Genomic DNA, 56,935 nt, shown 5'->3' with positions numbered 1-56,935 from the left:
TTAATATTCCAAACAATCGCTAGAATAGCTTTATGCACATATGCATTGTTCTATAAACAGGTTTCGCTTATAGAATTGCCATTAGTGTTCATTTTCGGTTTAATTAACGATCTTATTTCTATAGCTTATTTCCTGCCGGTAATGTTAGTTTTAATATTGCTGGGCAACTTAGCATTATCAAGATTTAGACTAGTCTACACACCGCTTTGTTATTTATTTTATTGTGGTTTTATTGCTTCATTAATCTTTATTACAGCAGCTGAACTTACTTTTTGGGATGAGTTCGGCACTCGCTTTAATTTTATCGCCGTTGATTATCTAGTATATACTCATGAAATTATTGGCACAGTTAAAGAATCTATGCCCTATATAGAGATCATTAGCGGAATTCTAATAGTTAGTGCTATTATTACCTATATTTTACGGAAAGCTATTATTGATGCAGCATATAATATCAATAGAAAATGTTGTTTGGTTATGGCAGTTATCCTAGCATCAATTAGTTTTATAGCCTTTAAATTCTATAGTCCTGAAAAGCTAAATTTCCACTCTAATAAATATGCAGAAGAGCTTGCTAAAAATGGTCCCTATGAGATTTTTTCAGCTTATCTTAACAACAGCCTAAACTATAATAGCTTTTATCCTACTATTGATAATAAGCAAGCTTTAAGCATAATACGTGATAGCTTACAAAATAATAGTGACAAATTCATAAATGATGACTCTATCGAGCGTATTATTAGCTCTAAAAATCCGAATAAGCAAAAATATAACGTAGTCTTTATTACAGTAGAAAGCTTAAGTGCCAAGTTCATGAAAAGCTTTGGTAATAGCGATAACATTACTCCGTATTTAGATGCATTAGTAGATAAAGGTATGTTTTTTACAAATATATACGCTACTGGTACAAGAACAGTGCGAGGGCTTGAGGCTATAACTTTAACTATTCCTCCAACTCCAGGCTCGTCAATAGTGCGTAGACCTGACAACCAAAACTTATTCAATATCGGCACTGTGTTTAGGAATCAAGGATATAACACTAACTTTATCTTTGGCGGTTATAGTTATTTTGATAATTTACGTAATTATTTTGGCGGTAATCACTATAATATAATAGACCGAGGTAATCTAACAGCTCACGAGATAAGCTTTGCAAATGTATGGGGAGTAGCAGACGAGGATATCTTAAACAAGGCAATAGAGCAAGCTGATACAGATTATAAAGATGGTAAGCCGTTTTTCTCGTTAATTATGACTACTTCAAACCACCGACCTTATACTTTTCCTGATAATAGGATCGATCTACCATCAGGTGGTGGACGTAATGCAGCAGTTAAATATACCGATTATGCAATAAATAAGTTCCTAGAAACTGCTAAGACTAAAGAATGGTTTAACGATACTATCTTTGTGATTACTGCCGATCATTGTGCTTCAAGTGCCGGTAAAACGGAGTTACCTGTAGAGAAGTATCATATACCGCTAATTATCTATGCACCACAAATATTAAAGCCAAAAAAAATAGATAATCTAGCAAGTCAAATAGATATAGCCCCAACGATTTTCGGTTTACTCGGCTTTGAGTATAAAAGCAAATTATGGGGACAAGATATAATAAATAATCCGGCAAATAGAGCTTTTATTAGCACTTATCAGTTACTAGGATTTTTAAGAGACGAAAAGCTAGTAATCCTAAGTCCTAAACTACACCCGAAAACCTATATATTATTAGGAGAAGAAAAAGAAGAAATCCCCAATTCTATTAGCCTTACCGAAGAAGCTATTAGCTTCTATCAAACCGCATACGATTTTTACGTACAAGGTAAATTAGTTGAATAAAAGATACTGGTATTAAGTTATAATTATTTTTAAGAAAATTTAAGTCCGATTATAGATACTATTAAGGTAGTAACAAAAAATAAGCGTAATATAGATACCGGTTCATTGAAAACAAGTATACCTAATATAACTGTACCTGTTGCACCTATACCTGTCCATACGGCATATGCAGTACCCGTTGGGATCTTACCCAAGGTTTTAGCCAGATAGATAAAGCTTAAAGCTCCAAAAAATAAAGGCAAGTGAAGGTTTTAGTTTTGTCAAACCATCTGAATATCTTAATGAAATAACAAATGCTATTTCAAATAATCCTGCTAGAATAAGAAGTAACCAATACATAAAATAATCCTATAAAAAAATTAATATATACAATAATACTACCTACAAAAGGTTTTACTAATTAAATCATAATAAAAAATAAATAACAATATTGAAAATTTTAATATTTTTTATTTTCTTCTATGGGATTTAGAACTCAAGATTACATTGAGAAGATTTTTATTCTACCTATCAGCATCACTTAGACTTAGTACAATAACATTTTCCATTGACATTATCATTAATATTATTTTAATAATCACGCCCAAAATATATTAATTGGTGGAAATAACTGTGACTACAGCTTACTACAGAAACAAATATTGCCCAGATACTAGCTATTAAATATATCCACATTCCTAAAACTCCTATAAGAAAGTTTTTTGAATCTTTAATACCCCCACAAATCATAGATTTTGAAAAATGGACAGATTTGCATTTAGCAGTAGGATATAAAAATATAGAGTTAGTAAAGAATGTATGTAACAAGCAAAATATTACGTTTAGAATAAGTAAAGTATAAGATTCAAAAAATCTTATACTTTACTTATTTTTAGGTTAGTTTCTTAGAAGTTTAGTTTAAGTCTTAAAGTACCACTTTGTGCATGGTATTTTTTAGCAAAATTAAGACCATAATGTACTCCGTATTACCTTTCTTAACTACTATACCTGCTCCTAGATCATATAACATTTTAGTAGCTTTAGGTGTTTGTACTGGTAATGGCTCGTTAATACCATTAAGCTCTGCAACGATTGCTGGTGTTTTACCACTAAAGTCGTAATTAATAAACGCATGGGCTTGTGGTCTAATTATGAAGTCATCCTTATAGAATGTCGTCTTAATTTCAGCACCAAGTATTCCCTCAACTTTATTATATTGACGCTTCTTAATAGTTAAGTTTTGGAAAGTAGTACCCTGTTCTTGATATCCGGAATCTTTAATTCTAGTGAATCTTAGACCTGCCATTGGTGCAAGAGAGCTATCTTTCCATAAGTAGTTATAACCTCCTACTACTTGAGCACTATAAGAAGTTGAGTTGTATTTACCATACGCATTCTCAGTACCATCTACAGTATAGCTTAATGCGATAAGATAGTGACTTAGAGTATGAGTTAGATTATACTAAATGAAAAACTTATGGCAAAGGCATATTCATACGATTTAAGAATACGAGTAATAAAAAGTTTAACAGATGGTAAAACAATAAAAGAGACTTCTGAGATATACTCTATTAGTAGGAAGACTATAATAGAATGGAAAAAATTAAAGAAACAAACCGGCGATATCAAAGCAAAAAGTGGTTATCATACAGGACATCGTAGAATAATAAGAGACATAGAGGGATTTAAAAAATTTATAGAACTAAACAACCCTCAGCTATAAGCTGAGGGGTTATAAAGTGGAATCGATTAGAAATCGATCATCATTCACAGGTTCACCTTCCTGTTCATCAATATAGTGCTGTATCATTTCATCAGTTATATTACCTGAACTGACTGCCATATAGCCCCTAGCCCACAAATGATTGCCCCAAAATTGTTTTCGTAAATGAGTAAATTCTTGCAATAAAATTCTTGAGCTAATGCCTTTTAAATACTGTACTAACTTGCTAAGAGATATTTGCGGCTTATATGAGATAAACATATGTACGTGATCACATGATATTTTCCCTGAAATTATATGTACTTCATGTTCCATACAAATCTGCCTCAGTAAATCTCTAGTCCTTTCCGATACTTTGCCTATCAATATTCTCTTCCTATATTTTGGTATCCATATAAGATACACTTTTAAATCATACTGACTATGACTATTCTTTCTATAACTTCTCATATTTCTTGATATAAATTCATTGCTAAAGCAATTTCATTATATCTTCCCTTCGCCTAAAGGCGAGGGATTTTTGATCCCCGAAGGGGGACATTAAATTTTGATAAAACCACCATGGAACTAGCTAACAACTGGAGTCAAAAAGTATCTGCAAGTACGATATCAAGATTGCTTAATAAATTAGGTTATAGTTATAAAAAAAACTTTTCTTCATCCCAAAAGAGATGTTGGTCTAAGGAATGAGTTTATATTGAAACTAAAAACTATAGACAAACAAGATTTAGTATTTATCGATGAATCTGGGATAGAAGATAATAGCTGTAGAGAACACGGGTGGAGCATTATCGGTCAAAGATGTTATGGTGAAAGGGTCTATCAACATAAATCACGGATTAGTATGATTGCTGGGGTGTCTGCCAAAGATATTATTGCCCCAATAATATTTGATGGGACATGTAATAAGGACATTTTTGAAACTTATGTACAAGAGATATTGATCAAAGAGTTAAAGCCTGGTCAGATAGTAGTAATGGATAATATTAATTTTCATAAAAGTACAAAAGTGAAAACGTTAATTGAATCTGTTGGTTGCAGTATTTTATTTTTACCAACTTACTCTCCTGATTTAAATCCTATTGAGCATTACTGGTTTAAAATCAAGAACGAAATAAGAAAAACTGTTTATAATTTTGAGCACTTTTTTGATGCGGTTTACTATGCTCTTGAAAAAGTCATTACCTTATCGCATTAAGCTATACCTATCGATGGAGTGCTTCCGCCAGTACCAGGACCGCTAGGCACTACGCTATTACTTGGGTTGCTTGGAGTATATACACCACCGATCACAGAGCCGCCTGTAACTGGACCGTTAGGGGTATTACCGCCGCTACCTATTGATGGTGTATTGCCACCATTAACAATTACTGGGTTATTACCAGTTACAACAACATTATTACCTGGGATATTTGGATCAACTGGAGTAAGTACACCACCTGTTACGCTATCTGTGCCTGGAGTTGCAGGAGTAAATCCGCCAATGACTGGGTTTATAATATCTATATCAGGTATAATTATATTTGGATTACTGTGAATTATTCTATGTATTGCAATTGAAGGTATTGAAATTGCAGGTATTATATCTGCTGTTGCTGTATAAAGTATGAACGAATCATCATTTATAACCCATCTGACAAAGTTCTTTTCATTAGCTATAACATTAAAAGGTAATTTTGCCGCAGCACCTGGTATTATACTACCACCTGTTGAGCTGACTAAAGGATAAGCACTCCCAAGTCTTATACCAGTTGGGTTATTCTGAGCAGTTAGATTAACTTGAATTGAGTCTATTTTTGATAAATCAAGTGTAGCACCATTTGCTAAAACTATATTACCACTATTAGTATTTGTTGTTTTCCCTGCATTAGTCGTATCATAGAAGACATTGAATATAAGAGTACCAGTAGGAGCAGCAGCACCATTATATACAACTGTATTATTACCGAGATCAAACGTAACGTTATTTCCTGTTATACTACCTTGTACAGGAATATTTGCATTATCACCAACAAACACCATAGTTGTTTGATCAGCAACTATATTATTTGCTCCTACAGCTGCACTTATCAATGCGTTTTTCTGCGGTGCAAAAGTAATAGTGTTAACACCTGTTATAGGTTTTTGTAACCATACGTCATCTTCGAATGTTAGATTACCCTTATTGATCGGTGCTTGTACTAATGCAGCATTAGTAAACTTGGCAGAAGTAGTATTATCAGTACCCTGGAAATCACTAGAAGAAACCACTGTTTGATAATTAAATTGTGGTGTTGCTCTTGGGACTGTAACCCCACCGACTGTTGATGAAGGCACGCTTGTATTTCTGCTATTATAACCGCTGAAAATTACCGATTTACCTGAATCTATAGTAACATTTTCAGAATAAGTATCCCCTTTAACTGTACCCTTAACACTACTAAATTGTACAGTTTGAAGACTATTGGTGCTATCCCCCAAATCATCAGTAAAGCCATTATATTATTTGTATTAGTTGTAACACCAGAGTAGAAATCTTGACTATTAATAGTTATTTTACCACCTGTTAATAAGCGAATCGATTTTAAGCTGTTAACAGGATCACCAAATGGGGCAGTACCGGTTGTTAAGTCACCAGATATTGCAATTGTATGTAAATCATCAGCATTAGTAGTAGCACCGCCGACTACACTCGTATTAGCAAAAGTAGCTGTGGCAGCTAGAGGAGTTGTAAAATCAATATTTGATACATATATTGGTTGAGTAAAGGTTACATCATTGCCATTTATTTGAATCAACCCTAATGGACTATCTACTTTTCCCTCTTGTCTATTATATATTTGAGGATCATTATCATTAAACTCTGATGTTCCACCACTCCCAGTAATAGCAAAAACATTAAAAGCCCCTGGGGGATTATAGTTAAATACATCGAATGATATATTACTTGAGTTAAATTGAACTATTGCACCTGGACCAAGATAGATAGCACCTCCAGTCATAATACTATCAGGTACACTATTTGGTATACCAAGCTTTAACATCCCACTTAATACTATAATATCTCCAATTGGCGTGTTACTACCGGCATCACCAAGAATATTACCACCATTATTGAAAGTTAAGTTAATTGCTGAACCACCTGTCTTATTGATATATATGTTTATAGTAGGGTTTTCTTGCGTAAATACTATTGTACCCGTGCCAGTTTTCCTTGTATTTCACCAATTGACATATTACCGCCGGAGTTAACTATAACAGTACTGTTATCTGCACCAGCTTTTAACATTGCAATGTTCGTAATAGTGTTTGTTGAAACTCCGTTACTATCTACTGTGCCTATAGTACCATCATCCATAAATTCTATAGTACCGTTTTGTGCACCGGTGCTAGTTATATTACCACTAATAAGAGCCGGTAAATTATTTGCTGTATCAGAAGCAAGTACTACATTCGCAGCATTACCTTGGAAATCTATATCACCATTAATTTGAACGCCAGCAAGAGTAGCTGGACCAGTAAAGAACACATTCGAATTCACTTCCGCTATAGCAAGTTTTGAAACAGACACCTCTATAGCCGGAGTACTAATAGCTGTTACTTCTATTGTTCCATCCCCAGTGAATTTTATCTTACTCATAGGAAGAGCTAATGTTCCGATTGAGTAACCATTACTAGTACCATCTATTACTAATGTAGACCCGGCATTTTTAGCATTTATTTCAACTATAGCAGTGTTAGGATCAGGAGGTGTTATATCACCTGTTAATTGTATAGTACTGGTAATACCACTTCCTGCACTGGTCATTAATTTTAAAACGGCTCTGTCCAAATAAGTGTGTAAATTTCCCAAAGGTTATATAAAAGAAAATATAACAAAAAGAGAAATTACAATGACAGAGAAACAAAATGCTGCAATGGATCAAGCGATAGATTTATTGATCAATAATGATACAGATGTATCAACTTTATTTGCGTAGGATGGTTTATTAAAAGAACTGACCAAGCGTCTTGTAGAGAGAGCTTTACAGTCTGAGATGAATAATCATTTAGGATATAGCAAGTATAATCAAAGTGCTGCCCAGAATTCACGTAATGGTTATAATACAAAGAATCTAATTACAAAGAATGGTGCTGTTGAGATTGAGGTACCAAGAGATAGAAATAGTAGCTTTGAACCATCATTGGTAGCAAAGCGTCAAAGAAGACTTGATGGTTTTGATGATAAAGTACTATCTTTGTATGCTAAAGGTATGAGTTTATCAGATATAAAATTACAGCTTCAGGAGTTATATGGAGCTGATGTAAGCAAGAGTTTAATTAGCGGGATCACAGATGATATAATAGAGGATGTTAAGCTATGGCAGAGCCGTCCATTAGATCCAGTATATGCTATAGTATTTTTTGATTGTTTAATAGTAAAAGTGCGTCAAGATAAACGTATTATCAATAAATCAGTATATGTTGCCTTAGGCGTTGATTTAGAAGGACGGAAAGATATTTTAGGATTGTGGATCAGCGAGAATGAAGGAGCTAAATTTTGGCTTGGTAATTTTACTGAGATGAAAAATAGAGGTATGCAAGACATACTGATAGCATGTAGCGATAACCTTAATGGTATGTCTGAAGCTATAGGTGCTGTTTTTCCAAAGACGGAGCATTAATTATGTATTGTACATCAAATTACAAATAGTTTAAGATATGTATCATACAAGGACCGGAAAGAGCTTGCTGGTGATTTAAAACCTATTTATTACAGCTAGCACAGAAAAAGAAGCACTTTCCGCTTTAGAGGCTTTTGAATCTAAATGGAATAAACAATATCATCAAATTGCTAAATCTTGGTACGTTCACTGGGATAATTTAATGATTTTCTTAGGATATCCAGAAGAAATAAGGAAAATAATTTATACAACTAATGCTGTGGAATCCGTTAATAGTCAACTTCGAAAAGTTACAAAAAATAAACGGGTTTTTCCAAATGATAATGCTGTTTTTAAAAGCTTATATTTAGCAATTTATTGCATGACCAAAAAATGGTCAATGCCTATGCCAAATTGGAATGCGGCTATGGCTCATTTTTTAATAAAATTTGAAGATAGAATCTAGTCCTTTGAAAAAGTTTGCACACTTAATTGGGAAGACTCACACACTTAATTGGGAAGACTCTTTATAGCTTTTAACTGATTAGTCTCCCCTACAGTTTCATTACCTGTTGCACCTTGTAACGTTAAATCGCCATTAGTTGCATCAAAGTCTAAAATACCGCCACCTGTTCCTGTAGTGCCATCTAAATTACCATTAAATGTTATAGTTTGTGCTTGTCCTGGTAGTATGTTTAATGTTAAACCCGGATCGTTGAAACTAATAGATCCACCTGCAGCAAGTAAACTTAATGCTGGTTGGTTAACTAGTATATTAAGAGCATTCGGTGTACCTAACTGACCTATGTTAATTATACTTATATCTCCAATAGATGCGTCAGTAGATGTTAAATTAGTATAAACATTTAATGTTTCATTCTGACCATTTGTAACTGCACTATTAAATGAATAGCCGGCTGGATTTGTTCCTGAAAACTGTAAAACACCACCATTAGTACCGAAATTAAGACTACCAGTGAGCGATCCTTTTAAATCAGCGGGTCCCCCCCCCGTTAGTAAAGCCAAGAGAGGTTACCGATATATCATCACCAAAAGTTACTGTTTTACCTGTTGCACCCTCTATAACTATTGTCGAAATATTATTTATAGCACCTGTAACAGTGGCATTAGCTGCAAACCCTACATTACATGCGGTAGTTGTACTACTTGTAACGCTTGTTAAGCTACCAGTATCAGCAACAGTAACTGTACTATTATAACCCGCAAAATCGATTGGTCCACCAACAGTAGTAGTATCAAGAGCTCCTCCTACAGCTGTAAACGTGACACTACTACCGACATTACCGGCAACATGTCCTGCACCTAAAGATAAAGTACCGCCAGTGTTACCAGTCATTTGTCCTGTAGTTACAGTTGTATTACCAGTTACATCACCTATAAGCTGACCAGCATTTACAGCTGCATTACCGCCAACACTACCATTAATTTGTCCATTACCTGTAATAGTTGCATTTTGGCTTATACCACCCGTTATTGTTCCATCATTAACAGAAGCACCTCCATCAATATTAGAACTAAATTGACCATCACCTGCAACTACATTACCAGTAACTCAGTTACTATCATTAACAACTGTTCCATCTTGAACAATAGTAAAAGTTCCGGCACTAGAAGCATTAGTCAAAGTAACTAGACCAGGTCCATTAAAATTAACTGCTCCTGCGTTCTGAATAGAACAAAACAACCCTCAGCTATAAGCTGAGGGGTTATAAAGTGGAATCGATTAGAAATCGATCATCATTCACAGGTTCACCTTCCTGTTCATCAATATAGTGCTGTATCATTTCATCAGTTATATTACCTGAACTGACTGCCATATAGCCCCTAGCCCACAAATGATTGCCCCAAAATTGTTTTCGTAAATGAGTAAATTCTTGCAATAAAATTCTTGAGCTAATGCCTTTTAAATACTGTACTAACTTGCTAAGAGATATTTGCGGCTTATATGAGATAAACATATGTACGTGATCACATGATATTTTCCCTGAAATTATATGTACTTCATGTTCCATACAAATCTGCCTCAGTAAATCTCTAGTCCTTTCCGATACTTTGCCTATCAATATTCTCTTCCTATATTTTGGTATCCATATAAGATACACTTTTAAATCATACTGACTATGACTATTCTTTCTATAACTTCTCATATTTCTTGATATAAATTCATTGCTAAAGCAATTTCATTATATCTTCCCTTCGCCTAAAGGCGAGGGATTTTTGATCCCCGAAGGGGGACATTAATTGTTCCAGCTCCTGCAAAATTAACAGTAGCAACGTTAATAATGTCACCAGTTGTTACACTATCCCCTAACATAGCTTCTCCAACTACACCATTACTGCTTATAACATTTCCTACTGTTCCATTTGCATTAACATTTAATACACCAGCAAATCCTGCTAAGTCAGTCTGACTACCAATAGTTGTAGCAGTAATAGTTCCTGCACCTGTATATGTAGCAGTACCTCCTATATTACCCGTAATTTGTCCGTCTACACCTACGCTTGCGTTACCACCAGTATTACCTGTAAGTTCACCGGAGTTTACAGTTGCATTACCATCAACATTCCCTGTAATCTCTCCATCACCTGTAATAGTTGCATCCCCGCTTATACTACCAGTTATTGAGCCGTCATTAACGGAAGCAGAGCCCTTAATAACAGCAAACACTGTTCCATCACCTTCAGCAACTGTACCGGTAAGAGCAGCAGGCGATGCAGCTGTATTAACTTGTGCATCTGCATTATTAACTGTAAAAGTGCTTGGACCAGATGGAGAAGTTATTTCAACTGTGCCAGCACCATTAAAATTAACTACTGTAACATTAGTAATGGCAGTACTTGTTCCTGCTCCTGCAAAATTAACAGTACCTGCCGGAGTCCCAGCTATACTACTTGTGACAATGCCAACTATTCCATTATTATTAATATTTACTATACCTGTCTGACCTTTAAAATCAGTTGTTCCAGTAACATTATTTACTGTGAGATTAGTTGCAGCAGCAAAATTAATACCAGTATTGACATTTCCGAGTATTAATTGACCTACTAAACCCGTAAGAAGAGGATTTACGGTGTTAATATCCGGTGTTATAGTAACATTGCCAGTTCCTGATGGTACAATTTGATTTAAAAGGTTGCCTCCCTGTCCCTGTATACCTAAACTACTTGCTCCAGTTATTGTTAAAGAACCACCAACACCTGGGTTTAAGCCAATTTTACCATTACCTAATGTACCAGGGTCTAAGCTTCCATTTAAAGTAACTGTTATATTTGTTCCATTACCCTCAATCCCTAATTCAGAGTCTTGGCTACCAAATTTCATATTATCTGTGTTAAGGCTAAAATTTGCAACTGGCTTGAGTAAATAACCTCCATTACCATTACTGTCACCAATAATTATAGAAGCAATATTTGACGAGGTAACACCCTGATCTGTAAAATTACTACCACCAGTAACAGTAAGAAGATTAAAGCCAGCAATATTAATTAGATTTGCTCCACCTGAAGCAATAACATTTCCTATAATCTGTAAATTATTAAATTTATTATTAGCCCCTATAGTCTCAGCATCTGTAGTTCCTTCAATAGTTAAAGGTTGAGTACCATTTAAGACCATGTTACTAGTACCATCAGTAAAACCATCTATACTACCACTAAAGGCTACAGTTTGTTTAGTAGGAGCAGCAAAAGTTAGACTAGAATTAGTTTGTGCAAAAGTAAGTATATTACCGCCTACTAAGAGATTAAGGTTTGGTTGATTAATTGCGTAAGTTAGTGCTCCAGGAAGCTGTGATCCTATTTGAGTACCTCCAATATCAGCAATACTAGGGTCAGTTACTGTAAGATTGGTAGCTACTGTTATTTCACCAATTGATTGGTTAATAACAGGGCTTGAAAAAACATAAGGACCTGCTGCTCCATCAAATATAAGCAGTCCATTTTGATTATTAAAAATTACTCCTGATGTAGCGGTTAATGTTCCGCCCACAGCAGCTATACCATCACTAGTAAAATTAAAATTGTTAACAGTCACATCTCCCGGAAGATTAACTAATATAGATTTAACATCAACATTACCACTTTCATCACTATTACCACTATTTTCAATATTTAACGTATCAACAGGATTACTTCCTGTAACATTTCCCCCTATGCTACCAGTAACTACGTTATTCCCAGCAAAATTTAAGTTCTGAGCTCCTCCCGCTACGGAATTAATTACATTACCCGTTATACTAACTCCAGGATCTATTATTGCTGTTGCACCCGTTCCATCTAAATCCATATTAGAGGTTATAGCTGCTTGGAACTCTGAAATACTAGAACTATTAAATTGTACTAATCCTCCTGCTCCGGTATCAATCGGTGTTTGCCATTTAAGCTGCGTGGTATTAGGAGGCAGCTTTGAAGGGTTTTGAACAATTTGAATAGTTTGGGCAAAAACATTACCGGTAATAGTTGTTACGTTAGTACCATCAGTGACGAAAGTACCTAATCTTAGAGTATTACTGCCACCAAAATTAGCACTAATTGTTGTTGGTGGAGTAGAAATATGAACACCTACTTCACCGATAGTATCACTTGAACTTACTATTGGGGTACTAGAGCTAAACTCACCGCTTGATTGATTTTCATTACTGATATATAATGTGGAAGTTTGACCTAAAAAATTTATTTTACTACCTGCCGGTTGAACGTTAATATTACCACCTGCATCAGTAATAAATTTATAAGTTGCACCATCGCTAATATTTGTGGTCCCTACAGTAGACCAAGTAGCATCACGTACTTGGAAATCTGTAATAACATTTAATGTTGCAGCTGCAGCATTAGTTACTGTAGTTTGCTTGGTGTCAGCAGTAAGATCAATTTCGTTATTATCCTGTTCCGTAGCTTTAGGAGCATTAATAGTTAATATTCCGTTATTACCAAAATCTACATTGTACAAAAAATAAGTATAAGTAGGTACATTAGAACCTAAACCTGGTGCAAAAGGACTTGAGTTATTAGATATATCTACAGCACCTTGAGCCTGTGCAAGAGTAGGTGCAGTGCCGTTCAAAGTAACATTTGAACCATTAGTTATAAACATCTGTAATGATGTATCTGCTTGATCTAAAGCTGGAGGAACAATGCTACCAATTGTGATATCATTTGGAAATATCATTGTTACATTTTTATCAGTTAGATATATCGAATTAATTAAAGGTACACTGGCATTAATACTAGTAAATGTTCCTGGAACTGTAAGTAAGGAGTTAGCATATGAATATGGTACACTCCCATCAAGATTTGTACCGCTAGCAAGATCAGCATTATTGCCTATCACATTTCGATTTATGAACGTTGATGTACCAAAAGCACTTTCTGCTGTAAGCATTGTTGCAGCCATAGAAGTACTGACTAGTGCCTTTTTTACGAAATCCTTTATGTTATTTTTTTGACTTGACATAACGTCTCCTAAAGTTTGCTTAATCTTTAAATTAAAATTTGAGATCTGTATTTTCTCAGCAAATATTATTCTGTATTGCGTGAAGATTGGTAACTACTTCGTGCAAAGGGTAATATAAAAATATTAATATTTTCGTTATGTTTAACCTTAAAAATGGTTAATAATAAAATTAATATTTTTACTCTGTATTTTAATTAATAATAAAAAAGGAATAGAAGAAATAATTAATAATTGTTAAAACAATAAAATTTTTCTGGTGCATAAATTTGTTCTATAAACAACACACTACTTTTAATTGAAAAATATTAATTATGTATAATAAGAATACGAGCAAAGCTAAGTTTTAAAGGAAAATAAGAATATTAAATGGTAACTTAAAATTGTTTTTATTTATTAAAGAAAATTAAATTTTGTAGATTTTTTGTAATAACTTCGTAAAACCTAAATAAAATTTAATTTTTCCGCTTAAATATAATTAATTTTAACCATAGTTAAAATTTTATTAAGATGAGTTAATATATACTCAATGGGTATCAAGTGGATAAGTTAATAATTGCTGCTTTCATTATTAAATAAGCTAATATTTACATATTTTTGAATAAACAAATTGATTTGTTGCAAATAATGGAGTATATAATATAGGAAATTAACTCTCGGGGCGTAGCGCAGCCTGGTAGCGCATCTGGTTTGGGACCAGAGGGTCGGGAGTTCGAATCTCTCCGCCCCGACCATTATGAATATAAATTAATGTCAAAAGATGATCTCATTCAGTTTACAGGTACAGTAATTGAGCTTGCACCTAACGCTACTTTTAGAGTGAAGTTGGAAAATGGTCATGTAATTATTGCTCACACCGCTGGTAGAATGCGTAAAAATCGTATTAGAATATTATTGGGTGATAAAGTTACAGTAGAAATGACCCCTTACGATTTAACTAAGGGACGTGTGATTCTTCGTCACCAATCTTAAGCATGCAATATCGATCAAAAAACCTACCTATAATACTAGCATCACAGTCACCTGCAAGGGTTGAGCTTCTTAAAAGAATTAAAATTACACCTGCACAAATTATTCCAGCAGATATAGACGAAACGCCTAATCTACGTGAATCACCAAATCACTTAGCTACAAGGCTTGCTTACGAAAAAGCTACAAAAGTTGCCTCTCAAATAGAAGATTCTGCTATTATCATAGCAGCAGATACTGTAACGGCACTTGGAAGAAGAATATTGCCCAAAGCAAGCAGTCCTGAAGAAGTAAGATATTGTATGAATATATTATCCGGACGTCGTCATCGTGTTTATACCGGTTTATGTATTATCAAAAAAGATAAAGATCAATTGGTAATTAGGCAGAAAATAGTCCAAACAGTCGTTAAGTTTAAAAGATTAAGTGAAGAAGAGCTAAATTTTTATTGCTCACTAGATGAAGGAATTGATAAAGCTGGAGGATGTAAAATCTCTGGTTATGCCGAAGCTTTCATTTCATTTATTGCTGGCTCTTATTCAAATGTTATGGGACTACCATTATTTGAAACAGTAAACTCCCTGAATTCTCTGGGATTTATAAGTTATAAATAAACATCATCTTACTTTTTGCACTGACCGTGCGGATCAACTCAATCTTGTCATCCCGTGGCGACATTGTTGTGTGATTCCGATGTCATTCCTGCGAAAGCAGGAATCTAGTATAAAGCGAAATAACCTAAGCTTTTAATTTTAAAAATTTGCTGTATTTATGCTTTTTTCCTGGATTCCCGCTTTTAGCTAAGAATGACATATATGGCGGTTTTCGATTCACACGAGCAACAATAATCATTTCCCATTAATCAATTTTTTAAAGTAGTTGATTTTATATGACCAGAAGTAATTTTCATTACTTTTTAAGGCTTTTATATCTAAAACGAAATCATTCTCATCATAGATAAAAATTTTAATTAGCTTGAGATATGATAAAGTACCAAGGATAATAGAGCGAAATAAGCCCAGGAAAGATTTTAGTAATTGTTTGTCAATTATAAGTATAATTTTATTGCATGGCGATTTGAATAAACTACGAATTAGAGTATAATAAGCATAAGATTTATAGGGCTTCTTAGCTAAAATAAACTCTATCATTAAATCCCTATCTATGCCATTTGGATAGATTTCTCGCAATAATTCTTCACTTTTAATAATAAAATCTAAATATGGCTCAATAAGGGCTATTCTTTTTTCTACAATATTGTTCATAGCGGTTTAATCTCCTTTAAATTAATTTAATTTTGATCACCAAAAAAGCAAAGCCTAATTGGTGACCGGGGAGTTCGAAAACCGTCGACAAGAACAGCTGAGTAGCTTTTAGGCTTAAAGTATTAACTTTAAGCCCTGAACATGGCTACAACCTCCCCGACCCTGATATGATCGAGGAAAATCATTTAAAGGCTGATTTAAACCTCTTGCCGTTAGGGTTTCGACACCCAAGAACAGCCTTTAGCTGCTCCAAAATGATTCTAGGCAAAACTTTAAATAAGTCAATCTGATTTTGTAAGTTTTTAACTGCAATTTAGATAAACAATTGTAGAAAACCAAAGCGGAGCGTATACTTAATACGTGAGCACCACAGTGCTTATAGAACGACGACGCCAATTTTTCAAGTTCATCAAGTCTACGCTATTTTTTGATATTCAAAATATATCTTCCTAACCGCATAAATCCAAGCAAGGCATACAAAAGTAAATACCACCATTAGAACAGGTGAGATAGAGGTAAAAGTTGCAGTTGGGACTATGGTAAATATAATAGATTGTACAAGCCCACTTGATGATTTACCAACTTTTGCACTTATCACGTCAACAGCAGCTTTACCTTTCGTTTTTAACTCTTGATCAAGAGGGATATATAGCATTTCTCTTGAAGTATCCCATATAGAATACTTTGTTCCCTTAGCTAAAATATTCTGAATCCCGCCAATAGATACAGCAAGGGCAAGAGGTGACATTAGAATTGCTCCATCAAATAATGAGAGAATTTTTTGATCAAATACAATAAGCACAAAGAATAAAACACCGGTAACCATTATTATCACAGGTGAGATTACGGCAGCAACAAACCAGTTGTGCATACGCATAACATTATTACCGATAATAGTCATAACCATAATGGCAACGCCGGTCCAAAGTATATATAGACTGTTGAATTCAGCATAAGTATTAACAGTTGGGTATAGCTCCTTAATTTTTGCTTTCCATACGGCTTCAACTAAATTAATAGCAAAACCAAATGCTGCCGAACAGATTAAAAGTAGCCATAAATATTTAGATTTTGCAATATATTTAAAGCTTTTAATAATCCCCATACGCTCGGAAGTTGACCGCCCACTTTTTGCCTTGGCGTAAAATAATGGATTGGTAAAAACATTTCTGCTAATAAAACGAATTAGTAGACAACAAATAACTGCAACGATTGTAACCAAAATAGTTGATATTTGTACTAAAGTGATTTTGCTGTCAGAAATATTTATAAAGTGCTTCACAATAGTTTCTTCAGATGATAAATTCATCATTAAGAAGCCAACCAATATTAAAGATGAATTACCGAATAACGAGAAAAGCGTATAGAATCTTTTAGCTTCTTCAGTAGTAGTAAGCTCATTAGCGAATTGCCAAAATAATAATACATAAAAAATATTAGGCCAAAGCTCGGCAAGACTATAATATACTATATAACCCCAATTACCTATTAATGATATATACCATTTAAAATGCGGGTAGCGTTCCATCCAATCAGCTAGATGGTCCGGATGTACATGAAAAACATGAATATTAGGATAGATAACAAAAGCAAATAAAACAAAGAAACCGATAAAAAATGCAGTTAAATAATAAAAAATCTTCTCAAAAGTGAGATGATTAATCATTTTAGCATAAATAATTAAAAATAAAGCAGCTGCAGGTGTAACACAATAAACTTTAGCAAAACCGGCTATCTCTGCACTGATTTCAGAAATTAAAATGCTATCTTTTAATATGCGTAAAATATTTTGATTGAATAAAATGCAAAACATCAAGGCACTCATCGGAATAAACTTTCCGAGTTCGTAATTATGAATAGGCCAAAAAGCGGCTCTAAATTTGGTTTTAAACGGTCGCGATGATGAGGTACTTAGCATTATAAAGCCCTAGGGGACAAAAAAAAAACTTAAGCACTTCGAGATTTTATAAAAAGATATTTTCTCTAAAAAATTTAGAGGCTATATACTGTTTTGTTACATTCTGAAGATGCGAAAGTTTATATAATATTTTTGGTTCAATGTCAAGAAAGATTAACATAATATAAGAAAGTTAGGATGCAGAATAACGATAAATATCAGGAATATTTTGACCTATATAATAGTTACGCAAAAAATCATAATTTAGGTAATAGATATTTAGAAACGGGGGAGATAATAAAGCAAACTGAATATTATAGGTTAGTGTATTATTGCTCAACCAATGTCATACCGCGGCTTGACCGCGGTATCTTTCATCACAGGCTGCATTCTGAGATCCCGCGATTGAGTCGCGGGATGACAAATAAACACATTAAGACATTCCTAATCATCCCTTCCATTTTCAATTCACCGGAAATATTTTTCTTAAGCCGCAATAAAAGCTTTATAGAGAATTTAAGAGAACAAGGTGAAGTTTATTTAATAGATTGGTTAGAGGTTAAAGAATCAAACTATTTATTAGATGATTACGTACATAAAATAGTTGAAGTTATAAATAATTTAAATGTGAATAATATTAATTTGATAGGGCATTGTATCGGCGGCAATCTTGCAATAGCTGCAAATATAATCGCATCTAAATCTATAAAAACTTTAACTTTACTAACCTGCCCTTGGGATTTTTCTCACTTCTTTTATGTAAAAATGTTGCATCAATATTTGAAGCTAGATGCTTACATAGAAAATTTGCCGTTAATTCCCAAAATTCATATTCAGATTTTATTTTTTCTGCTATTCCCTGATTATTTTCAGGTTAAGCTGGATAAATTTTTTTCCTTAACTTCCGAAAAAGAGCAAGAACTAGCTTTCAGAATTGAAAACTGGCTAATGTCCGGTCATGATATACCGAACGACACTTATAATCAGATTATGCAGAATATATTAGGTGAAAATATGTTTATGAATTTAAAATGGAAAGTAGGTGGCACAGTAATTGACCCAGGCGTAATTAACTGCCCTGTATATATCGTAGCTGCAAAAAATGATCAAATAGTGCCTGAATCTTCTATTTTATCTTTGCAAAAATTGTTTAAAAACTCTACTCTTATAGAAGTACCAGGCGGACATATTAGTTATTTGATAAATAATAAACTAGCGGATTTATTTTAACATTAAGGTCATCCCGTAGCTTGTCCACGGGATGACCTCGAAGACAATTCTTGAGCCATGCGGGCAATGCCGCCACGGAATGACAGGAATGTAACAAATATTATTTTTAAGGAGTATATATCATGATAAAACCGGTTTACATCACTCATGCGAAAAGAACGGCTTTCGGTTCGTTTATGGGTAGTCTTAGTACTACTCCTGCACCGATGATTGCAACGCATTTAATAAAAGATATTCTGCAAAATAGTAAAATTGATCCGGCTTTAATAAATGAGGTAATACTTGGACAGGTGATAACGGGGGGTAGCGGACAAAATCCGGCAAGACAAACTCTAATTCATGCAGGTATCCCTAAAGAAGTACCAGGATATACGATCAATAAAGTTTGCGGTTCAGGTCTTAAAACTGTAGCACTTGCAGCAGCCTCAATTATGACTGGTGATAACGATATCGTGATAGCAGGCGGGCAGGAAAATATGTCGCTTGGTATGCATGGCAGTTATATAAGAGCAGGAGCTAAATTCGGTGATATTAAAATGGTTGATCTAATGCAATATGATGGATTAACTGATGTATTCTCAGGAGTATTTATGGGTATTACTGCTGAAAATATTTCAAAGCAATTTAATATTACTAGAGAGCAACAAGATGAATTTGCCTTAAGCTCACATCAAAAAGCTGCAAAAGCCCAGAAAGCCGGAATATTTAAAGATGAGATTTTGCCTATTGAAGTAACTGTCAAGAAAACTACTAGCTTATTTGATCATGATGAGACAGTTAGACCTGACACTACCCTTGAGATTTTAGGTAAATTACGCCCTGCATTCGATAAAAATGGCACTGTTACTGCCGGTAATGCTTCATCAATTAATGATGGTGCTGCGTGCCTTATGGTAGTGTCTGAAGAGGCTCTAAAAAAGCATAATCTAACTCCTCTTGCTCGTATTGTTTCTTATGCTCAAGCCGGTGTTGATCCAAGTATTATGGGGACTGCTCCCGTTCCTGCCTCTCAAAAAGCTCTAAGCAAAGCCGGTTGGAGCATTAACGATCTAGATCTTATTGAAGTAAATGAGGCTTTTGCCGCTCAAAGTATTTATGTTAATCGTGAAATGAAATGGGATATGAATAAGGTTAATGTGAATGGCGGAGCAATAGCAATCGGACATCCGATCGGTGCTAGCGGCGGACGTGTTCTTGTTACTTTAATACATGGATTAAGAATAAATAAAGCTAAAAAAGGCTTGGTAACACTATGTATCGGTGGCGGTATGGGTATAGCTATGTGCGTTGAAACGATTTAAATATAACTTGTCATTTAATAAAAAATGCCATATTATAAAAAATGTTAATTATGTATAATAATCATAAAAGGGAAAATGTGGAAAGAGTATTAACTAGCATGGATCAACATGGCAGAGTGCTTATACCTGCGCCAATCAGAGTAAGGTTTAATATGCACCCTGGTGAAAAAATAACTATAAAAATTGAAAATAATGAAGTAAAAATTATAAACTCTGATAATGTAATTGATGAAATCCATAAGATTTTTATGAAAAACCAACATAATAAAAAAATTTCCATAGTAGATGATTTTATAGCTAATAAACGTCAAGAATATTTCATAGAAGAAGCAAGAAGTAAAAAATAATGTCAAAAATAATATTTGATGCATCGGCATTAATTGCTTTATTTGCTAAGGAAAAAGGTTATCTTTTTATTAAAAAGCACATGAAAGATGGAATTATTTCAAGCGTGAACATTGCTGAGGTGTACAAATATTGTATAGAAATGCAAGGCTTAAAGAAAGAAGATGCTGAGACTATTATTAAATTATCAGATATAAAAATTATAGATTTTTGTCATGATCAAGCTCTAATTAGTGCAAGTATTATTAATAAAACCAAAGCTTATTGGTTTATCACTTGGAGATAGAGCATGTATTGCACTTGCCATATTTAAAAATTATCCCATTCTTACTTGCGATAAAATTTGGGAAAAACTAGAATTAGATATTCAATTTATTATGGCACGATAATTAAATAGGTAATAATGACTATAGTGTGTCGTGATATATATCTGATATAATATCCCTACAACCTAATAATGCATCATTGCAGTGTGTCATTATATTTACAGACTCACGAAATACCGAAAAATCAGAAAATGCTTCCGGTTCGTAATTCTTCCAATAATTTTCAGCTTCTTCTATATTATTACAAGCACGCTTTAGCTTCTGACCGAAATGCTCAAAAATATTTCCTAAGTTTTTTGCCCAGCTCCACGCTATAAGATAGTTAGGATTAGAATCTGTAGAATCTTTAAGAGAATTTAGCTTAAAATACTCTAATAGATTAGAAAAGTTATCGATGAATTTATGAGAAGTTAGTGATTTATCCGGTACATATTCAGAATCAATTTTGTGAAATATTTTTAACCTTTTTAAGCATATAGGTATTTCCTTAGCAAGCTCTACATAACGAGAAGCAGGATATTTTGTGCTATGAAAATTAAAATTTTGACTATTACCTATCCTGTCTGTATCCTTGATTGAATATGCGGTAGTATCATCAATTAAACAAGAAAATATATAAAACTTACGGCAGCTAATTGCATGGTTGGTGACCAGTTTGTAGGATTCCAAGAAGACCAGACACTAGAGGCTATATATTTAATGACTTCCTTATTATTATCCATTACACTTGCTCCTTTCAATTTAAATTGAAAAAAATATATTGAATGAATTTATAAAAAATACAAAAAGATTTATTAAGAATAATTAGCAATTTAGTAATAAATGTGTGAATTATACACATATCTTAGAGCCTGTCTTGAAAAGATATAAGAAATAATTTATATTGTCAAAAAATAATAAAGTAGGAATATGTATCCCAGTGATATAGTGGAAGAAGAAAGGATACATTTAGCTCCATTTGTTGGTCCTTGCAAGATAGGACGGTCACGTAAACATAATATAAGAGATATAATTAATGGCATTCGTTACGTAATGAGGAGTAGTTGTCAGTGACGATTATTACCTAAAGATTTTCCCCCATGGCAAACAGTATATGACTATTATTTACGTTGGCGTAAGAATGGTAGATGGCAAGAAATACATGATAGATTAGTCCAAAAAGTAAGGGAGAAAGAAAGTAAGAAATCCACTCCTACTGTAGGGATTATAGATAGTCAGTCTGTTAAGACTACCCAAAAAGGGGAGCTAGAGGATATGATGCAGGCAAGAAGATTAAGGGTAGGAAACGCCATATAGTTACAGATACACTTGGTTTAGTATTATCATGTGAAGTACATTCAGCAGGTATACAAGACAGAGATGGTACTAAAAATGTAATAATCAAGGCAAAAGCAAAATATCCTAGTATTATCAAATTTTTTGCAGATAGTGGTTATGCTGGAGCATCACAAATTTGGTGTTTTTTAACTGTAAGAGCATTACTGACAATTTCTCGTAAAATTGTTGATCAAGTGGGGTTTAAAGTGATTCCCAAGCGTTGGATAGTTGAACGTACTTTTGGCTGGCTCAATAATTTTCGTCGTATGAGTAAAGACTATGAGCATAACTATAAAACTTCAGAACATATTATTTATATCAATATGATTACACTTATGCTTAAAAAATTGACTAAACCTTAATTTCAAGACAGACTCTTAGAGCTATAAATAGTAATATAAAAAAGTTGTTTACAACCTATATTTTCACACTTAGGATATTTTCTATTTTAAGTAGAAAATTTTGTCTATGTATAATCAATCGGACGAGCAAGTTAAATCTATCTTAGATGTATGGAAGATTATTGAAGTACTAACCCCCTTTAAAAATGATACTTTAACTAAATATTTTGAAGCAATAGAGGGATATAAAGAAAGACAAGATAAACGAGAAAAATTTTATTATGAACTAGAAGATCATGAAGCCCTCTATTTATTAAAGGATGCTCCTTTTGAAGATTTTGATAAAAATGAGCTGAAGGTAGATTTAACTAAAAATAAAGTTGAAGTTTATTGGAATATTTATTTAGGATATTTAAAATGGTCAGAAGCAGAAGTAGCTATCCTAAAAAAATAAATAAGTTATCACAAATAAACGAAGAAGTTTTACAAGATCACATCAACCAAAATAATTTAGCCCTCACTCCTATTGCCGCACTAACAATAGACGAAAATATGATCTATATGCCAAATACAATGGTTATTTCCACAGCAGCTTACGCATTAGGAGAAATTACAAGACATGATTTTTGCGAAGAAGATTTCAAAAAACTAATTAACTTTAATGATGTAGATAATAACTTAATAAACGAGGCATTGAATTTTGCAGAAATTATACCTTTAGGAGGAAGAAAGTTAAACTTAGAAAGCATCAAAAATATTATTAATTTCTTAGTTGAAGAATTTGCAATTGATCAAAAATATTTAGTTAGTCATTCTGAAATTTGCGTTAGAAGAGTTGTATCAATTGAAGAAATAGATGAAGAAAAAGAGAATAAACAAAACTCTAAGGATATTTCAAAGAATGAAAATGCTAATTTCTCTAAAGTGCCATCTTTAGAAATGTTTAATAGTTTTTTTCTAAAACCTCTTAGCTTTGTTAGATATAATATCAAAAATATTTCTAACGGATCAGCAATTTCTAAATATTTAGGAAAAGAAAATAAACCAGATTCTATAGATGTGCTAGAAAATATAGATGTTTTAAAAGATTTACTTTCTCCAAATAAAATGTCGTTTTCTCGTTGGCCATCATCACCGCAAAATTCACCAGCCGCTTTACAAGCAGCAGCGGTTAATACAATATTACTTAATTCTTCAGAAAATCTTTTTGCTGTTAATGGTCCGCCAGGAACAGGAAAAACAACTCTAATGTTTGATATTATTGCAAATCTTTACGTTGAAAGAGCTTTAAAACTAACTGATTTAACGTGTCCTACCGACGGCTTTGGTAAAGATACAAAAAACTATTCCAATCTTTCGTCATCCAAAGTTTTTACGCATTATATAAAAGCTTTAAAGCCGGAGTTACAAAATTACGGTATGGTTGTAGCTTCATCAAACAATAATGCCGTTGAAAATATATCTAAAGAAATATCTTTGTATAGCAAAATAGATGCTCTATATCACAAAGATTTGAGTTATTTTAAGCAGCTTTTACCTAGCAAAGATAAAAATCTAAGCTGGGGTACTTTTGCAGCAGCTTTAGGTAATAATAAAAATAAAGCAAAATTTACAAATAAGTTTTGGAAATATAAGCAAAATAAAGATAATAAGAGAGAAGTTCATCACGCAATGCTTCAATATCTTAATTTACTAAATAACAATGGATGTAAAGATAAAGCTCCTGAACATTATAAACCTGAATATTATAGTGCAGGAATTAAAGATGAATGGAACAAAGCTTGTACTGAATTTTAACCTTACATAAGGAAATTGATCAAACTTATAAATATATTGAGTCGGTTATTGATCTTAATAAGGAAAGACGCAGCATATTGAAAAAACATGATATTTATGAAGATAATGAGCGTACAAAAAAAATATTTAGAATCGATTTTAACCAATACAAAAAATCAAATAGAACTCAATAAAAGAAAAATTGGCGATTACGATCTAGGTTATTTCAAATCTCTTCATAAATTATTCAAAACAAGAACATATCATACACATAAAGAATTATTACAAAAACACGAAGATCAGTTAAATTATGAAAAATCAATCGTAACTGATCTTAAAAGACTGATAGACATAGGCGAGCTTTTATTAGAACCGCATAAATTTTTAAAAGATAGAAATTTTGATATTGAGGCTTTTGAAAATGATTCATTTTGGAATAAAAAATTAAGTGATTTACATAAAACTCAACCTTGCTTTAATATTGAATTTGAAAAATTAAAATCAAAATTATTTATTCAGGCAGTTAAGTTACATGAAATATTTATACATGCTAATGCTGATAGTTTTTGGCATAGCTTGAAGTATTTTTTTGATATAGTAATGAATTCTTCCATAAAGGGTGATACTGAAATGAATAAAATTGCTTGGCAAAATTTCTTTATGGTTGTACCGCTTGTCTTAACAACTTTCCATTCATTTGATAAAATGTTTAACAGTGTTGAACATAATGAAATTTCTTGGTTACTTGTTGATGAAGCAGGGCAAATACCTCCACAATATGCAGCTAGTGCTATTTTTAAGTCTAAGAATGTTATAATAGTAGGCGATCCGATGCAAACAGAACCGGTTTCTATACTTAAACAAGATTTAACTGAAGCATTATGTAAAAAGTTTAATATTTTATCTACAGATTGGTCACCGCATAAAGTTTCCGTGCAACATTTAGCAGATCGTAATTCCTTATATCAAACTAAATATAGCAAAAGTATAGCTTAATGCGATAAGGTAGTGACTTTTTCAAGAGCATAGTAAACCGCATCAAAAAAGTGCTCAAAATTATAAACAGTTTTTCTTATTTCGTTCTTGATTTTAAACCAGTAATGCTCAATAGGATTTAAATCAGGAGAGTAAGTTGGTAAAAATAAAATACTGCAACCAACAGATTCAATTAACGTTTTCACTTTTGTACTTTTATGAAAATTAATATTATCCATTACTACTATCTGACCAGGCTTTAACTCTTTGATCAATATCTCTTGTACATAAGTTTCAAAAATGTCCTTATTACATGTCCCATCAAATATTATTGGGGCAATAATATCTTTGGCAGACACCCCAGCAATCATACTAATCCGTGATTTATGTTGATAGACCCTTTCACCATAACATCTTTGACCGATAATGCTCCACCCGTGTTCTCTACAGCTATTATCTTCTATCCCAGATTCATCGATAAATACTAAATCTTGTTTGTCTATAGTTTTTAGTTTCAATATAAACTCATTCCTTAGACCAACATCTCTTTTGGGATGAAGAAAAGTTTTTTTTATAACTATAACCTAATTTATTAAGCAATCTTGATATCGTACTTGCAGATACTTTTTGACTCCAGTTGTTAGCTAGTTCCATGGTGGTTTTATCAAAATTTAATTCTATAAATTTTTTAAATCCTTCTATGTCTCTTATTATTCTACGATGTCCTGTATGATAACCACTTTTTGCTTTGATATCGCCGGTTTGTTTCTTTAATTTTTTCCATTCTATTATAGTCTTCCTACTAATAGAGTATATCTCAGAAGTCTCTTTTATTGTTTTACCATCTGTTAAACTTTTTATTACTCGTATTCTTAAATCGTATGAATATGCCTTTGCCATAAGTTTTTCATTTAGTATAATCTAACTCATACTCTAAGTCACTATCTTATCGCATTAAGCTATATTATCCTATTCCTTACTTAGGATTAGGGCTTATTTTTGAAAATGAACAACCTAAAAAAGCACTAGCATTTTTTAATAAAGCTATAAATATGGCAAATAATTTTTATATAGATATGGTAAATTAAGTTGAAGTTTGCGTATTAAAGAATTGAATTAAAGCATTATATAATTGATCAAATTGAGTAATTTTAGCTTTAATCCATCGCTTCATATTGGCCCAAAATTTCTCTATTGGATTTAGATCAGAGGAGTAAGGTGGTAAGAATATTATCCTACAACCTACTGATTCTATTAGTTCTTTGGTCCTTTGAGACTTATGGAAAGCAGCGTTATCCATCACTACAACTTGTCCAGGTTTTAGCTCTTTTATTAAAAATTCTCCAACCCAACTTTCAAATAATTGTCTATTACATGTTCCATTAAATATCATCGGTGCTATACACTCTTTATTAACATAACCAGCTATGATATTTGTTCTGTTGTAATATTTACCGCTTTTTTTACCAATAAGTTTTTCGCTTTTTTTGCCCCATCCTCTATCTTTGCAGATATTTATCTCAATACCACTTTCATCAATATATACAAGATGTTCTATTGGTGTATCTTTTATGACCTCTTGGTACTTATCTCGCTTTTCTTGACTTGCTTCCAAGTAGGAAAAGTCTTTTTTTTATAGCTAAAACCTAGTTGCTTTAACCAATAATACGCACCCACAGAACTCATATTAAAATACGTACCCATTTCTAATAATGTGAAATTAGGATTAGAACTCACGTACAACTCAACATCTTGACTTGTTACCCGTCCTTTTTTGCCTCCTATTCTTCTTGCTAAATAATGTCCTTCGGACTTATATCTCTTATACCAATTCCTTACTGTGTTTGCTGCTATTTCAAATCTTATCGCAGTGCTATTGCAGCTATTACCTCTTTCTACATATCCTATAACTCTTTTTCTAAAATCTTGACTATATGATCTTGGCATTTTCCTTTATATATATCATCCCTATACTCAAACCTCAACTTAATTTACTATAGTTGATAGAGATAATTTAATCAAAAAATTTATTAGCGATATAATATTAGATGCCACTAGCTCAGATTCTAAAATTATCGGTAATCTCAGTACGCTTATTTGTGAAACAGCAAGAATTATTAAGGGAGGAGATGTTATTACAGAGCAAAGTAATGTTATAATTTCCGGTGAAGTTTCTGAAAAAATACATGACAGCGATAGTTTGTAATGCATTCCATAAGTTAACGTTTCATTGGTTTTCAGTCATTGCAAGCGAATAAAATGAGCGTGGCAATCTAGAAGGAGTAATAAAAAATGCTATAAGTTAGCATTTTTTATACTTCCTTGTTTCGTCAATTACTTCGTAATTTCCTTAGCTCAGACGGAAAAACTGATCCACGCGAGCAAAGCCTACGCAGGATGACAGTACAACAACTTATTTCTTCTTCTTGCTTTTATTTTTATTCTTATTTCCGCCAGTAGTTTTATTAAATCTACCTAGGTTTTTAACAAATTTTTGTAAGCAATTAAGTTCAGTGCCGTATGTTTTTGTATATTCACTGACTGTTTCGATATCATGTCTATGTGAATCATCAATTACCACAACCTCTTGCATTAAATTATGGTTATCAAAGGTAATTTTCACTATTCTCTGTTTTACGATTTTAGGATTAAGCCAAGCTCTTTGTGACATCACTCGCTCAACATAGTACCATGTATTTTGAGAATATTCTGGAATCATGGTAGGAGTGCCGATTAGTTCTACTACTTCTGTTTTACTTAGTTTTTTTGCTTCTAATTTTGTAAGTGCTGAGTCATCTATAGACTGCCCTCTATTTTCAATAGTTTGGCAACCGCTTAAGGAAAAAATGACGAATATACTGGAGACGAATATTAAGAAAAATTTCATAAATTTAATTTTATCTAGATTTTATTATAAGATTATAATATACTGCTTCACTAATTTGACAAATACTTTTTAATAAAAGAGGTAAATAATGGCAGTTCCAAAGAAGAAAACATCAAAATCAAGACGTAATATGAGACGTTTACATTTAGCACTTGGTAAAGTTAATGTAATAGTTGACTCTCAAACTGGTGAATATAAACTTCCACATCACGTTTCTTTAGTTGATGGTACTTATAATAATCGTCAAGTAGTAACGAAAAAAATCGAAGCAGAAGTAGCTTAAGTTTAAATTTTTATGACCTGTAAAATTATTGGCTGCGGCGGATATCTCCCTCCAAAAGTTGTTAGCAATGATGAGCTTGCAAAATTTGTTGATACTAACGATGAATGGATTAGAACAAGAACCGGTATCTCACAACGTCATATAGCAGGTGATACTGAGTATACTTCTCATATTGCTTTAAAAGCCGCTGAAAAAGCTATAGCGGATGCTGGCATTTCAGTAAATGAGATTGATTTAATTATTACATGCACTACTACTCCTGACAATAGCTTCCCATCAGTTGCAACTAAACTACAAGGTTATCTTGGTTTAACTAATGTTCCGTCATTTGATTTACAAGCCGTATGTGCCGGTTTTGCTTATGGCGTGCAAGTAGCAAATTCTCTTATTTCCTCCGGTAAATATAAAACTATTTTACTGATAGGTGCTGAAAAAATGACCTCTTTACTGGATTGGGAAGATAGAGCTACTTGTGTTTTATTTGGCGACGGAGCAGGCAGTGTAATCCTACAACGTAGCGATGATAACTCCGGTGTAATAGACAGTAATATTTTCTCAAGCGGTGCAGATTATGAAATACTATATACCAACGGCGGTGTAAGTATGAATGGTAGCAGCGGTAAAATAATTATGCAAGGACAGAAATTATTCCGTCTTGCAGTAGAGAAAATGCACCAATCTATAGAGGAATTATTACGCAATAATAATTTCACTGTAAACGATATTAACTATTTTATCCCACATCAGGCAAATATACGTATAATTAATAAGCTTGCCGAACTATTAAATGTCGAAGATCATAAAGTAGTGAAAACTGTAGAAAAACACGCTAATTGTTCAGCTGCTTCTATTCCACTTGCTCTAAGTTCTCTTAAAGCTTCAGGTAAAATCAAAAAAGGTGATATTATTTTATTCTCGGCTATTGGTGCCGGTCTTACTTGGGGTAGTGCCATCATTAGATGGTGATATACTTGCTTTATTTGAAAAATTGGCTACGTTGTCTCTTGCTGATAATCCTCACGTAGGTTAACTACGCTGCGGTTATCAGCTTCAAGACGCCTTGCTCTTTTCCAAATAAAACTTCGTCTATCTACTATAATTTAGTATCCTTAAATTCTGCAATTCAAACCTATTATTACTTCTTTAAAGGGAGTTTTGGGGAAAGGTCAATGATATTTTTACCACATTTATATAGCACTATTTGTATTTTATAGTATTTTAGCCTTTAAACTCGTAAAATAATGATATATACTAACTTCATAGTTTTAGTTAGTTTAAACTTGTTATCTAACTGAATAATTTAAATTTTAATAAATTATAACCTCAAGGAGTTTAATTATGAAAATAACAAAAATAACATTAGCTTTTCTTGCATTATTTGTGCTTGCAGGGTGTAATAAAACCAAAAAAGCGTCATATGGTTGTGGAATGAATCCATCAGAAGAAACATCTATAATGAAAGATTTTGAAAAGCAAGCAGGTAACGCTGTATGGTTTGCTTTCGATAGTTCTGCTTTATCTGAAAAAGCTAAAGAAGAATTACAAAGACAAGCTTGCTGGTTATCAAGACATCCTCATGTAAAAGCTACTGTCGAAGGACATTGTGATGAAAGAGGTACTAGAGAATATAACTTAGCTTTAGGTGAAAGAAGAGCACAAAAAGCTGCAGAATTCTTAAAGCATAAAGGAATTGAGCATCATAGAGTAAGCACAATATCTTATGGTAAAGATAGACCTGCTATGATGGGTAATACTGAAGAAGCTTTTGCTTATAATCGTAGAGCTGTAACAGTTGTACATCACTAAAAATTTCTAAATCATTAGATTTTCCATAGGAAAGGTCGGGTTAATTAACTCGACCTTTTTTATTTGTATACTCAAATGATTTGAAGAATTGGCTCTGCAAAACTTTAAGGAACTCACATGCTTAACTCTTGTTTTATATTCTAATTTTCCAAATCATTTGAGTATATCTATAGATAAATGAAAGCTAGTTTTACTTGTAGCAAAAAATAGATAAATTTTAAGTATATATTAAAAAAATATAAAAATTTTACTAGACTTATAGCCATAATAATTATATAAAATTCAGATGAACAGGGGCTGTAGCTCAGTTGGTTAGAGCACGCCGCTCATAACGGTGTGGTCGTAGGTTCAAGTCCTACCAGCCCCACCACACAAATTTGTCTGTGTCATATGGTTAGCTTGACCACAAGGGGCTTGCTTGCGTGGATCGGTTTTTCCGTCTGAGCTAAGGAAATTACGAATTAATTGACGAAGCAATCCTTACAATATTCTAAAAAATCATTATTAAATTGAATTTAAATGATTAATTTAAAAACACTTTCTTGGTATCTTGCTAAATTATATTTTAAGTGTTTTTTTATAATATTATCTATTTTAATTGGATTATTAATCATATCCAATCTCTTTGATCTCTTACAAAAATTCAAAAACATGTATGTACCTTTTGATTTTTTTTGGCGATTTATATTATATAAAGTTCCATATCTTTTGAATCAAGTTTCTGCTTTAATTAGCTTTACTTCTATGCTTTTTTTCCTTAGGAACTTAACAAAAAATAATGAGTTAACTGCTATATTATCTAGTGGTATTCATATTTGGCAAGTATTGATAATTCCATGTATCGTGACTTTAATTTTAGGTATAGCCTTTACGACTATATTAAATCCTATCGGGGCGTTAGGCTTACGAAAATATGATTTACTAGAAGCAAAGCTTACTAAAAAAACACATAATGAAGCAGTAATATCTAAATCAGGTTTATTATTTTTTGAAGCTTTAAACGGGGAAAATCAAATAATTCAAACACAATTTATTAATATTTCTGAGAAAAAATTAAATAATGTTACAGTTTTATTTATCGATAACAACAACAACTTCTTAAAGAGAATTGATGCATTATATGGTATAATTGAGAATAAATCACTGCACTTAAATAGGGTCAAAGTTTTTACAAAAGATAGTACCGAAGCACATAACAGCCTAACTATATCAACTAATTTATCTGTTAGTAGTTTAGTAAATAAGTTTACTCATCCTGAAATGGTTTCTATTTGGAATTTACCTAAATTAATCGATGAACTATTAAATTCAGGTCTACTTATTACTAATTACCAAGTTTATTATTATAAGCAACTATTTAAACCTGCAATGATGATAGCGACTATAATTTTAGCAAGTTGTTTTATTAGCCTAAAACAACGTGATAATTCGCAGGAAAAAATATTAATATTAGGATTATTTTCAGGTTTTATAGTATATTCATTGTCAGAAATATTACTTAAAGTACTGACCTATAATAATCTATCTTTAATTGCTGCTATTTTGTTACCAAGTATGTTAATATTTTTTATTAGTAACTTTATTATTTTACATTATAAAGAAATTTAAATTATACTCGTTTTATTTAAAAAATTGGCTTCAGCTATTTTAGAAAGCTCTATACAAGCGAATTTTGCAGGATTCGCCTGTGCTCACGTACTAAGTATGTACGCTCCGCAGGCTCACCTTTAAATTCATCTTGTCTAGAACTTTCTAAAATATACGCTGAAAATTGTTTTTTGCTGATAATCCGCTACTATATAAGTAAAGGTTTAAGCTTTAAGACGCCTTGCTTTTTCCAAATAAAACTTTGTCTATAATTAATTTAGCATGGAAGAATTTTTAGAATTTAGAGAGAAAAAGAAAAATGATAATGAAATTTTTGGAAGGGTTTTATTCCGGTATGGCTATTGATCTTGGTACGGCAAATACTATCGTATATCAAAAAGGACGTGGTATTGTTCTTCGTGAGCCCTCAGTAGTTGCGTTAATAAAAAAAGATGGCTCTTTTGTGCCTTATGCTTTTGGTCATGAAGCAAAAATGATGCTAGGTCGTACTCCAAATGATATTGAAGCTAAAAGACCTTTAAAAGACGGCGTGATTGCCGATTTCAAAGGTGCAGAAGAAATGATTAAGTACTTTATTAGAATGGTACATAATCGTCGTTCTTTTTTTGGTCCAACGATTGTTGTTTGTGTGCCGTCAGGCTCTACGCCTGTTGAACGTCGTGCTATTCAAGAAGCAGCAGAAAGTGCAGGTGGTAAGGATGTATATTTAATTGAAGAGCCTATGGCGGCGGCAATTGGTGCGGGGCTTCCTGTAACGGAAGCAACAGGCTCAATGATTGTTGACATTGGCGGCGGTACTACAGAAGTTGCAGTTTTGTCACTAGGTGGTATAGTATATGCAAGGTCCGTAAGAGTCGGTGGCGACAAGATGGATGAAGCAATTATTTCATATATAAGAAGACATTATAACCTGCTAATTGGTGAGGCTACAGCTGAAAAGATAAAGCAAGAAATAGGTACTGCTTATGTAGATCAAAATGCAGAACCAAGGGTTATGGAAATAAAAGGTCGTGATTTAATTTATGGCATTCCAAAAGAAATGGTATTGAATGAAAGGCAAATTGCTGATAGTCTAATAGAACCAGTAAGTCAAATTGTTGAGGCAGTAAAAGTAGCATTAGAGGCGACGCCTCCCGAATTATCTTCTGATATAGTTGATAAAGGAATAGTGCTAACAGGTGGTGGTTCATTACTCCGAAATCTTGATTTTGTTCTTAGTGAGGCAACAAAATTACCTGTGATAATTGCAGATGATGCACTATCATGTGTAGCACTTGGGACAGGAAAAGTACTTGAAGATTTTACAAAGCTAAAACATGTACTATTTAAACAGGATTAAAGATGGCAATACTTGCGAATAGAGTAAAAAATTCTTCAAGTTCCTTGGAGCTAGTAAGAACTTTATTAGTTACTCTTAAACGCTTTTTTGTCATATTTTTTCTTGGATTATCTTTGTATTTATTTCTTGTTTCACCTAAAAAAATATCCAATATTTCTATTGAAATAACAGGTAGCGTATTATCAGCTGGATTAGTATTTTACGAAAATATATTTGAAAGTGTAAATTCTATAAAACAAAAATTTGTTTATTTTCAAGATCTAGAAAAACGAAATATAGAGCTTGAGCTTGAAGTAGCAAGACTTAAGCATCTTCAGAGCGAAGTAAAATCAGTAAGGGCTGAAAATATTGCTCTGAAAGATCTTTTAACAGTTACCGAGGAAGAAGAATTTAAATATGTTACTGCTAAATTATTAAGTGTGTCTTTTAGTCCATTTTCTAAAACGGCATTAATTTCTGCTGGTAGAAAACACGGAGTTGAACCTGATCAAATCGTTACGACCAATTCACAAGGATTAGTCGGTAAAGTAATAGAAGTAAGTAATAATTATGCTAAAGTTATGCTAATAAGTGATGTTAACTCTAGAATACCTATTAAAACAAGTGCCTCAAGAGAGCAAGGTATTTTAGCCGGTAATAATAACAATAGTAAAATTTTATACTTACCTAATAATCATTTAGTGCAAAAAAATGAAGAGATAATAACTTCTGGTCATGGCAGTACTTACCCAGCAGGTATCTTAGTTGGTTATGTCACTAAAGTTACAGAAAATGATGTTATAGTTAACATCGCTGCCGATCTATCTAAAACTGAGTTTGTGCAAGTATTATTGCATAAAGAGTAAAAAAAGTAGACGAAGTTTAGTTTGGAAAAGAGCAAGGCATCTCGGGGCTTTTGACCGCAGCGTAGTTTATTCTATGTGAGGACCAAAAGCGAGAAGTAACGAAGCCAATTTTTCAAACTAAACGAGTATACATGAAAAAAAATATCTTGGTATTATTGCCGAATATATCTGTATAATAATCTATAAAATAAAATTTTATCAAATTCTTCATCATAGAAAACGTTATTATGTCGGTGAAATAGATATCATCGCACTGCGTAATAAAGAAATTGTTTTTATTGAAGTAAAAGCAAGAAGCTCTAACATCGATGATAGATTCGTATCTTTTAATCAGCAAAAAAGAATTAAGCGAGCAGCTGAAATGTTCTTAAGCAGTAATAGTAAATATAATAATTATAATGTTCGTTTTGATTTAGTTATTGTCAGTCCTTATAAATTACCTATAATTATAAAAAATGTTTGGTGAAATATATTATTTGTTGCGTGGATAGGAAAATGTGTTCAATCTTATACCGTGGCTTGAGAATTAGATCCAGATATTATTGATATTTTTAACTGGATCCTATGAATAAATCACGGGATGACAGGGGAAAATGATCCATGTGGGGATGACACCGAAGATGGTTTTCATCGTGATACAAATATTTAATCCAACTATTTGGAGTATAACAATATGGCACTTGCTACTAAAGTAAAAGAATTTTTAGAAGAAAAGTTAAAACAAGAAAAAATAGACCGTAAATATCTCGCTGAGGTTACCGATGTTCCTTATACTACCATTAGCAGGATTATGAGAGCGGAAGTAAATCGTGAATTTAATCCTGAAATAGATACAATTTTAAAAATAGCAAAATATTTTAGTTGTACTATGGATGAGGTAATAAACAGAACTGTACCTAATACGAATAGTTAGTAAACATGACAAAAAATAAAGGGTTGATCATAATTTTATCTTCCCCATCTGGTGCAGGTAAATCAAGCTTAGCAAAGGCGTTATTAGAAATCGATAATAATCTACGCTTATCAATTTCGGCAACTACTAGAAAACCACGACCAAACGAACAAGATGGCGTAAATTACTATTTTAAAACTAAATCTGAATTTGAAGAATTAGTTAAACAAAATCAATTTCTTGAACATGCTAAAATATATGATAATTATTATGGCACCCCTAAAAAACATGTCGAAAATTTGCTAAATCAAGGGTTAGATGTTTTATTTGATATTGATTGGCAAGGTGCAAGGAGTATAAAGCAAAATGCAATTAATGCTGTTTCTATATTTATTTTACCTCCTAACCTTGAAGTATTGGAGCAGCGTTTAAGAAATAGAGCTGCTGATAATGAAGAAGCAATACAACTACGCATGGCTTCAGCACAAGCGGAAATATCACATTCTAACGAATATGATCATATAATCACTAACGATGATTTTAACGATACTCTTCAACAAATACATGCAATTATTTTAGAAAAAAGGAATAAGAGAAATTAAACTATCATTCGCTTTAAAGTTGTCATCCCGTGGCGGTATTGCGTACGTACAATTACTTCGTAATTTCCTTAGCTCAGACAGAAAAACTAATCCACGCGGGCAATGTCGCCACGGGGTGACAACTAAGAAAGCATGTTATGTATTTCTTGCATATATTTATGCTTTAGCCAAAGCTCCGCATTACCAATAATATAAAGATTATTTTTTGCTCTGCTAATACCAACGTTTAAAACGTTGGGCTTTTTAGTCATAACATTTCTAGTGCCTGTATCTTGAGGACGTTGAGCCCCAAGTAGCATAAATTACAGTATCTGCTTCTTTGCCTTGAAAGGCATGAATAGTGCCGATATTTTTACTACAAAAATCTTGTAATTTTTCAGGTATTTTTTGATTTTTACTTAATGCTAAAATTTTATCTTTAATATTTTTTTGTATATAAAGGCTAAAGCTTTTATACATAGTTATTATATAAATTTGATTTAATAACTCAGCTGAATCTGGATGTTTTAAAATAGGTTCGAGAAGCTCAAGTAATGCATTAAATTCTGCTTCTGATTCATGTTTAGATTTTGTAATATTGTTATCAACAACATTGATCCATCTTGATGTTTTTAAAATTTTTCTAATTACTAATTCTGGCGGTGCTACTGCATAAATCATTTTATCGTCATAAGCAATTTTGTTAAATATATCAAACATTGGGTTTTGACATCTTCTATGGACTAATAAAGGAAAGCCAACTGTATAGCAAAAAGCAATGAGGTTCAGACATTAAATTTGCGAGCAAGATTGCGGAGCGTATATTAAATACGTGAGCACAATCAAGACTCGCTAAATTTGATGTATCAAACTTATTGCTTGAAGCTATACGTCTAGCTTAACTTAGCACTTATTTGATTCCTAACTTTTGAAATATCTGCGATATACATTAAAAATTATTAAAATTTTTAACCGCTCGAATCATATAAAAAAATTAAAAAAATAATGCTTAGGTTGATAGTTTTATTAGGTGAAATTAAGGTATGAGATTCTGTAATTGAATAGAATTTGAAAAATTGGCACAAAGTTAGTTAAGAATATGCCAACTCTTCATTCATTAGCAGCATAAACCGCTAGTAAATGAAGAAAGTTGTTAGATAATAATGAAAATAAAGCAATTAATTAGAAACTTTTATTGCATTTAATTTATTATATAGTTTGTAAATAGACTGTTCAGCGTCGTTAATTTTTCTATTAACTACTTTCAATAATTTTTTTGAAGGCTCTTCAGTTATTTGTGCAGCAGAGCTTATCTGTTCTGCTAAATTTTTAAGAGATTCTTGTATTTCTATAAAAGATCTTCTAAATTGTTCTTTAATCGTAGTAGATGATTCTTCAAGCTCTTTTATTTTTAAACATAAATTTTCTAAAAGCTGCTCTACCTTAGCTTGCATTAAATTTAATTTTTGCTTCTCTTTTTCACTGAGGTAACTTAATGTTTCTTGCATTTTTGCTTGAATTCTTACCTTTGTAGTACGGTCAAGTTCTGAAGCAAGTCCAATTTTACTCATCAAGAATATTATCCATTTGTGAACATCAAAATGATACCATTTTGCACCATTACGATAGTCTGAAGGGAAAGCATGATGATAGTTATGCCAGTTTTCCCCAAGTAAAAATAAAGCCATCCACCAAATATCTCCAGCAGTTCCTTTGTAATACTTTTTACTACCGACAAAATGACATAAAGAATTTACACAAAAAGTTGCTTGTTGTTGCAGAAATCTACCAAGCCCCATGAATAAAAATCCCATATATGCCGAATGTATAGTACCGCCGACTAGATAGCCTATAATTAATGGTACAGCTATATTCATAAAAGCTGCTATCTGCCAATAATATCTTAGCTGCCACTTTAACAAATTATTTTTACCAAGTTTAACCCAAGTAATACGATCGATAGATTTATAGCTTCCTTGTCCTACTAACATCCAACCTATATGAGACCAAATAAAACCTAAAACTCTATTTTCAAATTTTAAAGGACTATGCGGATCTTGATCTGTATCTGTTTTAGCATGGTGCTTATAGTGATTCGAAGCCCAAGACAACGCAGGTCCTTGCAAAGTTCCAGCAGATAGCACAACTAAAACGAACTCAGCATATTTATTTATTTTATAAGAATGATGAGACCATAATCTATGCAATCCAATTCCAACTGTAATATTATTAACATAATAACTGCTAACCAGAAAAATAATTTCAGTCCAACCTATTCCATAACTGGATACGTATTTAACTAAAAGCGATATTAGGATAACAGGATAAATTATTAGTGCAAAAAATGCAGGCTTATTTATTTTACTTAGCATAAAGTTTAACCGATTTTTAATTTGTAACAATGAACCTAACTAGCATCGATAAGAAATATTAATACAATTAATATATAAATACAAAGAAATTTTTAATTGTTATTATTAAATATCTGATTCTACTATATCTTTATTAAGTGAATAACCAATAAAACGAACTGTTTTAATAATTGGGCTATCTTTTCCTAAAGCATCTCTAATTCTATTTATATGTACATCAATCAGACGCTGGTTAAAACTTTCGTCATCTTCCCATAAATATTGCATTATTTCTCGGCGTGAATATACACTATTAGGCGACTGAAGAAAAAGTCGCAGAATTTTAAATTCTGTAGGACCTAAACGAATAGTTTCTTTGCCCTTATAAACCCTTTCGGCATTTAAATCAATGCTTATATTTTTAAATTTGATAATATTATCCTGTAAAATTGTTTTAGAGCGTCTTAACAAGTTTTTCAGAAAATGTATTATCTGATCAGATAAGAAAGGTTTGTAAAAAAAATGATATCAAATCATCGATCCCCATTAAATTTAACTGCTTAGTTGAGGACAGAAAAATTATCGGTGTATTAGAAAGCTTATCAATTTTCCTAATATTAGATACAGTAACCATAGGATTTTCCTGTAGTTCTGCATTAGTAATTATAATAGCAAGTGGTTCATTGAAGAAATAATTTAATATTTTTTCAATGTTTATAATCCTTGTTATATTAAAGCCTGCTCTTTCTATATCGTTACATAAAGAAATATTAATGCTTTTTTTATTTTCTTCTTCTATGATTAGAAGTTGTGGTAATAGTTTGTCTAAAACTAAATTAACCTCTGTTAATATTTAGTAAATAATTGAAAATTATTGTTAATAATCTTCAGATTTACTAGGGATTATAGCAAACTTTTTTAAAAAAAACAAAGAAATAATAATTTTTTAAAAATAATACTTGAATTTAATAGTTTCAGTTGCTATAAATAGCTTTATTTTAAAGTTTTTGTATGGGATTCTTATAATTATGAGTTTTTATGAGTCAGTTTTTATTGTGCGTCAAGACGTATCATTAAATGATATAGATAAAATAGTTAATGATTTTAGTAAAATCATTAAAGATAATAACGGTGCTATTGTAAAAAAAGAATACTGGGGGTTAAGAGCTTTAGCTTATAAAATCGGTAATCACAAAAAAGGATATTATTACCTTTTAGGTCTTGATACTACTCCAGCTGTAAAGCAAGAGCTAGAGAGAAAAATGAAACTTAATGAAAATATCATAAGATTTCTTATACAAAAAGTAGATTCAATTAGTAATGAGCCTTCACCGATATTAAAAAATCAAAATACAGAAAATACTCCAGTAATTGATGTAACGGCTAATTAAAATAATCAAATCTAAATTTGCAGGAATTAAGGTAAATAATGTCGAAAAACAATACTAGTGAAACAACAACTCGAAAACCAATGGAAAGAGCTTCTAAAAAAGTGTTCTTTAGAAGACGTAAAGGTTGTCCTCTTTCTGTGCCTAATGCACCGGTTATTGATTATAAAAATCCAGAACTTTTAATAAAATTTGTTTCCGAAGGCGGTAGAATGCTACCAAGTAGAATCACAAATGTTTGTGCAAAAAAACAAAGAAAGCTAAATAATGCTATTAAAATTGCAAGAATTTTAGCATTGTTACCTTTTGTATTTCAAGCTAAGTAAAGGACGTATAATACCATGGAAGTTATTTTAATTAAACCGGTAAGAAAATTAGGTAAGATAGGGGAAATACATAAAGTAGCCGACGGATTTGGTCGTAATTATCTTTTACCACAAAAATTAGCTATTAGAGCTACTGAACTTAATAAAGAGTTAATTGTTAAGCAGAAGCATGAATTAGAAGAAAAAGATACACAAATAAAAGAAGAAATAACAAAAATTAATGATCTTATTAAAGATCAAAAATTAATTTTTGTTCGTCAAACATCAGATGATGGTAAATTATTTGGTTCAGTAAATAATAAAGAAATAGCCGAAAAATTATCTCAAGCTGTATCTTACCCTATTTCTCATTTAAATATAATTCTTGATACTCAAATCAAATCTACAGGGGTTTACAAGGTTGAAGTAAGATTGCATGCTGAACTTAGTACAGATGTTACAGTTATTGTTGCAAGATCAGAATCAGAAGTACAAGACTATTTACGTGAACAAAAAACCGAAGAATCTACAACAGAGCCTTTAGCTGAGTCAGCATAAGTTTATCTTCATTATACCTTACAAATTGATTAATTTCATTGCATGATTCATATGTTACTTTTTGCGTAAAGGCATTGCCAACGTAGATCATTTTTCCCTGTCATACCGTGATTTATTCACAGGATTCAGTAAAAAATACTAATAAAACTAGTATTTTTTATTGTTTTCTAGATCTAGTTTCCAAGCAACTAGATGACACTGATGGTGCTTTTCGATCTAAGCAACAAAGCCACCACAGTAAGCATTGTTGCGTGGATACCAATTCGTCATTGCGAGCGACTGCAAGGACCGTGGCAATCCAGACAAAATAATAAAAAATACTATAAGTTAGCATTTTTTAACTAGATTGCGTACGTACAATTACTTCGTAATTTCCTCACAATGACGGAAAAACTGATCCACGCAAGCAAGCCTTTAGCAGGAATGACATAGAATAAAAACTGTCTGGCACTATTCATCACTACAGGCAATTCCTAAAATTTAGGCTTATCAAATCTTGAAGTATCAAAGATATACAAATTATCTTTATTCGTGAACATTTGCAATAGGTCTATTTTCATAAATTCTTTTTGTCTGTAATACTATTTCTCCGATTTTTTTCTGTAAAATCTCTATAGGCGTTAATTCTGTCTAATATTGTGCAACATGAATATACTGCTAATAAACGAAAAGTCAGTAGACAAAGTTTAATTTGGAAAAGAGTAAGAAGTCCTCAAAACGAGGAGAGGCAGCAGTTACTTAATACTTGAGCACCGCAGAATTTATCAAGACGACGTAGCCAATTTTTTAAGTTCATCAAGTATATACGGATCTTTAAGAATTAAATTAGGCTCTAACCTAGAATCTGTTTTAAATAATGATATTACTTGTTCTTCAGATCTATTAGATAACTTCGTTCTTTCATATAACATTTTATCAATATTACTACGTAACTTTCTAACATTCCAATTTTCTTGTATAGACATATACGCATAAAATTCTCTTTGATTATGTTCTTTTGGAGGTAATAACTCTATTATATGACTCCAACTTAATTGGTGCGACAGTGTCGCACTAATTTGTTGCTCTTTAAAAGATTGATAAAATTGATTCATGAGAATTAGAGCTATACGAGAAAAGCCTTGCCTATATAAGGAAGAAAGACCTTTAGCTAAAGTCTTAATAACCTCCTGCCCGTATTCCGCTCTTATACTTTTAAGGATCTCTATGCCAGTATACCGCAGATATTTTAAGATTTGGAAGTCAAATAAGCGGTGAGCCTGCGGAGCGTACAAATAGTACGTGAGCAAAGGAGAATCCTGAAATTTGGCTTAACAAATATTGAAATATCAAAGGTATATAACATTGTCATTTCGGTATTAGCTTTAATGGCAATTCTAACTTTAGCATTATTAATAAGAACGCTAATATCATTTATTAACTCATTAGTATTTGTTATTATTTCATTCATGGGCTTTTCTATATATTATATATTGCTACTTCTAATAAAAATTTCAACACCAAAAGTTTTATATTAACTTTAAAAAATAAAATTTGATTTTTTAGAATTAAGCCTATATTTTAATTTAATTAAGAATTAGTTAAGTATGGAAGCTTATGTCAAATATAGATAAAGAAAAAGCTGTTGCTGCAGCTCTCGCACAAATTGAAAAAAGCTATGGTAAAGGCTCGGTTATGAAACTTGGTCAGCGTCCTAATGTTGATATAGAAGCTGTGTCAACCGGTTCGCTTGGACTTGACATAGCTCTTGGAATTGGCGGAGTTCCTAAAGGCAGAATAATAGAAATATTTGGTCCTGAAAGCTCAGGTAAAACTACTCTTACATTACATTTAATTGCTGAAGCACAGAAAAAAGGCGGAACATGTGCATTTATTGATGCTGAGCATGCCTTAGATCCAGCTTATGCTAAAAAGCTTGGGGTCAATATTGATGAGCTTATCATATCTCAGCCTGATACAGGAGAACAAGCTTTAGAAATTGCCGATACTTTAATTCGCTCCGGCGGTATTGATATGATAATAATAGATAGTGTTGCTGCTTTAGTACCAAAATCAGAGATTGAAGGCGAGATGGGCGATGCACAAATGGCTTCTCAAGCAAGATTAATGAGTCAGGCTTTACGTAAACTTACTGCTTCAATTAATCGTACTAATTGTATTACTGTTTTCATCAATCAAATTAGAATGAAAATCGGTGTAATGTTTGGCAGTCCTGAGACTACAACCGGCGGTAATGCTTTAAAATTCTATGCTTCAGTTAGAATAGATATTAGAAGAATAGGTTCTATTAAGGATAAAGAAGAAGTAATAGGCAGCCAAACCAAAGTAAAAGTAGTAAAAAACAAAGTATCACCTCCATTTAAAACAGCAGATTTTGATATAATGTATGGCTCAGGTATTTCAAAAGAAGGTGAAATAATCGATCTTGGAGTAAAGCTTGACATAATAGAAAAATCTGGTTCTTGGTTTTCTTATAATAGCGTACGTATCGGTCAAGGACGTGAAAATGTTAAACAATATTTGAAAGATAATCCACAAATCTCTAATGAAATTGAGAAGCTTGTACGAGAAAAATCATCTAAAGTCAATAATATAAATTTTGAACAAGAGGAGGAAGTAAATGATTGATTTAAGCGGTCAAACAGCATTAATTACCGGAGCTTCAGGAGGTATAGGAGGTGCTATTGCAAGGCAGCTTCATAAGCTTGGAAGCCATGTAATTATAAGCGGGAGTAATGAGGAAAAATTAAAAGCTCTCGGCAATGATTTAAAAGATAATTACACAATTAAAGTCTGTAATCTTACAAATACTGAAGAATGGGGCAATTTAATAGCTCAAATAGAAAAATTAGATATTTTAGTCTGTAATGCCGGTATTACCAAAGATACGCTAGCAATAAGAATGAAAAATGAAGATTTTGACCAAGTTATTGATATTAATTTAAAAGCAAATTTCATTTTAAATCGTGAAGCAATAAAAAAGATGATGACTAATAGATACGGACGCATCATTAACATAGCTTCAATAGTAGGAGTTTCAGGTAACCCTGGGCAAGCGAATTACTGTGCTTCTAAAGCAGGTTTAATCGGTATGACAAAATCACTTGCTTATGAAGTTGCAACCAGAGGAATTACAGTTAATGCAGTCGCTCCAGGTTTTATTAAATCTGATATGACTGATAAGTTAAATGAGGAACAAAAAGAAGCCATAACACGAAAAATCCCAAAAGGAACATATGGTATGCCTGAAGATATAGCAAATGCGGTTGCATTTTTAGCAAGCAATCAATCGTCATATATTACTGGTCAAACCCTACATGTAAATGGCGGAATGTTAATGGTATAAAATTTTATGCTGGCATAAAACAATTTTTTGTGCTAGAAGTTCTTTTAAAGCTAAAATAGCTATGAATAATAAGTATTCATAATATTTTAAAATATTAAATTTATGTTTATAAATATACAAACTAATAAAAATGATTTATGGAGTTCAAAATTATGAGTAAAGTGGATAATATCGAGCAGAAAGTTATCAAAATTATTGCTGATAATCAAGGGAAAAAAATTGAAGAAATCAGCGAGGACTCGCGATTTGCAGAAGATTTAGGAGTAGATAGTCTATCTACAGTAGAAATAATGATGGAAATAGAGAAAGAATTTGGTGTTGATGTTCCTGATGAAGAAGCAACTAAGATAAAAAAAGTAGCAGATGTTGTTAACTATATAAAAGAACATAAATCTTAATCTGTATTAAATTAAGACTTAGTAAAATAATTAAGGATGTTGAATCAAACCATGAATAAAAGAGTAGTTATTACTGGTCTTGGGCTAATTACCCCAGTTGGGCTTAACGTTAAGTCATCTTGGGATAATATAGTCCAAGGAGTAAGCGGTATAAAAACTATTACAGCATTTGACACTTCCAAACTTGCATGCAAAATTGCAGGACTATTAAACCATTCTGAAGAAAATGGCTTCAAACTTGAAAATTTTACGAAAGCTGAAGATGTAAATAGATTGAGTAAAATGGATAAATTTATCCATTATGGTGTTGCAGCTGCAACTGAAGCAATTGAAGATAGTGGATGGTTACCAGAAGATCAAAAATCACGTGATAGAACTGGTTTAATACTGGGTTCAGGAATCGGCGGTCTTAAAATGATTGAAGATACTTCAGTAAAGCTTCATCAAGAAAATAACGGTAAAGTTAGCCCGTTCTTTATTCCAGCTTCCTTAATTAATCTTTTATCAGGTCTTGTTTCAATAAAATACGGTTTTAGCGGTCCAAATCAAGCTGCAGTAACAGCTTGCTCTACAGGAGCACATGCTATAGGCGATGCTATGCGTATGATAAAGCATGGCTATGCTGATGTTATGGTTGCAGGCGGAGCAGAAGCACCGGTAACTCCTGTTGGAGTTGCAGGCTTTGTAGCAGCAAGAGCCTTATGTACTAAATATAATGATGAACCTGAAAAAGCATCGAGACCTTGGGATAAGAATCGAGGTGGTTTTGTTATGGGCGAAGGGGCTGGCGTTGTAGTCTTAGAAGAATATGAACATGCTGTGCGTCGTGGTGCTAAAATTTATGGCGAAGTCGTAGGATACGGCTCTACTGGTGATGCGTATCATATGACAGCTCCGCATCCTGAGGGAAGAGGAGCTTATCGAGCAATGCATGAAGCACTGCAAGATGCTGGTATAGCCCCTGATGCGATTAACTATATTAACGCACACGGTACTTCTACTGATATAGGCGATGCAATCGAATTAAATGCAGTTCAGAGATTATTTTTAGAAACTAACCCTCAAGTTTTAATGTCTTCTACTAAATCTTCAATAGGGCATTTACTTGGTGCTGCTGGAAGTGTTGAATTTATCTTTGGTACGCTTGCAATTAGAGATCAGATTGCACCACCTACCCTAAATTTAGAAAATCCAATGGACGAAGTTAAGTTAGACTTAGTTGCACTTAAAGCTAAAGAAGCTAAAATAAACTATGTGCTTTCCAATTCTTTCGGATTTGGAGGCACTAACACTAGTTTAATAATCAAGAAGATTTGATTTTAAGTAGGTACTGTTATATGGCTCAAAAAATGCCCTATATATCATTCCCGCAAGGCATTGCCTGCGTGGATTAAAAAATGTCCTATATGTCATTCTTAGCTAAAAGCAGGAATCTAGTATAAAGCGAGATAACCTAAGCTTTTAACTTTAAAAACTTGCTGCTTTTATGTTTATTTTTCTGGATTCCTGCTTTTAGCTAAGAATGACATATGAGCATGCAATAACATTAACGAGAATCCAAAAAAACAACCTTGTATCTTAATATTGTCTTTAATTAAAAACTATAAGACTCTGAAGTAGAAGGCTAGTATACTGAGAATATCCTGAGGACTTATGATCCTGTAGCGTAGATAAGTAACTAGCCTTTAATACTCACAAAAGATCGGACGGTGTCCTAGGTCTTAAAAGTTATTTTAATGAACCTGTATATACAAGGTTGATCTTTGAGTATTCTATTTAATTTTTACTATAAAGGGTATTTTATGAATAGTATAATTTTAGGCATAGATATTTCTAAAGAAACATTTGATGTAGCTTTACTAATTAATAACAAAGTTAAGAATAAAAAATTTAATAATAATTTACAAGGATTTTACGGAGTAAGTGAGTGGCTAAAAACTAAACAGGTTTATACCGCACACGCTTGTATGGAGGCTACAAATACTTATGGATTAAAGCTTGCTGAGTATCTTTATACGCACATAAAAACCACGGGGCTTGCCCCGTGGATGTAGTGCTCCCCATATCTTTCTGCTATGGTGATGTATGCAGATTAGAAAACAAGGTCACTGTGCTTACCAATGTGAGTATCATTTGGTGTTAGTGAGTAAATATAGGCGGAAAATATTCAATGCTGGGAGTTTTGGGTATTTTGAAGCAATACTTAAGCAGGTGTGGGGAAATATACCTGAGATAAAACTATTGACGATAAATCATGATATAGATCATATTCACATGCATCTATCTATACCACCAAAGGTGAGAGTTAGTGATGTGGTGAGGACAATAAAATCTATAACTGGTAGATTATTAAAAAAGAAATTTGAATATATAAGGAAGGCTTATTGGGGTATTGATGGAGTCTGGTCAGATGGATATTTCGTGTCAACTGTTGGAATTAATGAGCATATAATAAAACGATATATAGAGCATCAGGGGCAGGAGGATATGGGGCAAGCACAGCTTGTACTCGACCTATAGGTCGACACAGATACCACGGGGCTTGCCCCGTGGAGTGTTCACAAAAATAATTTTAAAGTTAGTGTTGTAAATCCAGCTCGTGTAAAAGGCTTCTCTATCAGTAAACTTTACCGTGTTAAAACTGATAAAGCAGACAGTGAACTGATTGCATATTTTTGTCAAACGATACAGCCTGAACTTTGGCAACCTACAGCTTTTCATATACAAGAACTACAACAATTAGTAAATCGTTTAGATGCTTTAATTTCTATCAAAAACCAAGAAACTAATAGGCTAGAAGGGTTATTTGATATAGTTACAACTAATATTAAATCTCATATAAAATTTTTGAATAAACAGATAAAAGAAATAGAAAAGCTTATATCTAACCATATAAAGAAACATACAGACTTATCTGATAAAGGTAAGCTTCTTGTTTCAATTCCAGGAATAGGAGAAAAAACAGTAGCTGTAATACTTGCTTTTTTATCAGATATTGAAAATTTTAAATCAGTAAAACAAGTAGTAGCTTTTGTCGGTCTTAATCCACAACAACGCCAATCAGGTACTTCTGTACATGGAACTAGCAGGATCTCAAAAACAGGAAACGCAGATTTGCGTAAAGCTTTTTATATGCCTGCTATAGTGTCTCTTAAATTTAATCCAATTGTTACAGAATTTGCCAAGCGTTTAGGTAGTTTAGGAAAACCCAAGATGGTTATTGTTATAGCCGCTATGCGTAAGTTAATTCATATTATTTATGGAGTACTCAAAAATAAAACTCTTTTCAATGAAATTAATTAAAATACAGATAAAAAGATGTTGACACTTAAGACGGTATCTACGCTTATTATATTTATTTACTAGATGCCGTATAAGCCACGGCATGACATAGTCCTATGACTCCAATCTATTATATCAAAGACGGTAATTTAAGTTTTGCCGATAAAATAATCTTATCTGATTTAGAGCTTTATTTATATAAAGGCGATAAGATTTGTTTGATAGGTCGTAATGGCTGTGGTAAATCAAGCCTAATGAAAGTAATATCGGAAGATTATGAGTTAGATAACGGGGAACTATTTAAAGACCCTGCAATCACAACCGGATATTTAAAACAAGACATTGCGATCAAACTTAATTCTAATATCTATGATTTCATTTTAGATCAAAACAATAAAAATGAAATAGATATAATACTAGAAAAGCTACAAATCAACGGCACAGATAACCTATCTACCTACTCAGGCGGACAGCTTAGAAGAGCCAGCCTTGCTAAAGCCTTAATATTAGAACCAGAAATATTATTGCTTGATGAGCCGACTAACCATTTAGATATTGAAACAATTGAATGGCTGGAAGGATACGTTAAATCATATAATGGTGCGATTATTTGCGTTAGTCACGATAGAACTTTCCTATCAAATGTGACTAATAAAATTTGGTGGCTTGATCGTGGACATTTACGCAAATCCGATAAAGGATTCAAATATTTTGACGAATGGCAAAATATTATTATAGAGCAAGAAGAAGCAGCTCTTCGCAAATTAAATAAAAAATTAGCTCAAGAAAATGAATGGTTAAATGCAGGTGTCACAGCTAGACGTAAGCGTAACCAGAAAAGGCTTGCTCAGCTAAAAACCCTAAGGGAAATAGCAAGAGAACATGCGGCAAAGCTAGCTCGTTCAAAACAAAGAGTACAAGCAGAACTTGAAGAAAATATAGCCAAAAGTAAGTTTATTATCGAAGCTGATAATGTTAGTTTTAGATATAAAAATACTAAAATTATCGATAATTTTAGCTTTCGGGTTAAAAAAGGCGAAAAGATCGGCATAATTGGAGCGAATGGCTCAGGAAAATCTACTTTTATCAAGCTACTAACCAAGCAACTTACTCCTGAAATCGGCAAAATTATATATGGTGGTAATTTAGATATTTCATATTTTGATCAACATCGAGAAAAACTAAACTATAATCACACTTTGCAACAAACTTTATGTCCTACTGGCGGGGATCAGGTATTTTTGCCTAATGATAAAACTATGCATGTTGCTGGCTATCTGAAGCAATTCATGTTCGACCCTAAGCTACTAAATGCTAAAACTGCTATTCTATCAGGAGGTGAGGCTAACAGGCTATTACTTGCAAAAATTTTAATTAATCCTGGTAATTTGCTTATCCTAGATGAACCAACTAATGATTTAGATATGGATAGTTTAGAGATTCTACTAGACATACTTGCAGATTATTCCGGCACCTTAATAGTAGTTAGTCATGATCGTGATTTCTTAGATAGATTAGTTACACGAACCTTAGTTTTTGCTCAAAGTAAAATTCACAATTTAACTGGCGGATATGAAGATTATAAACAATATTTTACTGCAAGCCCTATAACTAAAAAAATCTCAAAGCCTATAACTCCTATTTCTAGTCCTAAAGAACCACAAAATAAAAAGCTATAGCTTAATGCGATAAGGTAGTGACTTTTTTAAGAGCATAGTAAACCGCATCAAAAAAGTGCTCAAAATTAGAAACAGTTTTTCTTATTTCGTTCTTGATTTTAAACCAGTAATGCTCAATAGGATTTAAATCAGGAGAGTAAGTTGGTAAAAATAAAATACTGCAACCAACAGATTCAATTAACGTTTTCACTTTTGTACTTTTATGAAAATTAATATTATCCATTACTACTATCTGACCAGGCTTTAACTCTTTGATCAATATCTCTTGTACATAAGTTTCAAAAATGTCCTTATTACATGTCCCATCAAATATTATTGGGGCAATAATATCTTTGGCAGACACCCCAGCAATCATACTAATCCGTGATTTATATTGATAGACCCTTTCACCATAACATCTTTGACCGATAATGCTCCACCCGTGTTCTCTACAGCTATTATCTTCTATCCCAGATTCATCGATAAATACTAAATCTTGTTTGTCTATAGTTTTTAGTTTCAATATAAACTCATTCCTTAGACCAACATCTCTTTTGAGATGAAGAAAAGTTTTTTTTATAACTATAGTAAATTAAGTTGAGGTTTGAGTATAGGGATGATATATATAAAGGAAAATGCCAAGATCATATAGTCAAGATTTTAGAAAAAGAGTTATAGGATATGTAGAAAGAGGTAATAGCTGCAATAGCACTGCGATAAGATTTGAAATAGCAGCAAACACAGTAAGGAATTGGTATAAGAGATATAAGTCCGAAGGACATTATTTAGCAAGAAGAATAGGAGGCAAAAAAGGACGGGTAACAAGTCAAGATGTTGAGTTGTACGTGAGTTCTAATCCTAATTTCACATTATTAGAAATGGGTACGTATTTTAATATGAGTTCTGTGGGTGCGTATTATTGGTTAAAGCAACTAGGTTTTAGCTATAAAAAAAAGACTTTTCCTACTTGGAAGCAAGTCAAGAAAAGCGAGATAAGTACCAAGAGGTCATAAAAGATACACCAATAGAACATCTTGTATATATTGATGAAAGTGGTATTGAGATAAATATCTGCAAAGATAGAGGATGGGGCAAAAAAAGCGAAAAACTTATTGGTAAAAAAAGCGGTAAATATTACAACAGAACAAATATCATAGCTGGTTATGTTAATAAAGAGTGTATAGCACCGATGATATTTAATGGAACATGTAATAGACAATTATTTGAAAGTTGGGTTGGAGAATTTTTAATAAAAGAGCTAAAACCTGGACAAGTTGTAGTGATGGATAACGCTGCTTTCCATAAGTCTCAAAGGACCAAAGAACTAATAGAATCAGTAGGTTGTAGGATAATATTCTTACCACCTTACTCCCCTGATCTAAATCCAATAGAGAAATTTTGGGCCAATATGAAGCGATGGATTAAAGCTACAATTACTCAATTTGATCAATTATATAATGCTTTAATTCAATTCTTTAATACGCAAACTTCAACTTAATTTACCATATAACCTAATTTATTAAGCAATCTTGATATCGTACTTGCAGATACTTTTTGACTCCAGTTGTTAGCTAGTTCCATGGTGGTTTTATCAAAATTTAATTCTATAAATTTTTTAAATCCCTCTATGTCTCTTATTATTCTACGATGTCCTGTATGATAACCACTTTTTGCTTTGATATCGCCGGTTTGTTTCTTTAATTTTTTCCATTCTATTATAGTCTTCCTACTAATAGAGTATATCTCAGAAGTCTCTTTTATTGTTTTACCATCTGTTAAACTTTTTATTACTCGTATTCTTAAATCGTATGAATATGCCTTTGCCATAAGTTTTTCATTTAGTATAATCTAACTCATACTCTAAGTCACTATCTTATCGCATTAAGCTATATCTTACAAATATCAACGTTTGCTTGAAACATTACCAAATGAAATTGAAAAATTAGAAGTTTCAATTAAAGCTTTAGAAAAGCAACTTGAGGATAGTAATCTATACCTTGCAAACCCACAAAAATATAATCAAGTCAGCACTCAACTAGTTAATGATAAAAATAAGCTTGATGAGTTATTAAACCAGTGGCTCACAATACAAAGTTAATTTTTGTTAATAAATACTTGACTTAAATTTTACTATTTGTTAACGTTTTCCGCAATGATAGCAATAGATATAAAAGGTTATTGTGAATAATAAAAAAAATATAAGCGAAAAACAGGTGGCTGATCCTCAAATTTCTAATGAGATTAAGTCTATTCTTTCTCAAGTAAGTGCTACTAACAATCCTGCGGAGTTAAGTAGATTAGCAAGTCAAATACAATCATTAAAATCCGATAATAGTTATCTTAATAAGATAATTGATGAAATTCAAAAAACTATCATAAAAAAGCAAGAGACTTCTGAAATACAATCTAATTCTGAAATTTACGCAAAAGACTTAGAAAAGTTACAACAGCAATTACAACAAGAAGAAATACAACAATATAAAGCAAAAGTAACAGAGCAAATTAGAGATCTCAATACTAAACACGATAAATTTAAGGAAAATCTAAAAGAGTATAAACAATTATAGTAAATTAAGTTGAGGTTTGAGTATAGGGATGATATATATAAAGGAAAATGCCAAGATCATATAGTCAAGATTTTAGAAAAAGAGTTATAGGATATGTAGAAAGAGGTAATAGCTGCAATAGCACTGCGATAAGATTTGAAATAGCAGCAAACACAGTAAGGAATTGGTATAAGAGATATAAGTCCGAAGGACATTATTTAGCAAGAAGAATAGGAGGCAAAAAAGGACGGGTAACAAGTCAAGATGTTGAGTTGTACGTGAGTTCTAATCCTAATTTCACATTATTAGAAATGGGTACGTATTTTAATATGAGTTCTGTGGGTGCGTATTATTGGTTAAAGCAACTAGGTTTTAGCTATAAAAAAAAGACTTTTCCTACTTGGAAGCAAGTCAAGAAAAGCGAGATAAGTACCAAGAGGTCATAAAAGATACACCAATAGAACATCTTGTATATATTGATGAAAGTGGTATTGAGATAAATATCTGCAAAGATAGAGGATGGGGCAAAAAAAGCGAAAAACTTATTGGTAAAAAAAGCGGTAAATATTACAACAGAACAAATATCATAGCTGGTTATGTTAATAAAGAGTGTATAGCACCGATGATATTTAATGGAACATGTAATAGACAATTATTTGAAAGTTGGGTTGGAGAATTTTTAATAAAAGAGCTAAAACCTGGACAAGTTGTAGTGATGGATAACGCTGCTTTCCATAAGTCTCAAAGGACCAAAGAACTAATAGAATCAGTAGGTTGTAGGATAATATTCTTACCACCTTACTCCCCTGATCTAAATCCAATAGAGAAATTTTGGACCAATATGAAGCGATGGATTAAAGCTAAAATTACTCAATTTGATCAATTATATAATGCTTTAATTCAATTCTTTAATACGCAAACTTCAACTTAATTTACCATATATACCCCAATAGAAGAAATGGTAAAAAAAGATTCTAAAGGGGAGATAACAATTGATGAAAAAGCTGTAGATAAAAATATACTAACTCATCAGGAAATTGAAGAGCGTAAACAAAAATTTGCAGCACTTAAAGAACAAGAGAAAAGAGTAAATGAAGTATTTGAAACAGCTAAGCAAGAAAAGGAAGAGCTAGAAAAAGAAATTAACAGCTTATCGCAAATAAATAAACAAAATTTAACCCCAGGGCAAATAAATAAACTAAAAACTAATCATGACAAGCTAGCAGCAAATAAGATCTTATTAGAAAAAGCTCAAGACATAAGGCAAAATATAAAAAATGATTTTGATAAATTAAAATCATCGCTTGAAAAAGATCACATGCACATAAAACAATTTAAAGATGCTATAGAAAAAACGGAACATACTAGAAGTCCTGATAAACATGAACAATTAAAGCAAAAGCATATTTTACTTCACAATCAGCATGATGCAATAACAAATAATAAAGAGCTGGATGAAAATGATAAACAAATACGTCAAAATGTAAAAACTCAACACCAGTGCGATAAAATAAAAGATTCTTTAACTAATTCAGAACCTAAAAAAACTATATCGCAAAATGTACAACCACAAATTAATAATCAAAAAAAAATAGGTCGGGAAATATAATTCATTCGTCTATAAAATAATCAATCACAAAACTAAAAAAGGAGAAAATTATGTCTAAAGGAAAAAAAACTGCAGCTGAACTATTTGCAGAATTCCAAAAAACTTATAAACCTGAAGAAAACAAAGCTTTTGTACAACAAACACAGCAAGATTCCAAAAATCTAGAAAAAATGGTTAATTACTATACAACACCACCTCATCATGGAAATTTGCATCAAGAACAAGATAATAACGTTAAAAAATTAGGAGGTACTAAACATCGCTCTAAATGTTGTGAAATAATGTAATTATCTTTCTTCTTTATTTTCATATAACCTATCTAGAATTTACACAAATTCTAAATTCTATGCATTTTTTAAAAATGCATAGAACCTAAGTAACCCGTTATCTAATATTATTTAAAATTTGATAAAGTTATTTAAATATATTATAATGTAGACCTTTTTAAGGTATTACAAAACATTATATATGAGTAAGAAGCTTTATATTAAAACTTACGGATGTCAGATGAATGTGTATGACTCCGTTAAGATGCAGGACTTGCTATATCCTTACGGTTATGAGCCTACAGAAAATATCGAGGAAGCAGATGTCATTATTTTAAATACTTGCTATATTAGAGAAAAAGCCGCAGAAAAAACCTACTCGGAACTTGGTCGCATTAAAAAATTACAAGATGTGCGAAAAAAGCAAGGTCTAAATTCAGCAATAATAGTAGTAGCTGGTTGTGTTGCACAAGCCGAAGGAGAAGAAATTTTCACCAGAACTCCTTACGTCGATATCGTAGTTGGTCCTCAATCTTATTATAATTTACCTGAATTAATTTCTAAAGTTGTTAGGCACGAAAAACATTTAATCGATCTTGATTTTGTTGAAGAAGCAAAATTTGACCAATTACCTGAACAGTTATATCCACAAGGAGTAAGTGCCTTTATATCAGTACAAGAGGGGTGTGATAAGTTTTGTACTTTTTGCGTAGTACCTTATACTAGAGGTGCTGAATTTTCAAGAAACGTAGAACAAATTTATAGAGAAGCCTTAAAGGTAGTTAGTAGCGGTGCTAAAGAAATCATGCTGCTTGGACAGAATGTTAATGCTTATCACGGCAAAACATCAGACGATAAAGTATTTACTCTTGCTGATTTAATAAGGCATTTAGCAAAAATTCCAAATTTAGAGAGATTACGTTACACCACTTCACATCCGATAGATATGACAGATGATTTAATAAGCTTACATGGCTTAGAGCCTAAATTAATGCCATTCTTACATCTTCCAGTACAATCAGGCTCAAATAAAATACTCAAGGCAATGAACCGCAAACATGATCGGGATTATTACTTTGACATAATCGATCGCTTAAGAAAAGCTAGACCTGATATAGTTTTGTCTTCTGATTTTATTGTTGGATTTCCTGGCGAAACCGATGAAGATTTTGCAGATACTTTAGATTTAGTCCGCAAAGTAAGATACGGTCAGTGTTATTCTTTTAAATATAGTCCTCGTCCTGGTACACCTGGTGCAACAAGAAGTGATCAAGTGCCTGAGCATATTAAATCAGAAAGATTAACTATTTTGCAAAAAGAACTCTCAAACCAGCAACCAGCTTTTAATGAAAGTTGTGTAGGTTCTACAATGAAAGTTTTATTTGATCGTGATGGTAAATTTGATGATCAAATTATAGGCAAAACACCTTATATGCAATCCGTATATATCACAAACCCTAATAAAGATTTACTTGGCAAAACAATTAATGTAAAAATTACTAAAGCAGCACTTAATAGTTTAACAGGCATTTTAATATAAAAAATATCATCTATACATGTACAAATCTCTATTTTTTTGTTTAAAAATTTTTGCCCTACTTTTTTTGATAGGTTGCGGGATTGTAGCTTATATAATATATTACTATTCTCGTGATTTGCCTGATTATAGACAGCTAGCAAGATATTATCCTCCCTCGGTAACACGTATTTATTCTCGTGATGGGAAATTAATGGAGGAATATGCTTTTGAGCGACGTGTATTTGTTCCAATTAACAGTATTCCTACCTCATTAAAAGAAAGCTTTATTGCTGCAGAGGATAAAAACTTCTATAACCACCAAGGGGTTGATTTATTTGGAATAGTTAGGGCAGCATTTCTCAACATATCAAATTTTCTTCATCATAGGCGTATGGAGGGGGCTTCCACAATTACTCAGCAGGTAGTAAAGAATTTTCTACTTACCAATGAGGTGTCATTTCAGCGTAAGATTAAAGAAGCGATTTTATCTTATATGATCTCAAGAGTATTTACTAAAGATCAGATTTTAGGATTATATCTTAATCAAACATTTTTTGGACGTGGTGCGTATGGGGTTGCTACTGCCGCACAAAATTATTTTAACAAATCAGTAGAGGAGCTAACTATTGCGGAGTCAGCTTTTATTGCAGCATTACCTAAAGCTCCTTCTGAGCTTAATCCTGAGAGAAACTATTCTAGAGTTAAAGCTCGTCGTGATTATGTAATCATGCGGATGCTAGAAGATGGTTATATCACAAGCGATGCAGCAAAAGAGGCAGTAGATAGTCCAATTACGCTACGAAAGCGAGACCAAGATGAAACTGTTACGGCTGATTATTATGCTGAGCAAGTTAGGGATGAAGTAATTAAAATGCTAGGTAGTAAAGATGAATTTTATACTAGCGGTCTTACTATTATTACTTCTTTAGATGCTAAAATGCAAAAATTTGCTGAAGAGTCACTACGAAAAGGTCTTAGAGATTTTGATAGAAAACGTGGTTTCAGAAAAGCTATAGCTACTATTTCGCTTAATAACTGGCAAGAAGAATTAAAAAAATTACCAACTACACCATCGCTTCTAGAATATAAAATTGCTGTAGTTTTGGAAGTTACTGATACTCAGGCTGAGATCGGTTTTGCAAGCGGAGCTAAATCTAAAATCCCTATTTCTGAAATGAAATGGGCAAAAAGTGAGCTTAAATCAGCTAAAAAGCTACTAACAAAGGGTGATGTAATAGTTGTAGAACCTGTAAAAGATTATTATGCATTACGGCAAATTCCAGAAGTAAACGGTGCTATTATGGTCATGAATCCAAATACTGGACAGGTACTTGCAAGCGTCGGCGGATATGATTTCTTTGCTAGTAAATTTGACAGGGTAACACAGGCACTTCGTCAACCAGGTTCTTTAAGTAAAACTTTTGTTTATCTAGCAGCTCTTGAAAATGGAGTTAAACCAAATCAGATTTTTAACGATGGTCCTATTGAGATTTCGCAAGGTCCTGGCATGCCAAGCTGGCGTCCTAAAAATTATGAGGGTAAGTTTCTAGGACCAATTACTATGCGTACAGGACTTGAAAAATCTCGTAATCTTGTAACAGTTAGAGTAGCAACTGCGGTGGGACTCACCAAAATTGTTGATATAATTAAGCGATTTGGAATTAATGATAATCCACAAAAAGTCTATTCTATGGTACTTGGTTCTATTGAAACAACACTTGAGAGAATAACTAATGCTTACGGCATAATAGCTAATGGTGGTAAAAGGATCAAACCACATTTCGTGGAATTAATTAAAGATCGTAACGGCAAAGTTATTTATCGCAGAGATGATAGAGAATGCACAACTTGCAACGTTTCAGATAGTAATTTAGATAACGCAATATTAGAAATTCCTCCAGAAAATATTTATATGGTCACGGATGCAGCAAGTGACTATCAAATTACTTCACTTTTAACAGGTGTAGTAGATAGGGGAACTGCTTACTCTGCAAAGAAATTAGGGAAAATTATCGGCGGAAAAACTGGTACTAGTAACGATAATAAAGATACATGGTTTATAGGCTTCACGCCCAAAATAGTTGTAGGGAGTT

At 32.5% G+C, this 56,935-nt stretch carries 62 protein-coding genes, 2 tRNA genes and 11 pseudogenes (2 of these 75 only partly in view); 50 read left to right on the top strand and 25 right to left on the bottom strand.

Translation table 11 applies throughout. From position 1 onward, the window contains the following. Positions 1 to 1,839: the 3' portion of an LTA synthase family protein gene (locus ACICQC_RS01025; protein ID WP_395477077.1), read on the top strand. It extends 27 nt beyond the left edge of the window; only the last 1,839 of its 1,866 coding nucleotides appear in the window; the start codon falls outside the window, past its left edge; the stop codon is at positions 1,837 to 1,839. A 29-nt stretch (positions 1,840 to 1,868) separates the two neighbouring features. Here ACICQC_RS01025 and ACICQC_RS01020 read toward each other — a convergent pair. Then, positions 1,869 to 2,178 (bottom strand): annotated as a pseudogene (locus ACICQC_RS01020) (DMT family transporter). A gap of 261 nt (positions 2,179 to 2,439) precedes the next feature. On the opposite strand from ACICQC_RS01020, the pseudogene ACICQC_RS01015 reads away from it, so the two are divergent. Further along, positions 2,440 to 2,674, top strand: a pseudogene (locus ACICQC_RS01015) (ankyrin repeat domain-containing protein); the annotation flags it as partial. Between the two features lie 69 nt (positions 2,675 to 2,743). On the opposite strand, the gene ACICQC_RS01010 reads toward ACICQC_RS01015, so the two are convergent. Then, positions 2,744 to 3,247 (bottom strand): autotransporter outer membrane beta-barrel domain-containing protein, encoded by a 504-nt coding sequence (locus ACICQC_RS01010; RefSeq protein ID WP_395477737.1) that lies wholly within the window; start codon positions 3,245 to 3,247, stop codon positions 2,744 to 2,746. Positions 3,248 to 3,295: 48 nt separating this feature from the next. Here ACICQC_RS01010 and ACICQC_RS01005 point away from each other — a divergent pair, with 48 nt between their 5' ends. After that, positions 3,296 to 3,541, top strand: a complete 246-nt coding sequence (locus ACICQC_RS01005; protein ID WP_395477076.1) for an IS630 transposase-related protein — start codon at positions 3,296 to 3,298, stop codon at positions 3,539 to 3,541. A gap of 9 nt (positions 3,542 to 3,550) precedes the next feature. Here ACICQC_RS01005 and tnpA (ACICQC_RS01000) read toward each other — a convergent pair whose 3' ends face one another. After that, entirely contained in the window at positions 3,551 to 3,991 is a 441-nt protein-coding gene (tnpA, locus tag ACICQC_RS01000) for an IS200/IS605 family transposase (protein ID WP_395476231.1), read from the bottom strand. A 99-nt stretch (positions 3,992 to 4,090) separates the two neighbouring features. Between tnpA (ACICQC_RS01000) and ACICQC_RS00995 the strand changes: the two are divergent. Next, a pseudogene (locus tag ACICQC_RS00995) lies at positions 4,091 to 4,739 on the top strand (IS630 family transposase); the annotation flags it as partial. Here ACICQC_RS00995 and ACICQC_RS00990 read toward each other — a convergent pair. From ACICQC_RS00990 to ACICQC_RS00980, 3 genes are all read right to left on the bottom strand, one after another. Then, positions 4,736 to 6,001, bottom strand: a complete 1,266-nt coding sequence (locus ACICQC_RS00990) for a hypothetical protein (RefSeq protein ID WP_395477075.1) — start codon at positions 5,999 to 6,001, stop codon at positions 4,736 to 4,738. The pseudogene ACICQC_RS00995 and the gene ACICQC_RS00990 overlap by 4 nt on opposite strands. Next, positions 5,908 to 6,564: a hypothetical protein gene (locus ACICQC_RS00985; RefSeq protein WP_395477074.1), complete on the bottom strand. Its 657-nt coding sequence runs from the start codon at positions 6,562 to 6,564 to the stop codon at positions 5,908 to 5,910. The genes ACICQC_RS00990 and ACICQC_RS00985 overlap by 94 nt, the downstream gene beginning before the upstream one ends. 146 nt (positions 6,565 to 6,710) lie before the next feature. Beyond that, positions 6,711 to 7,328 carry a hypothetical protein gene (locus ACICQC_RS00980; protein WP_395477073.1) on the bottom strand — a complete coding sequence of 206 codons (618 nt, stop codon included), beginning with the start codon at positions 7,326 to 7,328 and terminating at the stop codon, positions 6,711 to 6,713. Positions 7,329 to 7,413: 85 nt separating this feature from the next. Here ACICQC_RS00980 and ACICQC_RS00975 point away from each other — a divergent pair. Next, positions 7,414 to 8,629 (top strand): annotated as a pseudogene (locus ACICQC_RS00975) (IS256 family transposase). Between the two features lie 44 nt (positions 8,630 to 8,673). Here ACICQC_RS00975 and ACICQC_RS00970 read toward each other — a convergent pair. The 5 genes from ACICQC_RS00970 to ACICQC_RS00950 all read right to left on the bottom strand — a co-directional run bounded on the left by ACICQC_RS00970 (position 8,674) and on the right by ACICQC_RS00950 (position 13,636). Beyond that, positions 8,674 to 9,189 carry a hypothetical protein gene (locus ACICQC_RS00970; protein WP_395477072.1) on the bottom strand — a complete coding sequence of 172 codons (516 nt, stop codon included), beginning with the start codon at positions 9,187 to 9,189 and terminating at the stop codon, positions 8,674 to 8,676. After that, a complete protein-coding gene (locus ACICQC_RS00965; protein ID WP_395477071.1) occupies positions 9,158 to 9,520 on the bottom strand; it encodes a hypothetical protein in 363 nt (120 codons plus the stop codon). Before ACICQC_RS00965 ends, ACICQC_RS00970 begins: the two co-directional genes overlap by 32 nt. A 216-nt stretch (positions 9,521 to 9,736) precedes the next feature. Then, entirely contained in the window at positions 9,737 to 9,868 is a 132-nt protein-coding gene (locus tag ACICQC_RS00960; protein WP_395477070.1) for a hypothetical protein, read from the bottom strand. A 22-nt stretch (positions 9,869 to 9,890) separates the two neighbouring features. Beyond that, positions 9,891 to 10,331, bottom strand: coding sequence for an IS200/IS605 family transposase (tnpA, locus tag ACICQC_RS00955; RefSeq protein ID WP_395476231.1), 441 nt, complete (start codon positions 10,329 to 10,331; stop codon positions 9,891 to 9,893). A gap of 53 nt (positions 10,332 to 10,384) precedes the next feature. Next, a complete protein-coding gene (locus tag ACICQC_RS00950; RefSeq protein WP_395477069.1) occupies positions 10,385 to 13,636 on the bottom strand; it encodes a beta strand repeat-containing protein in 3,252 nt (1,083 codons plus the stop codon). A 654-nt stretch (positions 13,637 to 14,290) separates the two neighbouring features. Here ACICQC_RS00950 and ACICQC_RS00945 point away from each other — a divergent pair. The 3 genes from ACICQC_RS00945 (at position 14,291) to ACICQC_RS00935 (ending at position 15,216) form a co-directional block, all read left to right on the top strand. Continuing rightward, positions 14,291 to 14,367, top strand: a tRNA-Pro gene (locus ACICQC_RS00945). 16 nt (positions 14,368 to 14,383) lie between these two features. Next, the gene (infA, locus tag ACICQC_RS00940) at positions 14,384 to 14,605 is read left to right on the top strand and encodes a translation initiation factor IF-1 (RefSeq protein ID WP_011476840.1); all 222 of its coding nucleotides are present in this window, start codon (positions 14,384 to 14,386) and stop codon (positions 14,603 to 14,605) included. A gap of 2 nt (positions 14,606 to 14,607) precedes the next feature. After that, positions 14,608 to 15,216, top strand: a complete 609-nt coding sequence (locus ACICQC_RS00935; RefSeq protein ID WP_395477068.1) for a Maf family protein — start codon at positions 14,608 to 14,610, stop codon at positions 15,214 to 15,216. Between the two features lie 234 nt (positions 15,217 to 15,450). Here ACICQC_RS00935 and ACICQC_RS00930 read toward each other — a convergent pair whose 3' ends face one another. Both ACICQC_RS00930 and tlc5 read right to left on the bottom strand, forming a co-directional pair. After that, positions 15,451 to 15,867 carry a hypothetical protein gene (locus ACICQC_RS00930; protein WP_395477067.1) on the bottom strand — a complete coding sequence of 139 codons (417 nt, stop codon included), beginning with the start codon at positions 15,865 to 15,867 and terminating at the stop codon, positions 15,451 to 15,453. A gap of 415 nt (positions 15,868 to 16,282) precedes the next feature. Beyond that, on the bottom strand, positions 16,283 to 17,785 hold the full coding sequence (gene tlc5 / locus ACICQC_RS00925) for a GTP/GDP exchange transporter Tlc5 (protein ID WP_395477066.1): 1,503 nt from the start codon (positions 17,783 to 17,785) through the stop codon (positions 16,283 to 16,285). Between the two features lie 177 nt (positions 17,786 to 17,962). Between tlc5 and ACICQC_RS00920 the strand changes: the two genes are divergently transcribed. The 4 genes from ACICQC_RS00920 to ACICQC_RS00905 all read left to right on the top strand — a co-directional run bounded on the left by ACICQC_RS00920 (position 17,963) and on the right by ACICQC_RS00905 (position 20,926). Then, positions 17,963 to 18,994: an alpha/beta fold hydrolase gene (locus tag ACICQC_RS00920; RefSeq protein WP_395477065.1), complete on the top strand. Its 1,032-nt coding sequence runs from the start codon at positions 17,963 to 17,965 to the stop codon at positions 18,992 to 18,994. A 122-nt stretch (positions 18,995 to 19,116) separates the two neighbouring features. Continuing rightward, complete coding sequence (locus tag ACICQC_RS00915) at positions 19,117 to 20,295, top strand: acetyl-CoA C-acetyltransferase (RefSeq protein ID WP_395477064.1); 1,179 nt, start codon at positions 19,117 to 19,119, stop codon at positions 20,293 to 20,295. 50 nt (positions 20,296 to 20,345) lie between these two features. Next, positions 20,346 to 20,642 (top strand): AbrB/MazE/SpoVT family DNA-binding domain-containing protein, encoded by a 297-nt coding sequence (locus ACICQC_RS00910; protein WP_395477063.1) that lies wholly within the window; start codon positions 20,346 to 20,348, stop codon positions 20,640 to 20,642. Beyond that, positions 20,642 to 20,926 carry a PIN domain-containing protein gene (locus tag ACICQC_RS00905; protein ID WP_395477062.1) on the top strand — a complete coding sequence of 95 codons (285 nt, stop codon included), beginning with the start codon at positions 20,642 to 20,644 and terminating at the stop codon, positions 20,924 to 20,926. Before ACICQC_RS00910 ends, ACICQC_RS00905 begins: the two co-directional genes overlap by 1 nt. A gap of 121 nt (positions 20,927 to 21,047) precedes the next feature. On the opposite strand, the gene ACICQC_RS00900 is transcribed toward ACICQC_RS00905, so the two are convergent. Further along, entirely contained in the window at positions 21,048 to 21,635 is a 588-nt protein-coding gene (locus tag ACICQC_RS00900) for a hypothetical protein (protein WP_395477061.1), read from the bottom strand. 240 nt (positions 21,636 to 21,875) lie between these two features. On the opposite strand from ACICQC_RS00900, the gene ACICQC_RS00895 reads away from it, so the two are divergent. The 6 genes and pseudogenes from ACICQC_RS00895 to ACICQC_RS00870 all read left to right on the top strand — a co-directional run bounded on the left by ACICQC_RS00895 (position 21,876) and on the right by ACICQC_RS00870 (position 25,396). Then, positions 21,876 to 22,019 carry a hypothetical protein gene (locus ACICQC_RS00895; protein ID WP_395476275.1) on the top strand — a complete coding sequence of 48 codons (144 nt, stop codon included), beginning with the start codon at positions 21,876 to 21,878 and terminating at the stop codon, positions 22,017 to 22,019. Positions 22,020 to 22,061: 42 nt separating this feature from the next. Beyond that, a pseudogene (locus ACICQC_RS00890) lies at positions 22,062 to 22,262 on the top strand (transposase); the annotation flags it as partial. Continuing rightward, positions 22,238 to 22,645 carry a transposase gene (locus ACICQC_RS00885; protein WP_395477656.1) on the top strand — a complete coding sequence of 136 codons (408 nt, stop codon included), beginning with the start codon at positions 22,238 to 22,240 and terminating at the stop codon, positions 22,643 to 22,645. The pseudogene ACICQC_RS00890 and the gene ACICQC_RS00885, both read left to right, overlap by 25 nt. 106 nt (positions 22,646 to 22,751) lie before the next feature. Beyond that, a complete protein-coding gene (locus ACICQC_RS00880; protein ID WP_395477060.1) occupies positions 22,752 to 23,078 on the top strand; it encodes a hypothetical protein in 327 nt (108 codons plus the stop codon). Continuing rightward, the gene (locus ACICQC_RS00875) at positions 23,042 to 24,421 is read left to right on the top strand and encodes a hypothetical protein (RefSeq protein WP_395477059.1); all 1,380 of its coding nucleotides are present in this window, start codon (positions 23,042 to 23,044) and stop codon (positions 24,419 to 24,421) included. The genes ACICQC_RS00880 and ACICQC_RS00875 overlap by 37 nt, the downstream gene beginning before the upstream one ends. 105 nt (positions 24,422 to 24,526) lie before the next feature. Next, entirely contained in the window at positions 24,527 to 25,396 is an 870-nt protein-coding gene (locus ACICQC_RS00870; RefSeq protein WP_395477058.1) for a hypothetical protein, read from the top strand. On the opposite strand, the gene ACICQC_RS00865 is transcribed toward ACICQC_RS00870, so the two are convergent. The 4 genes from ACICQC_RS00865 to ACICQC_RS00850 all read right to left on the bottom strand — a co-directional run bounded on the left by ACICQC_RS00865 (position 25,393) and on the right by ACICQC_RS00850 (position 28,262). Further along, positions 25,393 to 26,275, bottom strand: a protein-coding gene (locus ACICQC_RS00865; RefSeq protein WP_395476497.1) for an IS630 family transposase whose coding sequence is annotated in 2 segments (ribosomal slippage) — positions 25,393 to 25,947 and positions 25,949 to 26,275 — 882 coding nt in all. Because the reading frame shifts where the segments join, the coding sequence is not laid out codon by codon here. The two genes, ACICQC_RS00870 and ACICQC_RS00865, sit on opposite strands and share 4 nt — an antisense overlap. 184 nt (positions 26,276 to 26,459) lie before the next feature. After that, a complete protein-coding gene (locus ACICQC_RS00860) occupies positions 26,460 to 26,990 on the bottom strand; it encodes an IS630 family transposase (RefSeq protein WP_395477057.1) in 531 nt (176 codons plus the stop codon). Further along, positions 26,945 to 27,322, bottom strand: a complete 378-nt coding sequence (locus tag ACICQC_RS00855) for an IS630 transposase-related protein (RefSeq protein WP_395476240.1) — start codon at positions 27,320 to 27,322, stop codon at positions 26,945 to 26,947. Before ACICQC_RS00855 ends, ACICQC_RS00860 begins: the two co-directional genes overlap by 46 nt. A 466-nt stretch (positions 27,323 to 27,788) precedes the next feature. Beyond that, complete coding sequence (locus tag ACICQC_RS00850; RefSeq protein ID WP_395477056.1) at positions 27,789 to 28,262, bottom strand: outer membrane protein assembly factor BamE; 474 nt, start codon at positions 28,260 to 28,262, stop codon at positions 27,789 to 27,791. Between the two features lie 88 nt (positions 28,263 to 28,350). On the opposite strand from ACICQC_RS00850, the gene rpmF reads away from it, so the two are divergent. The 5 genes from rpmF to ACICQC_RS00825 all read left to right on the top strand — a co-directional run bounded on the left by rpmF (position 28,351) and on the right by ACICQC_RS00825 (position 31,959). Continuing rightward, on the top strand, positions 28,351 to 28,545 hold the full coding sequence (gene rpmF, locus ACICQC_RS00845) for a 50S ribosomal protein L32 (protein ID WP_395477055.1): 195 nt from the start codon (positions 28,351 to 28,353) through the stop codon (positions 28,543 to 28,545). A gap of 12 nt (positions 28,546 to 28,557) precedes the next feature. Continuing rightward, complete coding sequence (locus ACICQC_RS00840) at positions 28,558 to 29,511, top strand: beta-ketoacyl-ACP synthase III (protein ID WP_395477054.1); 954 nt, start codon at positions 28,558 to 28,560, stop codon at positions 29,509 to 29,511. Positions 29,512 to 29,883: 372 nt separating this feature from the next. Beyond that, the gene (gene pal, locus ACICQC_RS00835; RefSeq protein WP_395477053.1) at positions 29,884 to 30,351 is read left to right on the top strand and encodes a peptidoglycan-associated lipoprotein Pal; all 468 of its coding nucleotides are present in this window, start codon (positions 29,884 to 29,886) and stop codon (positions 30,349 to 30,351) included. Positions 30,352 to 30,644: 293 nt separating this feature from the next. Next, positions 30,645 to 30,721 (top strand) — tRNA-Ile (locus tag ACICQC_RS00830). Between the two features lie 149 nt (positions 30,722 to 30,870). Next, positions 30,871 to 31,959, top strand: a complete 1,089-nt coding sequence (locus ACICQC_RS00825; RefSeq protein WP_395477052.1) for an LptF/LptG family permease — start codon at positions 30,871 to 30,873, stop codon at positions 31,957 to 31,959. A 52-nt stretch (positions 31,960 to 32,011) separates the two neighbouring features. Here ACICQC_RS00825 and ACICQC_RS00820 read toward each other — a convergent pair. After that, positions 32,012 to 32,140 (bottom strand): annotated as a pseudogene (locus tag ACICQC_RS00820) (palindromic element RPE3 domain-containing protein); the annotation flags it as partial. 117 nt (positions 32,141 to 32,257) lie between these two features. On the opposite strand from ACICQC_RS00820, the gene ACICQC_RS00815 reads away from it, so the two are divergent. From ACICQC_RS00815 to ACICQC_RS00790, 6 genes are all read left to right on the top strand, one after another. Continuing rightward, on the top strand, positions 32,258 to 33,298 hold the full coding sequence (locus tag ACICQC_RS00815) for a rod shape-determining protein (protein ID WP_395477051.1): 1,041 nt from the start codon (positions 32,258 to 32,260) through the stop codon (positions 33,296 to 33,298). A gap of 2 nt (positions 33,299 to 33,300) precedes the next feature. Continuing rightward, entirely contained in the window at positions 33,301 to 34,143 is an 843-nt protein-coding gene (mreC, locus tag ACICQC_RS00810; protein ID WP_395477050.1) for a rod shape-determining protein MreC, read from the top strand. A 127-nt stretch (positions 34,144 to 34,270) separates the two neighbouring features. Continuing rightward, positions 34,271 to 34,609, top strand: a complete 339-nt coding sequence (locus tag ACICQC_RS00805) for a YraN family protein (protein ID WP_395477735.1) — start codon at positions 34,271 to 34,273, stop codon at positions 34,607 to 34,609. 207 nt (positions 34,610 to 34,816) lie between these two features. Beyond that, positions 34,817 to 35,056, top strand: a complete 240-nt coding sequence (locus ACICQC_RS00800) for a helix-turn-helix transcriptional regulator (protein WP_395477049.1) — start codon at positions 34,817 to 34,819, stop codon at positions 35,054 to 35,056. Positions 35,057 to 35,061: 5 nt separating this feature from the next. After that, entirely contained in the window at positions 35,062 to 35,637 is a 576-nt protein-coding gene (gene gmk, locus ACICQC_RS00795; protein ID WP_395477048.1) for a guanylate kinase, read from the top strand. A gap of 19 nt (positions 35,638 to 35,656) precedes the next feature. Further along, positions 35,657 to 35,827: a hypothetical protein gene (locus ACICQC_RS00790; protein ID WP_395477047.1), complete on the top strand. Its 171-nt coding sequence runs from the start codon at positions 35,657 to 35,659 to the stop codon at positions 35,825 to 35,827. A gap of 68 nt (positions 35,828 to 35,895) precedes the next feature. Here ACICQC_RS00790 and ACICQC_RS00785 read toward each other — a convergent pair whose 3' ends face one another. The 3 genes from ACICQC_RS00785 to ACICQC_RS00775 all read right to left on the bottom strand — a co-directional run bounded on the left by ACICQC_RS00785 (position 35,896) and on the right by ACICQC_RS00775 (position 38,438). Further along, entirely contained in the window at positions 35,896 to 36,336 is a 441-nt protein-coding gene (locus tag ACICQC_RS00785; RefSeq protein ID WP_395477046.1) for an AAA domain-containing protein, read from the bottom strand. 458 nt (positions 36,337 to 36,794) lie between these two features. Beyond that, on the bottom strand, positions 36,795 to 37,988 hold the full coding sequence (locus tag ACICQC_RS00780) for a fatty acid desaturase (protein ID WP_395477045.1): 1,194 nt from the start codon (positions 37,986 to 37,988) through the stop codon (positions 36,795 to 36,797). 105 nt (positions 37,989 to 38,093) lie between these two features. Beyond that, entirely contained in the window at positions 38,094 to 38,438 is a 345-nt protein-coding gene (locus ACICQC_RS00775; RefSeq protein WP_395477044.1) for a winged helix-turn-helix domain-containing protein, read from the bottom strand. Positions 38,439 to 38,995: 557 nt separating this feature from the next. Between ACICQC_RS00775 and rpsF the strand changes: the two genes are divergently transcribed. From rpsF to rplI, 3 genes are read left to right on the top strand one after another with little or no spacing between them, the layout of a single operon-like run. Then, a complete protein-coding gene (gene rpsF, locus ACICQC_RS00770) occupies positions 38,996 to 39,358 on the top strand; it encodes a 30S ribosomal protein S6 (RefSeq protein ID WP_395477734.1) in 363 nt (120 codons plus the stop codon). 38 nt (positions 39,359 to 39,396) lie between these two features. Further along, positions 39,397 to 39,681 carry a 30S ribosomal protein S18 gene (gene rpsR / locus ACICQC_RS00765; protein ID WP_341788698.1) on the top strand — a complete coding sequence of 95 codons (285 nt, stop codon included), beginning with the start codon at positions 39,397 to 39,399 and terminating at the stop codon, positions 39,679 to 39,681. A gap of 15 nt (positions 39,682 to 39,696) precedes the next feature. Then, positions 39,697 to 40,218 carry a 50S ribosomal protein L9 gene (gene rplI / locus ACICQC_RS00760; protein ID WP_395477043.1) on the top strand — a complete coding sequence of 174 codons (522 nt, stop codon included), beginning with the start codon at positions 39,697 to 39,699 and terminating at the stop codon, positions 40,216 to 40,218. Positions 40,219 to 40,982: 764 nt separating this feature from the next. On the opposite strand, the gene ACICQC_RS00755 is transcribed toward rplI, so the two are convergent. Then, positions 40,983 to 41,507 carry a DUF1016 N-terminal domain-containing protein gene (locus ACICQC_RS00755; RefSeq protein ID WP_395477042.1) on the bottom strand — a complete coding sequence of 175 codons (525 nt, stop codon included), beginning with the start codon at positions 41,505 to 41,507 and terminating at the stop codon, positions 40,983 to 40,985. A 307-nt stretch (positions 41,508 to 41,814) separates the two neighbouring features. Between ACICQC_RS00755 and recA the strand changes: the two genes are divergently transcribed. From recA to ACICQC_RS00715, 8 genes and pseudogenes are all read left to right on the top strand, one after another. Further along, positions 41,815 to 42,846, top strand: a complete 1,032-nt coding sequence (gene recA, locus ACICQC_RS00750; RefSeq protein ID WP_341788695.1) for a recombinase RecA — start codon at positions 41,815 to 41,817, stop codon at positions 42,844 to 42,846. Further along, positions 42,839 to 43,564, top strand: coding sequence for a 3-oxoacyl-ACP reductase FabG (fabG, locus tag ACICQC_RS00745; protein ID WP_395477041.1), 726 nt, complete (start codon positions 42,839 to 42,841; stop codon positions 43,562 to 43,564). The genes recA and fabG overlap by 8 nt, the downstream gene beginning before the upstream one ends. Positions 43,565 to 43,701: 137 nt before the next feature. Beyond that, positions 43,702 to 43,962, top strand: a complete 261-nt coding sequence (acpP, locus tag ACICQC_RS00740; RefSeq protein ID WP_395477040.1) for an acyl carrier protein — start codon at positions 43,702 to 43,704, stop codon at positions 43,960 to 43,962. Positions 43,963 to 43,998: 36 nt separating this feature from the next. Further along, on the top strand, positions 43,999 to 45,279 hold the full coding sequence (gene fabF / locus ACICQC_RS00735) for a beta-ketoacyl-ACP synthase II (protein WP_395477039.1): 1,281 nt from the start codon (positions 43,999 to 44,001) through the stop codon (positions 45,277 to 45,279). A gap of 485 nt (positions 45,280 to 45,764) precedes the next feature. Beyond that, a pseudogene (locus tag ACICQC_RS00730) lies at positions 45,765 to 45,983 on the top strand (IS110 family transposase); the annotation flags it as partial. Between the two features lie 64 nt (positions 45,984 to 46,047). Beyond that, positions 46,048 to 46,482, top strand: coding sequence for an IS200/IS605 family transposase (gene tnpA, locus ACICQC_RS00725; protein WP_395476676.1), 435 nt, complete (start codon positions 46,048 to 46,050; stop codon positions 46,480 to 46,482). A 51-nt stretch (positions 46,483 to 46,533) separates the two neighbouring features. Further along, positions 46,534 to 47,265 (top strand): annotated as a pseudogene (locus ACICQC_RS00720) (IS110 family transposase); the annotation flags it as partial. A 95-nt stretch (positions 47,266 to 47,360) separates the two neighbouring features. Continuing rightward, positions 47,361 to 48,920, top strand: a pseudogene (locus tag ACICQC_RS00715) (ABC-F family ATP-binding cassette domain-containing protein); the annotation flags it as partial. Between the two features lie 4 nt (positions 48,921 to 48,924). Here ACICQC_RS00715 and ACICQC_RS00710 read toward each other — a convergent pair. Beyond that, positions 48,925 to 49,479, bottom strand: a pseudogene (locus ACICQC_RS00710) (IS630 family transposase); the annotation flags it as partial. Between the two features lie 58 nt (positions 49,480 to 49,537). Here ACICQC_RS00710 and ACICQC_RS00705 point away from each other — a divergent pair. Together ACICQC_RS00705 and ACICQC_RS00700 are read left to right on the top strand one after the other, a co-directional pair. Further along, a complete protein-coding gene (locus ACICQC_RS00705) occupies positions 49,538 to 49,915 on the top strand; it encodes an IS630 transposase-related protein (protein WP_395476240.1) in 378 nt (125 codons plus the stop codon). Then, positions 49,870 to 50,400, top strand: coding sequence for an IS630 family transposase (locus tag ACICQC_RS00700; protein ID WP_395476342.1), 531 nt, complete (start codon positions 49,870 to 49,872; stop codon positions 50,398 to 50,400). Before ACICQC_RS00705 ends, ACICQC_RS00700 begins: the two co-directional genes overlap by 46 nt. Here the strand turns inward: ACICQC_RS00700 and ACICQC_RS00695 are convergent. Beyond that, complete coding sequence (locus ACICQC_RS00695; protein WP_395477037.1) at positions 50,397 to 50,729, bottom strand: IS630 transposase-related protein; 333 nt, start codon at positions 50,727 to 50,729, stop codon at positions 50,397 to 50,399. The two genes, ACICQC_RS00700 and ACICQC_RS00695, sit on opposite strands and share 4 nt — an antisense overlap. A 61-nt stretch (positions 50,730 to 50,790) precedes the next feature. On the opposite strand from ACICQC_RS00695, the pseudogene ACICQC_RS00690 reads away from it, so the two are divergent. From ACICQC_RS00690 to ACICQC_RS00655, 8 genes and pseudogenes are all read left to right on the top strand, one after another. Then, positions 50,791 to 51,000, top strand: a pseudogene (locus tag ACICQC_RS00690) (ABC transporter C-terminal domain-containing protein); the annotation flags it as partial. 82 nt (positions 51,001 to 51,082) lie between these two features. Then, positions 51,083 to 51,469 carry a hypothetical protein gene (locus ACICQC_RS00685; RefSeq protein WP_395477036.1) on the top strand — a complete coding sequence of 129 codons (387 nt, stop codon included), beginning with the start codon at positions 51,083 to 51,085 and terminating at the stop codon, positions 51,467 to 51,469. Between the two features lie 47 nt (positions 51,470 to 51,516). Then, positions 51,517 to 51,894 (top strand): IS630 transposase-related protein, encoded by a 378-nt coding sequence (locus tag ACICQC_RS00680; RefSeq protein WP_395476240.1) that lies wholly within the window; start codon positions 51,517 to 51,519, stop codon positions 51,892 to 51,894. Then, positions 51,849 to 52,379 (top strand): IS630 family transposase, encoded by a 531-nt coding sequence (locus ACICQC_RS00675; RefSeq protein ID WP_395476239.1) that lies wholly within the window; start codon positions 51,849 to 51,851, stop codon positions 52,377 to 52,379. Before ACICQC_RS00680 ends, ACICQC_RS00675 begins: the two co-directional genes overlap by 46 nt. 27 nt (positions 52,380 to 52,406) lie before the next feature. Continuing rightward, positions 52,407 to 53,057, top strand: a complete 651-nt coding sequence (locus ACICQC_RS00670) for a hypothetical protein (protein WP_395477035.1) — start codon at positions 52,407 to 52,409, stop codon at positions 53,055 to 53,057. Positions 53,058 to 53,107: 50 nt separating this feature from the next. After that, on the top strand, positions 53,108 to 53,344 hold the full coding sequence (locus tag ACICQC_RS00665; protein ID WP_395477034.1) for a hypothetical protein: 237 nt from the start codon (positions 53,108 to 53,110) through the stop codon (positions 53,342 to 53,344). A 181-nt stretch (positions 53,345 to 53,525) separates the two neighbouring features. Further along, positions 53,526 to 54,863, top strand: a complete 1,338-nt coding sequence (miaB, locus tag ACICQC_RS00660; protein WP_395477033.1) for a tRNA (N6-isopentenyl adenosine(37)-C2)-methylthiotransferase MiaB — start codon at positions 53,526 to 53,528, stop codon at positions 54,861 to 54,863. 16 nt (positions 54,864 to 54,879) lie between these two features. Then, positions 54,880 to 56,935, top strand: partial view of a penicillin-binding protein 1A gene (locus ACICQC_RS00655; RefSeq protein WP_395477032.1) — the 5' portion only. The gene runs 320 nt beyond the window's last position; only the first 2,056 of its 2,376 coding nucleotides appear in the window; the start codon lies at positions 54,880 to 54,882; its stop codon lies beyond the right edge, outside the window.

Source organism: Rickettsia endosymbiont of Pantilius tunicatus (genome assembly GCF_964291875.1).
Classification (GTDB): Bacteria; Pseudomonadota; Alphaproteobacteria; order Rickettsiales; family Rickettsiaceae; genus Rickettsia.
The sequence above is the reverse complement of the archived record's forward strand: the minus strand, read 5'-3'. Positions and strand labels throughout refer to the sequence as shown.

Bases quoted from the DNA above. Each gene is read 5' to 3' on its own strand.
- ACICQC_RS01005 (WP_395477076.1), top strand. From the start codon at position 3,296: ATGGCAAAGGCATATTCATACGATTTAAGAATACGAGTAATAAAAAGT.
- tnpA (WP_395476231.1), bottom strand. From the start codon at position 3,991: ATGAGAAGTTATAGAAAGAATAGTCATAGTCAGTATGATTTAAAAGTG.
- ACICQC_RS00985 (WP_395477074.1), bottom strand. From the start codon at position 6,564: ATGTTAAAGCTTGGTATACCAAATAGTGTACCTGATAGTATTATGACT.
- ACICQC_RS00980 (WP_395477073.1), bottom strand. From the start codon at position 7,328: ATGACCAGTGCAGGAAGTGGTATTACCAGTACTATACAATTAACAGGT.
- ACICQC_RS00965 (WP_395477071.1), bottom strand. From the start codon at position 9,520: ATGACTGGTAACACTGGCGGTACTTTATCTTTAGGTGCAGGACATGTT.
- tnpA (WP_395476231.1), bottom strand. From the start codon at position 10,331: ATGAGAAGTTATAGAAAGAATAGTCATAGTCAGTATGATTTAAAAGTG.
- ACICQC_RS00950 (WP_395477069.1), bottom strand. From the start codon at position 13,636: ATGTCAAGTCAAAAAAATAACATAAAGGATTTCGTAAAAAAGGCACTA.
- infA (WP_011476840.1), top strand. From the start codon at position 14,384: ATGTCAAAAGATGATCTCATTCAGTTTACAGGTACAGTAATTGAGCTT.
- ACICQC_RS00935 (WP_395477068.1), top strand. From the start codon at position 14,608: ATGCAATATCGATCAAAAAACCTACCTATAATACTAGCATCACAGTCA.
- ACICQC_RS00930 (WP_395477067.1), bottom strand. From the start codon at position 15,867: ATGAACAATATTGTAGAAAAAAGAATAGCCCTTATTGAGCCATATTTA.
- tlc5 (WP_395477066.1), bottom strand. From the start codon at position 17,785: ATGCTAAGTACCTCATCATCGCGACCGTTTAAAACCAAATTTAGAGCC.
- ACICQC_RS00920 (WP_395477065.1), top strand. From the start codon at position 17,963: ATGCAGAATAACGATAAATATCAGGAATATTTTGACCTATATAATAGT.
- ACICQC_RS00915 (WP_395477064.1), top strand. From the start codon at position 19,117: ATGATAAAACCGGTTTACATCACTCATGCGAAAAGAACGGCTTTCGGT.
- ACICQC_RS00910 (WP_395477063.1), top strand. From the start codon at position 20,346: ATGTATAATAATCATAAAAGGGAAAATGTGGAAAGAGTATTAACTAGC.
- ACICQC_RS00905 (WP_395477062.1), top strand. From the start codon at position 20,642: ATGTCAAAAATAATATTTGATGCATCGGCATTAATTGCTTTATTTGCT.
- ACICQC_RS00895 (WP_395476275.1), top strand. From the start codon at position 21,876: ATGTATCCCAGTGATATAGTGGAAGAAGAAAGGATACATTTAGCTCCA.
- ACICQC_RS00880 (WP_395477060.1), top strand. From the start codon at position 22,752: ATGTATAATCAATCGGACGAGCAAGTTAAATCTATCTTAGATGTATGG.
- ACICQC_RS00875 (WP_395477059.1), top strand. From the start codon at position 23,042: ATGGTCAGAAGCAGAAGTAGCTATCCTAAAAAAATAAATAAGTTATCA.
- ACICQC_RS00870 (WP_395477058.1), top strand. From the start codon at position 24,527: ATGAGCGTACAAAAAAAATATTTAGAATCGATTTTAACCAATACAAAA.
- ACICQC_RS00855 (WP_395476240.1), bottom strand. From the start codon at position 27,322: ATGCCAAGATCATATAGTCAAGATTTTAGAAAAAGAGTTATAGGATAT.
- ACICQC_RS00850 (WP_395477056.1), bottom strand. From the start codon at position 28,262: ATGAAATTTTTCTTAATATTCGTCTCCAGTATATTCGTCATTTTTTCC.
- rpmF (WP_395477055.1), top strand. From the start codon at position 28,351: ATGGCAGTTCCAAAGAAGAAAACATCAAAATCAAGACGTAATATGAGA.
- ACICQC_RS00840 (WP_395477054.1), top strand. From the start codon at position 28,558: ATGACCTGTAAAATTATTGGCTGCGGCGGATATCTCCCTCCAAAAGTT.
- pal (WP_395477053.1), top strand. From the start codon at position 29,884: ATGAAAATAACAAAAATAACATTAGCTTTTCTTGCATTATTTGTGCTT.
- ACICQC_RS00825 (WP_395477052.1), top strand. From the start codon at position 30,871: ATGATTAATTTAAAAACACTTTCTTGGTATCTTGCTAAATTATATTTT.
- ACICQC_RS00815 (WP_395477051.1), top strand. From the start codon at position 32,258: ATGATAATGAAATTTTTGGAAGGGTTTTATTCCGGTATGGCTATTGAT.
- mreC (WP_395477050.1), top strand. From the start codon at position 33,301: ATGGCAATACTTGCGAATAGAGTAAAAAATTCTTCAAGTTCCTTGGAG.
- ACICQC_RS00800 (WP_395477049.1), top strand. From the start codon at position 34,817: ATGGCACTTGCTACTAAAGTAAAAGAATTTTTAGAAGAAAAGTTAAAA.
- gmk (WP_395477048.1), top strand. From the start codon at position 35,062: ATGACAAAAAATAAAGGGTTGATCATAATTTTATCTTCCCCATCTGGT.
- ACICQC_RS00785 (WP_395477046.1), bottom strand. From the start codon at position 36,336: ATGTTTGATATATTTAACAAAATTGCTTATGACGATAAAATGATTTAT.
- ACICQC_RS00780 (WP_395477045.1), bottom strand. From the start codon at position 37,988: ATGCTAAGTAAAATAAATAAGCCTGCATTTTTTGCACTAATAATTTAT.
- rpsF (WP_395477734.1), top strand. From the start codon at position 38,996: ATGAGTTTTTATGAGTCAGTTTTTATTGTGCGTCAAGACGTATCATTA.
- rpsR (WP_341788698.1), top strand. From the start codon at position 39,397: ATGTCGAAAAACAATACTAGTGAAACAACAACTCGAAAACCAATGGAA.
- rplI (WP_395477043.1), top strand. From the start codon at position 39,697: ATGGAAGTTATTTTAATTAAACCGGTAAGAAAATTAGGTAAGATAGGG.
- recA (WP_341788695.1), top strand. From the start codon at position 41,815: ATGTCAAATATAGATAAAGAAAAAGCTGTTGCTGCAGCTCTCGCACAA.
- fabG (WP_395477041.1), top strand. From the start codon at position 42,839: ATGATTGATTTAAGCGGTCAAACAGCATTAATTACCGGAGCTTCAGGA.
- acpP (WP_395477040.1), top strand. From the start codon at position 43,702: ATGGAGTTCAAAATTATGAGTAAAGTGGATAATATCGAGCAGAAAGTT.
- fabF (WP_395477039.1), top strand. From the start codon at position 43,999: ATGTTGAATCAAACCATGAATAAAAGAGTAGTTATTACTGGTCTTGGG.
- tnpA (WP_395476676.1), top strand. From the start codon at position 46,048: ATGCAGATTAGAAAACAAGGTCACTGTGCTTACCAATGTGAGTATCAT.
- ACICQC_RS00705 (WP_395476240.1), top strand. From the start codon at position 49,538: ATGCCAAGATCATATAGTCAAGATTTTAGAAAAAGAGTTATAGGATAT.
- ACICQC_RS00695 (WP_395477037.1), bottom strand. From the start codon at position 50,729: ATGGCAAAGGCATATTCATACGATTTAAGAATACGAGTAATAAAAAGT.
- ACICQC_RS00680 (WP_395476240.1), top strand. From the start codon at position 51,517: ATGCCAAGATCATATAGTCAAGATTTTAGAAAAAGAGTTATAGGATAT.
- ACICQC_RS00670 (WP_395477035.1), top strand. From the start codon at position 52,407: ATGGTAAAAAAAGATTCTAAAGGGGAGATAACAATTGATGAAAAAGCT.
- ACICQC_RS00665 (WP_395477034.1), top strand. From the start codon at position 53,108: ATGTCTAAAGGAAAAAAAACTGCAGCTGAACTATTTGCAGAATTCCAA.
- miaB (WP_395477033.1), top strand. From the start codon at position 53,526: ATGAGTAAGAAGCTTTATATTAAAACTTACGGATGTCAGATGAATGTG.